Here is a 57,537-nt window from a genome sequence, read left to right on the forward strand (position 1 = left end):
GAAAAACATTGAACTTCAAAACACCCAATCAGGTGTTTTTTAATTCAAACCCTTTTGTTGCACTTACTACTTGAATCCGCGAAACATATTATAGAGTATATACAGGCTAAATACAATAGTATCCACTTCATCACAAAAGGGAGGGAGATTCATCATGGAAACAAATGGGACGATACTTGTGACAGGGGCAACGGGGCAACAGGGAAATGCCATTGCAACCAGCTTGCTCGGACAAGGGAAGAATGTAAGGTCGCTTACACGTCATCTCTCCAAAGGAGAAGCGCTAAAGAGGATGGGATCGGAAGTGGTAGAAGGAGAACTGACGGATCAGGCCTCACTCGAAAAGGCACTGGAGGGCATAAAACAAGTCTTTCTCGTGACCACCCCCTTTGAGGCCGGAATGGATGCGGAAGTGAAACAAGGCCTGACTATGGTGGATGCTGCCAAGGCCGCCGGTGTGGATCATTTGGTTTATTCCTCGGTAGGAGGTGCAGATCAGAAAACCGGTATCCCTCATTTCGAAACAAAATGGCAGGTGGAGGAATATATCAAAAAGGTCGGAATCCCGGCGACGATCCTGCGCCCCGTTTTCTTCATGGAAAATTTCGGTTCCCCGTGGATGCTTCCAGCAATTCAAAACAAGAAACTGACCTTTCCTGTTCGTCCCGATCGGACCCTTCAAATGGTTTCATTAAGAGACATCGGGGCGTTTGGGGCCGCCGCTTTTATACGGCCTCAAGACTTTATTGGCCAGACCATTGAGCTTGCGGGAGATGAGATGACCCTTCCTGATGCGCTCAAGATGGTCTCCCAGTCGATCGGTCACACGATCGAATACGAACTTCTTCCAGACGAACAGGCCGAGGCCGCCTTGGGCCACGATTTTGCCGTGATGTTCCGTTGGTTCAACGAAGTAGGCTACAACGCCAATATTTCGGCACTTGAAAGGCAATGGGGAATTCCTCTGACGAAATTCAAGGAAGTGGTTGACAAGGCCTCCTGGGCAAAGACTGATTGAGGGGTCCTGAGGAGTTTTGACATTCGTTTTTCAAGATTTTTTATAGCGAGGAGATTTTACAGAAATGGATTTTCGGAGTGAACAGGGTGAGGATGGTGATTTTGTCAGGCAGAAAGACCAGTTTCGAGATTGGGTGAAAGGAGACTCCACTTCTTATTATCCTGCCGAGGCCGGTCGCTACCACCTCTATGTCTCCCTCGCCTGTCCCTGGGCGCATAGGACGATGATCGTGCGCTCGCTCAAACGGCTTGAGAGCGTCATTGGCGTCACGGTTGTAGACCCGATTCGTGACGAACTGGGTTGGGCATTCCGGAACGGTCCAGGGCATTCTGAAGATCCAATCAACGGGTTTCAATATTTGAGCGAGGCCTACAAGGCATCGGACAAGAAATTTAACGCCCGCGTGACGGTTCCCGTTCTTTGGGACAAGAAGCGAGGCCGTATCGTGAACAACTCAGAAGACGACATTGTCCGGATGTTGAATCAGGAGTTCGATGCCTTTACGGACAGCAATCTTGATCTTTACCCGGAAAGGCTCCGTCCTGAGATTGATGAGGTGAATGACCTGGTTTATCCCAATGTGAATAACGGGGTCTATCGCGCGGGGTTCGCGACGACACAGAAGGCCTATGAAAACGCCGTCCAAAGACTATTCAAGGCCCTCGACACACTGGAAGAATTGCTTTCATGGCAACGCTACCTCGTGGGAACCCAGCTTACCGAAGCAGATTGGCGGCTGTTTCCGACCTTGATCCGGTATGACGCCGTCTATCACGGTCATTTTAAATGCAATATCCGTCGTATTATCGACTACCCGAATTTGTATGGATATCTGAGGGACCTTTATCAGCACGACCGGATTTCAGAGACGGTGAATTTTGACCACATCAAGCGGCACTATTACATCACGCACACCGACATCAATCCCACCCAAATCGTACCCCTTGGACCCAAAATGGATCTCCAATCATCCCACGGTCGTGAGCGGTTAAAATATGCAGGGAGGGCTCTGATCCCTGGATGGACACTATTAAACCAGGGGGGACATAAATGAGCATTCAATTAAACCATACCATCGTGCCGTCACATGACAGGGATAAATCGGCTGCATTTTTCTCAAGAATATTAGGGCTGAAGAATGAAGGGGCGGGCGACCATTTTGTTTCCGTTCGTGTGAATGATACCTTGACTTTTCTTTTTGATCAAGAAGAAGAATTTGATTCTCATCACTATGCCTTCAAGGTGAGCGAGAAAGAGTTTGATGAAATTTTTGGACGGATCCAAAACGAAAAGATCCTTTACGGAAGTAGACCGTCTCAACGCGAGGACATGAATATTTACGAGCATGATGGGGGACGTGGTCTCTATTTTTGTGACGTGAATGGACATGTTTTAGAGGTTCTTACAGTGGAATAAAACCATGCTGAAAGAGATTATATTTGATGATCGAAGAATTATTGGGATGGAGTTCGATGGAGGGATCACCCTTCAGGAGATCGAAACATTCTGGGACAAGATCGAATCGATGCTTGAAAAAGAACAGAAATTGCGTGTCTATGTTGAAGTGAAAAACTTTGGCGTGATGGAACCGAAAGCCTGGTTTAAAAATATTCCCAAAAAGATACAGCACTTTTCAGACTTTGAAATGGAAGCCATTGTATCGGACAAATATTGGTTGGAAATATTGACGAAGATGAGCGATAAATTATTTCCCAGCATCAAAGTGAAACACTTCAGTTTCGAAGAAATTGATAATGCCAAGGCCTGGATTACGGGAACCACAGATTAAACAAGAGGAATCCTATATGACTCAAAAAAATAACGAGCCCTCCGATGGCGTTCTGGTTGTCGGAATCTGTGGCAGCCTCAGGCCTGGAAGTTATTCTCATAGTGCGTTGCGTATCGCCCTGAAAGGGGCACAGGAAGTTGGCGCTGCCACGAAGTTGATAGACCTGAGGGAATACCAGCTTATCCATTGTGATGGAAAGGAAGATGAAAGTCGATATCCCCCCAAGACGTATTCAGGCTCCGAAAAGAGGTCCACGCGGCGCAGGGGCTCATTCTGGCGACACCGGAATACCACGGCAGCTTCAGTGGGGTATTGAAAAATGCCCTCGATCTGATGGGGTTTGACGAAATTGAAGGGAAGATGATCGGACTTTTAGATGTATCCGGTGGAAAGTTGGGGGCGCTGAACGCCCTGAATGGTCTACGCGTTGTCGGGAGAGCACTTCACGCCTGGGTGATTCCAGAGCAGACCTCAATCCCAGAGGCATGGGGCATGTTTGATGATGAGGGGAACATCAGCGATACCGAATTAAAAGGAAGAATCATGGAGTTGGGAAGGCAGGTTGCGCGTTTCTCTTACCTGCATACATCCGAAGGGGCACAGGAATTTCTTCGCGCCTGGGAGGGTGCGCCATTGAACCCCGGAGGCGGTATTCACGATTAAACGGGTATTGGAGGGGGGCATGCTAAAGGTAAAAAGCACCACGTTCGTTCTTGGGATCATTGTTTCGATTTTGATGATGATGGGTTCCGCCTTTGCGGTTGAAAATACCTGAAAAGCGGCGGAGGGCGTTTACAGATATGGTCCCGGCAATGGCTATTTTTCGATGTTTGTGGTCACTCCAGAAGGCGTCATCGTCGTGGAGCCGGTGAATACGTCGCATTCCAAAGGTCTGCTGATAGCGATTCGAGCAGTGACGGACAAACCGATTCGATATCTGTTGCACAGTCATAATCACGGGGATCATTCCGGCGGCGGAAAGGTCTTTCGGGATGAAGGGGCCACAATTATTGCCCATGTGGAGGCCTACGAATGGATGAAGGTCAATCCTCATCAGGACATGGTCCTGCCGGACGAAAGTTGGGCGGGAAACCGGAAGGATATTACTTTAGGTGGGGTAAGGATTGAATTGCATTATATGGGAATGAATCATGGCCTGGGTATGACCGTATTTCGTTTTCCCAAAGAAAAAGTGGTCTATATCGCGGACCTGGTGACTCCGAATCGGGTTCTGTTTTCCATCGTCCCTGATTTCAATATCAAGGAATTTAAACGAACCCTTGCAGAAATTGAAGAAATGGAATTTGAAAGAGCGATATACTCCCATTCGCAAGCAAAGGAAGCTTTTGGTTCGAAGATGGAAGTGACACAAACACGAGAATTCATCGAAGATATACAGGGAGCGATCTTTGCGGAGTTCAAAAAGGGGACATTTTTTATGGAGATTCCCACTACCGTGAAACTCCCAAAATATAAAGAGTGGGCGATGTACAAAGAGTGGCTATCTTTAAATGTGTGGAGAGTCATGCTGGACATGCATATGGGTCCCTTCCCTTGGAGGACCGACCACGCGTATGAAATAAACGATTAGGGAATTTGCGACCGGAAGGCGACCCTTGTTAAGGAACCTCTGATGAAGTCTGGGTTGAATTTTTCGGGAGATAAAATGTCCCGCTTCTGCGTAGTAAATCGTTCCTTGACTAGATCTGCTGGGTAGTTATAAATTGCTCTATCAAGTTCTTGTACCAGACTAAAAATGAGCAGGAGGCCTCATGTCAAAAGCACGTGTTGTAGACCGCAAGCCAATGAAAGTCGAGCTCGATCCCGGTGAATACTATTGGTGTGCTTGCGGGAAATCAAATAACCAACCGTTCTGTGACGGTTCACATACAGGAACCGGAATTACTCCGGTTCCCTTCAAAGTCGAGGAAAAGTCGGAAACCTGGATGTGTCTTTGCAAGCAGACCGGGGATGCTCCTTTTTGTGACGGAACGCACAAATCTCTGCCGGAAGATGTTGAAGAATTAGACTATCCGCCAAAATCGAAAACGGGGATGCCCGCGCCAAGGAATACTGCTGAAGAACCCGCACTTGAGTTCATCCATGCTCTGGCTGCAGATGGGCTTGAAAAACTTGGGCATCACGGCGAAATGGCGGCAATGGGTGTTCCACGCACGGATCTTCCTTTGTGGGAGGACATTCAAATTCTAACCGCCCAGCTCCACCATCGGCCTTTGCTCGAAGACACGGCGGTTGGAACAGGACTTGTCATTGGCCCAAATGCACAAAAACCGCTACGCCTAGAGATACCGATATTGATATCCGACATGAGCTTTGGCGCGCTTTCCGAGGAAGCCAAGACCGCAATGTCGCGCGGGGCCGAGTTGGCCGGAACCGGAATTTGCTCAGGCGAAGGGGGGATGTTATCCGAAGAACAAAAAGCCAATACGCGTTACTTTTACGAACTGGCTTCCGCAAAATTCGGGTATGAGGAAGCGTTATTGAAGCGCGTGCAGGCATTTCATTTTAAGGCGGGACAGGCGGCAAAGACGGGTACAGGAGGACACTTGCCGGCGGCGAAAGTCACCGAGAAGATCGCCGCTGTGCGCAAGCTACCCGTTGGCCAGGCCGCGATCTCCCCTCCCGCTTTCTGTGAGTTCGAAACGCCAGCTGATTATAAAACTTTCGCAGATCGGGTGAGAGAAATCTCAGGCGGTATCCCTGTGGGTTTCAAGATGTCCGCACAACACATCGAACAAGACATCGACTTTGCGCTAGAGGCGGGTGCCGATTACATTATACTCGATGGCAGAGGCGGCGGTACCGGCGCGGCACCGCTGCTGTTTCGCGACAACATTTCTGTCCCGACGATCCCGGCGCTCGCCCGTGCGCGGCGTCATCTTCACAAGTGCAATCGCGAAGACGTAACGCTCATCATTACGGGGGGTATTCGTACCCCGGCTGATTTCATTAAGGCCTTGTGCCTCGGTGCGGATGGCATTGCGCTCGCCAATAGTGCTATGCAGGCAATCGGCTGTGTCGGAGCGCGCATTTGCAACACGAACAATTGCCCCGCAGGGGTTGCAACACAAAAGGAAGAACTCCGGGCAAGACTTCAAGTTGATGTGGCTGCAGAACGCCTTGCCCGTTTTCTGAGAGCATCGGTAGAACTCATGCAGATTATGGCACGCGCTTGCGGACACAGACATCTCCGTGAGTTTAACCCGAATGACATCACATCATGGAAAAAGTCCATTTCCGATATTGCTGGAATTCAATATGGCGGGGTCGCGAAAGAGTAAAAAAGTGGTTTTACGCATCGTACCGGATCATGCTCGCTATATGTGTTCGTATAAAAACTAAAGTCTTTGTCCCGACCATCCGATAACAATAGCAATCACCAGTGGAATGGAATCATTCGACGGACTGTTAACGGAGGGGCAAGATGCAAACAATTTCGAATACCCGACCCGATCTCTTTTCTCCTTTGACCTTACCCAGCGGAGATCCAGGGACTCTGAGTAAGACGCAATCTTCTCAGTACACGCTTCAAGTACAGAAAAGGTCGGAGATTACCCTGTTTACACAAGAGGGAGATAAGGTCACATTGTCTTCGTCTGCAAGCCTGGATGTTGGTTTCGCAACATATAACAGCCAAGGCCTTATTAATGGGGCAGTTTCTGAGACCTCTGCAGAGGCTTTTTATTTGAATCAGGAATTCGGCCTAGAACTTACGGTCGAAGGCGATCTGAATGAACAGGAACTGAAAGATATTGTAAAGGCCCTGAAGACCGTCAAAAAACTGTCCTACGATTTCTTTTCGGGTAGAACAGATCATGCCATAAAAAGGGTGTCTAAACTCAATGGATTGGAGACAATCTCGGGTTTTGATGTCTGCCTGCAATATGACCGCAGTGCATCGGTTCAAACGGCATCGACACAAGTTCTGACACCCCCAAGCCCCGCACCCATTGAAGAGGCTGGACTTCCCCAAGAATCGGCCGACCTCTTGGGCGGTCCGGAGTCCAAGTCAACCCTGACGGCCGAGCTGGGAGAACTTGTTCAAAAGATGGAAGAGGTTGTTGTGAATTCTCCTGCTGAATCCGCAACCCTTACGGGGCATGTAAATCGTTTTCTAGAGCATTTCTTAGAGAAATTTTCTCAGAACAACCACGAAAGCCAATTTGAGTTTCAGGTCATCAGGAAAATCCAGGTTGAGCTTGTACAGAGATTTGTAGAAGCGGCAAAGAGCGAGGAGACGGGGATTCGTTCAAATGCAGAACCGATTGAAGTTTAGATCTGGAAATACATCTTCAGACTAAGTCAAAACTGATCTCTACCGCAAATAGCCAGAGGGGTTAGGAGGCCCTTTTAATAAATTCTTCCGTGAACCTTTCTTCGTACATCGCCTCTCCCACCCTGCCATCGTAGAATATGATTCCTCTCCGAAATCATTGTTTTAGAATTTAGGGGAGGAACACCTTGCCCCCTCTGGAGTGCCTAAGATCCAATACGCCGGTCCTGGAGAGTGAGGGCGAGCGTCTACGTGAAGTGATATGGTAAACTCATATTATGCTGTGTAGCAAGAACCCGTTTATCCCCTAATTCCGCGATTTCGAAATTAGAAACCGCCGAGTCGCCTGAAATGACTGCGTTATCGGTCAACGGCCTCCTCACCGTACGGGTGAGTACGCTTCGGTCGCCCTTGTGTCCTCTGGCCTTGTCCTCCAGACGACTTGACGGTTTATCCCAAGATCCAATCGCCGATCTTGGGTTATATAGGGACGAGGTCTATGAGTATACCGATCGCCGTGTTTTTACTTTTTGGTCTTGGGATACCACTTTTCGCATTTCTATCCGGGCTGTACTATATTAAAAAAAACAAGAAGAGCGAAAATAGAATCAACCGTGTTGTCATGCAAACGATAGATGGCCCTCGTGACGCTGCCAGCCTTCTTCATCGACTGTCCATGTCCAGTATCCTTGACTTGGAAGGCAGTAAAGAGATTGTCGAAGCTTGCGACAGAGTGAAGAAAGAAGTCGGAAAAAATCCAATCCCCGATAATTGCGGTCTTTCATCAGATGATCTGAAAGATTTTTTCACCTATGTTTCTGTGAATAAAATTGATTTAAGAAACACGTCGATTCAAGAAGTGACCAAAAACTACAAGAATAAAATGACACTCAATGTGGCGGCATAGCCCGTGTTGACCTAAATGTGACCGTCAAGGTTCTGCCTTCCGAATCAAGTGGAAAATCTCTTCCCCTGCCCAATCGTTCTGGATTCTAACTTTCATCCTCTATGAAAAATCATTATAATGGCCCTATTTCAATGGGGGAGTCCGTTGTTTGACAACAAGAGAAATAGCGACTGATGAACGACCGAGAGATTGAACAAATTAGGAAAAAACTGCTTTGCCTCCGGTCAGAGCTTCAAGAGCTGGAGGAAGCATTCAAGAAGACGAGCAAGCCTGTAGAGTTGGATCAGAGCAGTGTCGGCAGGCTTTCCCGCATGGATGCGATGCAGGCCCAGCAAATGGCATTGGAGGTGACCAGACGACGTCAGAGTCGGCTCTTGAAGATTGGAGGAGCCTTGCGCCGGATTGGGTCAGGCGAGTACGGCGACTGCTTTATCTGCGGCGAAGAAATAGGTGCGCGTCGGCTTTCCGCCGACCCAACAAATACGCGTTGCATCGGATGTGTCGAGAAGTAAATTCTCAATTTGATCTTTAATAATCATGGAGTCGTGCGATATACCCAAGATCGGCGATTAGATCTTGGGTTAAACCGTCAAGTCGTCTGAAAGACAAGGCCAGAGGCCATAAGGGCGACCGAGGCGTACTTACTCGAACGGTGAGGAGACCGTTGGCCGATTACGCAGTAATTTCAGGCGAATCGACGGTTTCTAATTCCGAAATCGCGGAATTAGGGATATACATGCAACTTGACCGACCAAACCCCACGCCTTCGTGTTTCACTGCGATCGACTTCGAGACAGCAGACTACGAAGCGGACAGTGCCTGTGCTGTTGGGCTTGTGAAGGTCGTTGGGGATCAAATTGTAAAAAAAGAACGCTTCCTGATCCGGCCTCCCAGGCCATCTTTTGTCTTCACCTATATTCATGGAATCGACTGGGTGCAGGTTGCCCGTGAACCGACCTTCAAGGAGTTGTGGCCGGTCATCCGTGATATGCTCACTGGCGTTGATTTTATTGCAGCGCACAATGCCCGGTTTGATCAAGGCGTGCTGTATGCGTCCTGCAAGATCGCCGGCCTGGACCGGCCGGACCCTCGTTTCGTCTGCACCGTAAAACTCTCACGAAAAGTATGGGGGCCTTACCCGACCAAATTACCCAATGTCTGTGATCATCTCGGCATTCAACTCAAACATCACGATCCCCTCTCAGACGCCGAGGCCTGCGCAAGAATTGTCATCGCCGCGATGAAGACGGGGTATTCACCCCCTCTTTGAACGAGAATTGGGCACATGTTCCCCTTCAAACATTTAAGTTCTCTGCTTGAGATCATAATATTCTGAGAGGCTTGGTTTTTCCCTGATCCTGGCATTGGATTTTTGAAGATTGATTCGTTAGTATGGAGAAACTTGAATCGGGGTGAGCCCAGATTATGCCGCAACAGAACGGAAATTCAAAATCTCTCGAATCCTGGATTTGGGATGCCGCTTGTTCCATTCACGGGGCCAAGGACGCGCCGAAGTATAAGGCATCCTGCCGCTGATCTTTACCAAGTGGCTATGTAATGACTTCGATGACGAGATCAACGCATGGCCAGAGCGGTCGGCTTCCGAACCCTGCTTCACGAACTGATGACTGCGTCAATTCCTGTTCATGAGTTGGAGTCAGGGAACCTGCAGAACTGATGTTATGAAACTTCTTACCGACATCCTGAAATGGACCGAGACACTCCCTGAATGGCAACGCGATGCGACGCGGCGCCTTCTTCAGAAAGAAAGTCTATCTGACGAGGATTACGCGGAACTCTATGCTTTGCTAAAAGCAGAACATAACCTATCTGACACGGGAGAACTAAAGGGTCATCCCTTAGCCGAAGATCATCTTTCTTCTGAGATCAAGCCTGGAGAGACCGTGATCCTTAGATCGATGCGAGAATTGACGAATGTAAATCACATTGCACTGGGCCAAACACTGCCCTTTTCCGCATCTGGAATGACAGTTATCTATGGAGGGAATGGTTCAGGGAAATCTGGCTACGCCCGTGTCATGAAAAGTGCGTGCCGGGCCCGCGACCAGTCGGAGCAAGTGCATCCTGATGCAACCGACCCAGCAGCCGTAGGCGCTGTTCCTACGGCAAAGTTCGACATAGAGATCGATGGAGTGTCAGAGGAAGTGTTTTGGTCCCGAGACGATGTTCCCCCTGAGAAGCTTTCGATGGTTGCAGTCTTTGATTCTCGTTGTGCAAGGTCATATCTCACTGCCGAGCATGACGTTGCCTATCTACCATATGGTCTTGATATCGTTGAGAACCTTGCAAACAAGGTGTTGCCTGAGCTTACTCGACGACTGGATGCAGAGATCGCAGCGATTGATATCGATCTTCAGCCATTCGATCATCTCAAAGACGAAACGGAAGTCGGCAAACAGATTCTTGGCCTAACTGCCAAATCTGACAAGGCGACAATCAATGCCCTCGGAACTCTATCTAAAGTAGATACAAATAGAGTTACTGAACTGAATAAAGCACTAAACGAACCAGATCCAACGGTAAAAGCGAAGGAACTGAGCCTATCTGCTTCGCGACTCAAAGCTCTGGAAGACTCTTTTTGATGCCGCAAGAAAGTACTCAACCGAGGTTGCTAAGACCGCTAAAGAGGAGAGACAGAAACTCGAAAAAGCGAAGTAGAAAATTGAGAATGTCGGCCTGAGAATAGGGCTGGATGCTACCGTTACGGAGGAGATCAGGTTTTTGGATGCGTCGCTACCTCCCATCCTTGAGGTTTTTGAGGAAAATATCGAAACGCGGAGAAAATCTATGCTTGTCTCCCTTATTTCGCACGATTGGTGTACGGTCTTCAAAGTCCCTGAGAACCCCCACAAGAAAATTCGTGCTCTCGCCGCGAGCCAATTGAGAGTATCGCGCACATTCGCCCGAGCCGCAGACAAAGAACGGAAAAAGGAACTGACCATTGTGAGAGACGAACTCGTTGCGCGGCAAAATCTTTCCAAAAGCTTGGATGCTGTTCTAGCTCTTCTGCAACGTATGAAAGACAAAGCCACGCTTGAGAAGTGCAAGCCGAGCCTGAGAACAAAACCGATATCTGATAAATCAAAAGAATTTGCCAGCAAAGCTGTCACCAAGGAGTTGAAGAAAGCTTTGGATCGAGAATTCAAAGCGCTAGGAATTGAGCATATCAAAACAAAACTCAGAGAGCGAAACGAGCGAGGTAAAATGTTTCACCAGTTGCTATTGGATTTGCCAACGACCAAGAAGCTCGATGAAATACTCAGTGAGGGAGAGCAACGTGCAATTGCTTTAGGCGCATTCTTAGCGGAGCTTTCGCTGGCAAATCACACGTGTGGAATCGTATTTGACGATCCGGTCTCATCTCTGGATCACTGGAGGAGAAGGGACGTAGCAAAGCGCTTAGTTGATGAAGCGATTCGCCGTCAGGTAATCATATTTACTCATGACACTTCGTTCCTAGGCCAATTGTGTGATGAGATTGATGAGATTGGTTTGCCCAATTCAATGCTGTTTTTAGAATGGTTCGGGAATTTTCCAGGGCAGGTCAATGGCGGGCTTCCTTGGGATCACCAAGGCTACAAAGAACGAATCGATGTCCTTGAACAGGAGCAGAGCAAACTTGCCAAGACTTGGCCAGTATATCCCGGAGAATCGGAAAGGGCTAAGATGCGGCAACAATATGACCGACTTAGAGCAACTCTAGAGCGAGTGATTCAGGATGTAGTTTTTAATGGTGTCATGAAGCGCTACCGAGACTGGATACGAGTGAGCAACTTGGTAGAAGTAGTCGGTTTTGAACCCTCGGAGTTCGAAGCGATTGATAAGCTACACAAACGTTGTAGCGACGTGGTTACTTCTCATGACCCTTCTTCTGAAAAGGCAGCACCAGTTCCTTCGGCAAAGAATTTAGCTGATGACATTAGAAAATTAAAGATTCTTGTTGATGGAATCAAGCAGAGGCGTAAGGCAGTCAAGGCTGTGACATAAAGCAAGGGTACAGCCCAACACCTGGAGAACACAAAATTGCTTTGATTGAATCTTGAATTAGAAATGAAAATCAGAAAAGAAAAATTCATCAGAACAATTAAAACAATTAGTAGTGCCTAATTATTAATTTATTATTCGTTATTATTTACGAATAATAGTGTTTAATTACAGCAAATCGTTACTTTAGACGATTTGACTTTACAGAAAATATCTGGTAGATATCGTCATGTATGACGATATCAAAACCTCTCTCAGATGAGGCCATTCTTGCCGAAATTGGCCAGCGTGTTGTGTGCCGCCGACTTGATCTTCAATATACCCAGGCGGACGTGGCCGAGCAGGCGGGTATTGCCAAGCGGACGGTAGAGCGACTTGAGGCCGGGTTCTCTGTGCAGATGTCGACTCTGATCCGGATTTTTCGGGTGCTGGATCTGTTGCCGGGTCTGGATCGTATGATTCCGGAGGCCGGGCCAAGACCGATGGATTTGCTCAAGAGAAAAGGAAAGGTGCGTAAACGCGCTTCGTCCCGCCGCCCTTCGGATCGCTCAGATAAACCCTGGACCTGGGGTGACGTGTCATGAACACGGTTGCCGAGGTCAGGCTCTGGGGTCGGTCGATTGGCGCGGTATCCCTGGACGATGAGGATGAAGTCGCGGCCTTCGAGTACGATCCGGCCTTTGCCAAAAGTGGCATCGAGATTTCGCCGCTGATGATGCTGCTATCCAGCCGTGTTTTTACCTTTCCCGAACTCTCCCGCAAGACCTACTATGGATTGCCCGGCCTGCTGGCCGACTCACTCCCGGACAAGTTCGGCCATGCGCTGATTGATGTCTGGCTGGCCACCCAAGGCCGAAAGCCGGAATCGTTCAATGCGGTCGAGCGGCTTTGCTATACAGGTGAGCGGGGCATGGGGGCGCTGGAATTTGTGCCCGCGATTGGACCGAAAGCCTGGAAGGTAAACCGGATACAGATTGACAAGCTGGTTGAACTCGCGTCGGAAATCCTCACCCATCGCAATAACCTTAGGGCTTCCTTCGCCGATGAAAAGAAGGAACAGGCCCTGACCGATATCCTGCGGGTCGGCACCTCGGCCGGTGGCGCTCGGGCCAAGGCCGTGATTGCATGGAATCCATCGACCAATGAAGTGTGTTCCGGCCGGGGTCCGGCAGGTGAGGGCTTTGAATGCTGGCTGCTTAAGTTTGACGGGGTCAGGGGGAATCGGGACAAGGAACTTGAAGCCCCGCAAGGTTACGGTGTGGTTGAATACGCCTATTACAGAATGGCGAAGGACTGCGGCATTGATATGAATGAATGCCGGCTGTTTGAGGAAAATGGTCGGCGACATTTTATGACGCGGCGTTTTGATCGTCTGGCCGGTGGGGAAAAACTTCACATGCAATCACTCTGTGCGCTGGCCCATTACGATTTCAATATGGCGGGCGCCTACAGCTATGAACAGGCGCTGCTGGTGATTCGGCAGTTGGACTTGCCCATGCGCGTGATTGAGGAACAGTTTCGACGCATGGTGTTTAACATCGTGGCCCGTAATCAGGACGACCATGTCAAAAACATCGCCTTCCTGATGGACAAGTCAGGAAATTGGTTACTTTCGCCCGCTTTTGATATGACCTACAGCTATAACCCTGAAGGTCGCTGGACGGCCAGCCACCAGATGACCCTGAACGGCAAGCGAGATGACTTTACCCTGGATGATTTCAAGGCCTGCGGGAAGGCCGCCTCGATGAAGCGCGGGCGAGCAGAGTCCATTCTTAACGAGGTACGGGAAACGGTATCCCGCTGGAAAGATTATGCCGAAGAAGCAGGTGTCTCGGTTTTTGTGGGCGATCAGATTCAGCGGACACTTCGTTTGAAAGGCTTTTGATGAAACCAGGAGAATACAAAACCGTTCAGTCCGGAATTCTCAAGGACGTTGAGGAAATCGGCTGACGCTTTGTTCCCCGTGAAATAGCGGAGAAGCGGCGCGTTTTGAGAAAATTAAGAAGCTGACCGTAAAGGCGGTAACGGAAGGAAGGGCATCCATTTGATCAAGAGCATTGAGAGGAAGGCGGAGGAAGAGCGAGAACGTCTTGTGTGAGCTAAGCAAGAAGGTGACCTTTGCGATCCTTGCCGAAAGTGATGATCTGAATCAGGTGACTACCCTTTGTTTTAATAACCAATCTTAAAGGAGCCTCACCATGAAGAAAAATAAGAAAAAGAAAGAGGTTGATCCTAGCATTCCGAAATGTTCCTTTTGCGGGAGGCGTAATACGGTGAAACATATAGATGATCGCTTGTACAATTGCGAATATTGCGAAAAGATGTTCCAAATAGATAAGTAAATAAAGATAGGGTGCAGTTGTCAGGGTGCAGGAGTGTGATCAAAAATGCAAGTATTCTTAGGACCCTTTCACCCATATTTAGAAGACGCCTTCGTCGATGAAGTACGGCGGTACAAGTCTTCGGATCGGCTTGTTCCGTTGCTTGTTCTGGTTCCTTCTGATGCAATTCGGCGGCGGCTGAAGACTCTCCTCGTCCTAGACCACGGTCTTGATCTCATAAATTTCCAGATCCTTACCTTTCATCAACTTTCCCGACAACTTTACGAAGAGCAGTACGGATCCTCTGAACCGGAGTTGCGTGAGGACCTCTTTCTTGAAGAGAGCTTGCGAAGTCTGATACGGAAGGACTATGCTGCCGGTTCCCCATTTTCGGGACTCGATGAAATGGAAGGGGGATGTGCTGCTTTGTGGCAGACCCTCCGAGATCTGAAGGACGGCCTGGTTTCTCCTGATATGGTCATTCAGGCCGTGAAGGAGGGCCACTTTGGAACGGGGGCGATTGCAGAGCTAAGCCCCCTGTTGAGGCTTTCTCTTGATTTTCAAGAGCATTGTAAGACTTGGTCGATACGGGATTACACCGACCTTGATAACATGGTGATGGATCAGATACCGGCCTCCCGGTTTCTAAAGAAGTTTCATCATATCTTCCATTATGGATTTTACGACCTGACCCAGGTCCAGACCGAGCAGTTTCAGTCGGTGGCGAGGCACTATGCGACGACTCTTTTCTTTCCCCTCTTGCAAGGACATCCCGGCTGGGTCTTTGCCCAGCGGTTTTACGATCGATCTGTCCAGACGCTCGTAAGCGATCCAGCACAGGTCACCGATTTGCTTCAATTGCAGCCAGATTCGGGTTCAATCTGTGACCATCTCTTCTCTGAGGAGGTCTCGGAAGAATTTGCGGAAGCCCAAACAACCGGCGCTTCCTGTACCATCATCTCTTGTTCTGGGGAGCGGGATGAAACCCTAACGGTGGCCAAGGAGATTTTGAGACTTGTCTCGGATGAAGGGATCTCTTTCGGGGATATCGGCATCGTGGCCCGGAACCTGTCGGCCTACGCAAGGCCCATCATGGAGATTTTTACAGACCACGGAATTCCCGTTTCAAGTTCGGCCCAGGAACCGGTCGTCCGTCACCCCCTGGCCAAGGCCGTCCTCCTTCTCACCGGTCTTTCAAGCAAGGATTATATTCGTAGCGAGGTGATTGATCTTCTTTCTTCCCCTTACCTAAATACCGGAGAGGTTTGTCCGGAAGGGATTGTCCCTCGGCCGGATCTCTGGGAGAGTTTGACCCGGCGCATCGGGGTGACCCGCGGAATGGACAAGTGGAAACGCCTGAAACAATTTATTGAACGGGAGGAAAGGAGGGGCCAGGGCAAGGACAGGGATAAGGGAAATAATGCCGAGCGATTGGTTCAGTACAAACAGGCACGCTGCCTATGGGAGGTTTTCACCCGTTTGCAACAGAATCTGAGTGATCTTCCCGCCAGGGCCGAATGGTCAGACTATGCGGAGCATTGGAAGCGGCTCTTCAAAAAATATCTCAACATTTCCGCCGTCGAAGAGCAGAGAACCGAAGGCACTAAAGGAAGCGAATGGAACAAAGAAGATGATATCTGTGAAGTGATCTTGGATACCCTGGAAAACCTTGCTGCTCTGGACGCGGTCATTTCTCCGATTTCAATGCAACATTTTATCGAGACCTTCACCCGTTGGCTGGAGCGAAGCTCCATTGCGATAGCCGACCAAAATATTTCCGGAGTGTCGGTGATGGATGCGATGGCGGCGCGTGGTCTTCATTTCAAGGTTCTTTTTCTTCTTGGCATCAACGAGGGAATTTTTCCCCGGACCATCCGGGAGGATGCCTTCCTGAGAGACGGCCACCGCCGCACAATGGATGCAACTTTAGGATACAAAGTCGGGGAGAAACTGGCGGGCTATGATGAAGAAAAACTCCTTTTCAGCCTTCTGGTCGGTGCTGCAGGAGAGCGGCTTTATTGCCTCTACCAACGTTCAGATGAGCAGGGAAAGCCTCTTGCCCCCTCATGGTATCTGGACGAACTTCGAAAAGGGCTTGGAGAAACAGGCCGCGTAAGAGAGCGCGTCATACCTCGTGGCCTTTTAGAAAAGCGGGAGGTTGTGCCCTTTGAGCGGGCGGATCTGCACACGCCCCAGGAGCTTTCCCTGCAGTTGGCCATGACGTCTCAAGACCCTGGCCCTCTTTTTGTACAGCTCCCCTTGTCCCAAACACTTTACGTTCACGGTCTTCAGACATTGAAAATCCTTGAAGATGAAGAACTGCTGTGTTCATACGACGGGATGGTTGGCCCGCTCCCTGATCATTGGAAATCCGTTCAAAAAAAGGGGGTGTCACCAACGGCGCTGGAGCACTACGCCGAATGCCCCTTCCAGTATTTCGGAACAAAGATTCTGGGGCTTCGCCTCCTGGATCGGCCCGAGGAAAGCGCTGGTCTCGAGCCGGCGGATACAGGCGAGCTGTGCCACGCCATCCTGAAGCAGGTCTACGAGGCGTTGATGGCGCAGGTCTATTTTAAGAAAAAATCTACAGACATGGACTGCCGAGATATCCGGGAGGTTCGAGATACAATAGAGGGGCTCAGCCGAAAAATATTCTCCAAATATGAGCAGGACAATCCGGTCAGTTATCCGGTCGTCTGGGAAGACCTGAAAGAGCGTATCGTGGACCTGATCGAAGAAGTGATCCAGTATGACCGATCTCATCTTTCTCAATCTGGTGATGCACCCATCGCCCTGGAGGTCAAATGCGAAGGGCGACTGGAAGGAGTGTGGCCGAACATCCCGGACTTCATCGGGGAGATGGATATACAGGGCCGGATCGATCGGATTGATTATCACGAAGAGAAAAAGCGCTATCGTGTCATCGACTATAAATACAAGACAGGGAAAAATCAAAGCACCCAGGATAAAAATCTGATGCAGGCCGCGGTCCGTGGACAGCGCCTCCAGCCCCCCCTCTATCTTCTCCTTGCAAAGCGATATGCCGCCGAGCAGGAGATTAGCAAAGCTGACTTTCCCGCTGAGGCGGCATTCTATTTTCTTGCCCCGAACTGGGACAAGGGTCCCATTGTCGTGAGTAAATTCCCGGCGAACGGGTGGGAGGGGGAAGTGGGTGGGATGTTAAAAAATACATTTACTCTCTTATTGAAGGGCATCCAGGAGGGCCGATTTTTTATTCTTCCCGGAAGCCATTGTGATTACTGTGATCTGTCGACGATCTGCCGAATGAACCATCTTCAGTCAAAGCGGCGGGCCGTTCAGGACCCGCTGACGCAGGAGCATCAGGCACTTCGCACAGTAAAGATTTCGAAGAAAAAACCATCTAATCCTAAGTTGAAAATGGATAGATCCAGATGACGGTTCTATTAAGTGACCAGAACGAGCGCGACCTGGCCGCAACCACCTTTGATCAGAATGTTGTCGTCACGGCGGGTGCCGGGACGGGAAAGACCTCTCTCTTGGTCAACCGCCTCGTCCATCTCCTGATGCGGGAACCGGATCCGGTCAAGATCACAGAGGTGGTTGCCTTGACCTTTACGAACAAGGCGGCCAACGAGATGAAGATACGCCTCAGAGAAGAGATTGAATCGTACATCGATCTGAAATTAGATTCTGAACCCGCCGATGAAATCGAGAAAAAAATACGAAGACAGGTTCATGACCTGATTAATCGCTACCACCTCTCAAAGGAGGAGATTGATGAAAGGGCGAGGAAGGCCCTGCGCCAACTGGAGCGAAGCAATATCGGGACGATCCACAGCTTCGCCGCGACCCTCCTCCGTTTGTATCCACTTGAGGCCGGGGTAGACCCCGGTTTCTGTGAGGGGGAAGAAGGGGCGCTTGAGAAATATTTTGAAGCGCAATGGGCCGACTGGCTGGAGGGAGAATTGTCCCTTCGTTCTTTGCGAAAGGAGAAATGGAAGAAGGCGCTTGGACGGTTCTCTCTGGAAGAGATTCATGATCTTTCCTTGGCCCTCTGCTCAGAGACTGTCCCGTTGAAACGTCTTGATGTGCTTCTTCATCAGGAAAAAATCTTGTCAACCGTACAAGACTGGTTGAGGCAGCTTGAAACGTTTGCGACTGACTTGGGCACACGGCACCCCGGTGGGCGGAACATTGAAGTGATGACGCGGGCGGCAGGAGAAATCATCCAAGAAGTCCGGGTTCATCAGAGGGTCAGGCCTGGCCGCTTGAAAGAAGCGCAGGAATGCATCACATCCGGGAAAAGCGTATCGGCGGTTAAGGGCTGGGAAGAAGAGGACGTTGAACAGGCCAAAATATTGCATCGGGTGGCCGGTCGGCTTCTTCAGATTGACCGAAACCAGATGTCTCTTCTCCACGAACTGCTTGTCCCTTTTGTCGCGCCCTTCCGAGATCGTTTTCTCAAGACCGGGGCGATCTCCTTTGATGGACTCTTGGTGAGGGCAAGAAACCTGATCCGTGATCGTCCATCGGTTCGTGAAGAATTAAAGAGGCGGTATCGGGCCATCCTGATCGATGAGTTTCAGGATACCGACCCGGTACAGTATGAGATTCTTCTCTTTCTCTCTGAAGTGCCGGGACGAAGATCTAAGGACTGGCGGAAGGTATCCCTTGAAGTCGGGAAGATCTTTGTCGTGGGCGACCCCAAACAATCGATCTATGGCTTTCGGCGGGCCGATATCGAGGCCTATCTCCACGTTGTTCAGGATCTCATCGAAGCCCAGGGCGGAATTCACCTCAGGTTGACGACGAACTTCCGAAGCCATGCAAAGATTTTGAATGTGGTAAATGGCGTATTTGGGCAGCTTATTGTCCAGAAAAGAGGTTTTCAGCCGTCCTATGTCGGGATAAGGCCACCGGAGAGAACGGAGGCAGAATCTCAGACGGAATCAACGCGCTACCCCTTTAGAACGGTTGCGCTGCGTTGTGTGCGAAGCGAAGATGAGAAGATGAATGCTGATCAGGCAAGGCGATTGGAGGGGGAGGCCATTGCCCGCTGGCTTTCCGAGGAGATCCTTGGCAAGGCCGTCTTTTTTAACAAGAAGGCGGAACCGGTAACCGTTCAGAGGAAGGATGTGGCAATCCTGATGCGAACCCTGACCCATGTCCATGAAGTTCTGGAACCCTTGAAAAGAAGGGGTATCCGATACGTGGTGGAAGGAGAGAAGCGTTTCTTCGCATGCCAGGAGGTCGTCGATGCCATCAACCTGCTGAGGGCAATTTCAAACCCGGACGACACCATCGCCCTGGTTGGAGTCCTCCGTTCAGCGATGGGAGGTTTCAGTGACGCCGAGATCTATGCGCTGTGCCGGAAGAATCTTTTGGACTATCGCGTGCACTTAGAAACCAAAGAAATCGATGAGATATTTTCGGAATTGGGGAAAATCGGTTCCATCGTCAAAGAGTTTTATGCCTGCCTTCATCGCCTGCATCATGCAACTCAAAAGCTTCCTGTCGGAGAGGCCGTGGCCCGTATTTTTGAAGAGACGGCGATCACGATTCTGGCGGCGCAATCCCTTCATGGGGAGCAGGCGGTGGCAAACCTCGAAAAGATCAGGCGGGTGACTGAAAGATTAGGGGAGGACGGAAAGGTGACGTTTAGACAGGTCATTGCCGAGCTGGAGCGATCGGTCACAGAGATGAAGGAAGAAGGAGAAAGCCCACTGGCAGAGGAAGCTGTTGATGCAGTTAAAATTTTTAGCGTACACAAGGCCAAGGGCCTGGAGTTTCCTGTTGTGATTCTGGCGGGTTGTCACAGCTCCGGAAACCGGGGAAGAGGCGATCATATCAAGGTCCTTCATGACTGGTTTAGCAACCTGGTCGGGCTTCAGGTCGGGGAGACCTGGGATCTGTGCGGGATCTACATTGCGGAGAAAGAGCGACTCCGTGAAGCCGAAGAACAAAAACGGGTACTCTACGTCGCCATGACCCGTGCCCGTGAACACCTGATGATCTTCTGCGCGCCCACCGGGCGGGGTGAAAACGGGAGTTTCCTCATGATGTTGTCTGAGGCCATGGGAGATCTCACCGCGGGAGAGGGTTCGGAAAGCATTGCGGTTGGCGAAGGAAGGATTGACACGCATATTGTTAAAGCAGGACTGGCGCCAAGGGCCGCAAACGCAACACGGTCAGGCGAAATCAGTGCTCCCGTCCAGGTCGATTGGAAGGATTATGCGGAACAATGGACTGCACGGATGCAGCGATACGATGAAACTCTCAAGCGGCCCATCTTTGTCACGCCGACTTCACGGAAGCAGAACGAGAGGACCTTGGCGGAGAGCGTGTCGGAAAAGAGAGGGAAGTCCTTGCCTGGAGATGCGGTGCGGGTTGGGCAGTTGGCGCATCGATTTCTTCAGGACTGGGACTTCTCGTCCAATCCAGAATCTTTTCGAAAAGCACTCACCCCCTTTCTCCGCAATCGTTTAGGGGCTGTTTCTGAACAAAACCGCCTTGCGATTCGACGCGATCTGGAAGAAATCTTCAAGGTCTTCCTAAAATCAAGCCCATATGAAACCATTCGTCATGCAAAGATCCTGGGCCGTGAGATTCCCTTCCTGATCTCATGGGAGGGTCAGATCATAGAGGGGGTGATCGATATAATCTATGAAAAGGACGGGAAACTTTATGTCGCCGATTATAAAACCGACCGGGTCAGAAAAGAAGAGATGAAGCAGTCGGCAGAGGGCTATCGTCAGCAGATCCTAATCTATTCCGAGGCCGTCCGGCGGAGTCTTCAAAGAGAGGTCTCCGGGACCCGCTTGATTTTCCTGAGAATTGGGGAAGCGATTGACCTCTGATGAAAGATAATCCCTTGAGAGGTGCAGAATACCTGCTGCGTGGTTTGGTTCTCATCCGGCAGTCTGGGCTCCGCCGATATGTACTCATCCCGCTTGCGATCAACGCCGCTCTCTTCTCCTTGATCATCTGGTTTGTGGCCGGACAGTTTGACCGTCTGATCACATGGTTGCTGCCGACATGGCTCGACTGGCTGGAATGGTTTCTCTGGCCGCTGTTTGCTGTAAGCGCGTCGATCCTGATTTTCTTCACTTTTATTCATCTGGTTCATTTTATTGGGGCACCCTTTAATGGTCTGCTTTCTGAAGCAGCGGAGGCTCATCTTAAAGGAGGTCCCGCGAAGGAGGAAATGGGGTGGAAGAGAATGATGGCCAACCTTTGGCCCATTCTCCTCTCGGAATTCAGAAAAACAACCTACTTCATCTCGCGAGCCATCCCGATCCTGCTCCTCTTCTTCATCCCCATGGTCAATGTTCTTGCTCCCTTTGTCTGGATCGGGTTCAGCGCCTGGATGCTGGCCCTGGAATATTCCGACTACCCGATGGGGAATCATGGGATACTGTTCTCAAAACAATGGCCGATCCTTAAGGAGAAGCGGCTTATGGTTCTGGGTTTTGGCGGTGCAACCCTCCTGCTTCTGATGATTCCTTTTTTGAATTCCTTTGCGATGCCGATGGCCGTAGCAGGCGCGACCGCCATGTGGGTAGAGCAGTTCGCAAAGGAATGATATTGGCCGATTCGAATAAATATTTTCATCTGAAATTCCTTGTGTTAATCTGGGTCTGTGCCGATTTAGGTTCGAAGGGTGTCTGCGCATAGTGTTGAAGAACCTCGCCTCATAGCGGCAAGGATTGCGCTTGTTATGTATGTTCAAAGAGATTTTTAATTTTTGATGAAGGAGAAATAAAAATGGGACAAAAAGACAAAGGTAAAAAAGAAAAACAAACGAAGCCTAAAATGACACTCAAGGAAAAAAGAAAAGCAAAAAAAGAAAAGAAGGTTTAATAAGGGTATCGTCCACATGTACCTAAAAGAATAACAACATCGAATTTATGAGTGAGCCACAAGCCAATAACCCTCTCCACGGCATTACCCTGGAGCAGATCGTGAATAGCTTGGTTGCGCATTATGGATGGAGCGCCTTAGGCAAGCGGATCAACATCCGCTGTTTCAACAGCGATCCGTCCTTGAAGTCCAGCCTGAAATTCCTGCGAAAGACACCCTGGGCCAGAAAAAAAGTCGAGAACTTATACCTTGCCGTTCAGAAAAATAACGGCCGGTAATCTTGTCTATAGTTGCATAGGACGATTGACAGATGATTGAATTCATACCTGCACGAATACTCAAGAAAGATTTCGATATCTTCGGGCACTTCTACTCAGTCACCCTGAGATCAGGAGATAAGATTGACTGTAGAAGCGTTCTTGAAATTGTGACAAAGAAACGAAAAAAAAATGGGATAGACTCAATATTAAAACAAGCGCCCGATGCAATATTTATCATGATGAATCCGGGGTCATCCATCCCCCTAGAACCGATCAATAACGCCATTTCTGAGGCGGGGATAAATCGGCTTGCCATCTCCCTTGTGCCAACAAGGCCAGACACCACGCAGTATCAAGTCATGAGAGTAATGCATTATTGTGGCTGGGATCATGTAAGGGTATTAAATATTTCCGATATGAGAGACCCTAAAAGTGGAAATTTTATTACGCGATATAGAAAAGTCGAGGAAAGTACAGGATTCCAGGCCCACTCTATTTTTTCAGGTGAGAGAAGGGATGAACTGAGAGGCAAGTTGCTTAGAAAGCCGGAGGCACCCATTGTCTATGCCTGGGGTGTCAGCGCGGACTTGGACCCACTTATTCAAAGGTGTTTAACTCGGATATCAGGCATGCCCGACAGGTCGGATTTTGCCGGACTTCTTAAGCCAGGAACGGATAATAAGTATTTCCATCCATTGCCAACCCTCCAAAAAGACAAAATGAAGTGGGTGAACAATATACTTGAAAAAATGAAACCCGAACAAGCAAGGGCTTGACCCGAACGATCAGGGGTATTCTTTTTTGGAGGATGACTGGAAAAGAAATTAGCGATTTGTTAATCTTGAGTGGTAGAACAATCGCTGCCAAAGATTATTGCCCACTCCAACAAGGAGGTGATCACCATGCCGATTCAAACGATATTGGTTCCAACCGATTTTTCCGAGTTAGCAACCGAGGCGGTCGACTTCGCATTTTTAATGGGCGAACAAATGAAGTTAAGTATGATTTTTCTATATGTGGATGAATGGCCCGATCATTCAGACCCGATGGCGCCCCTCCATAACGAGTATGGCATCTACAAGAAAAATGATGCGAGCGCGTTATTAAATGACTTGGTTCAAAGGGCGAAAGATCGGGGTCTGAAAGGAAGTAAGGAGTTGGTCGACGGAGTCCCGTCTGTCGAGATCATCCGGACGGCCAAAAAACGAAAGACCGACCTTATTGTAATAGGAACACACGGAAGAACCGGCGTTACGCATATCATGATTGGCCGTCAGGCGGACCAGGTGATCCGGGAATCCCCTTGCCCCGTCGTCACAGTGAAGAGCACGAAACACGAATATCCGTCGGCTTAAGAAGAAAGAGGGACAAAGGCTCAAGCTAAAATCATGGCCAGTTTCTCGGTGCGCGTCTTTGCCTTGATCTCCAATTCCCTTTTTGCCGCAGCCGACCGACTTTTACAGGGTTCTTTATAAACAAGCCGGAATGGCCCGCGACCCTTCGTAAATCGCGCCCCTCTGCCCGTTTCGTGTTCTGAGATTCTCCGCAACAGGTCCGTCGTGATGCCCGTGTAGAGTTTCCCATCGGCACATTCCAGGATGTACACTGTCCAAGTCATATTTTTACGTTTTTCCTGCTCCTCGGATCGCATAATTATTTTTCTAGAAATAGATCTCAGAGGAGTTTGGTCTCTTCTTCCCCCGCTTCAGGGAGTTCGAGCAGGGGGATGGATTGGATGGCATTCCCGGCGATTCCTTTTACGGAATTGTACATGTGGTTTGTGTTGAGCAGGACTTTTTGGATTTGTTTTTCTCTTTTCTTCCAGATGCCCATCATCGCTCTTTTTTCTGACTCCAGATCTGTTTGCAGTTGATTGAAGCCCTCAACGATGGCTTCAATCTGGAGCCTGAATTCGTTGCCGGTCAGAAAGTCGTAAAGCATCCCCATCTTGTCGCCCTTATTATCCTGGATTGCGATGGCCTGACTCACACGAATAATCGACTCTCGGAGTGCGACACAGAGGCCTTTAAATTCCATAAAGGTACAAATCCAGATGCCTTCTTTAATCCCCATTCTTTCCATGTCCGTCGGCATCGACTCGGTCACCAATACGCCGATATCGGCATTTTTCTCGCGAATATCTTTTTTGAATTTCTCGATCCAGCCCGGCTGAAAACCCTTCGTCCGTTTGCTTTCATAGTAGATGGTTCCACAGTTTTGCCGGGTTCTTGTATGGATTCGTTGAAGACAGTCCGCGCCCCTTGCGCCTTTTTTTATTTCCTCTATCGTGTCCATAGGGAATTGTCCAGCAAGCCATTCCTCAATGGCCAGCTCCTGTACTTCACCCTGTGTCTGCATGGAACCCTGCTCAGCTTGTCTTTGGGCCGCTTTTAATTTCTCATTCAATTGGCGAATGACCTTCTCTCTTTCAGCAAGTTTTAAGAGAGATTTTTCTCCTTCAATTTTTATAATCTTATCTCTTTCTTCAGATATTTTTTCATTCAGGCGTTTTTCTGATTCTGCTTCGATAGACTCCTTGAGCTCATTTTTCTCTCTTTTCAATCGTTCTATGTCTGACTTGGCTTTGTTAAATTCCTTGAGTTGGGACGATTTTTCATTGAGCTCTTCGTGCAGCGATTTCAGTTGATGTGATTGTTCTTCGGCCAAGTCCGCCTTGATTGTTGTTTTTAATCGCTTCTCCTCTGCCCTTATGCCCTGTTTTATTTTTTCCGCGACAATAAGATCCTGCTTCTCCCTTGCTTGCGCAAGTTTTTGGCGTTCCTCATTCATTGAAGTGAGTTGGTTCTGATAGTTGTTTCTTTCTTTCGCCAATTCCTCCCGATACTTCCTTTTGAGGGCTTCATCGACCTGATGATATAAAATATCGTTTACATCAATCTCTTCGCCACAATTCGGGCAACTTATTTTATTGGCTGTTTGTTTCATCATTCAGGTTCCTTCTGGACTGAGAGGCAATACAGGTATTCTTGGTCGCTTCGACCTTCCTCACGTTTTGCCCGGAAGGGATGGGTCTCGCGAAGCAAAAGAGAGGCATGTTGAAGAGTGATAGTTTTTATCCTAAGGAAGAAGACATTTCGGGAGAACCGGGCTTTACCGCGATGAGGATTTGGATTGTCAGAAGAGAGTAAAGAAATTGGGTGGATTCCAGTGAGTTCATCTCTGACGGGATGAGGGCTTGGTCTAAAGTCCGTTTCCCGTCTGCGAGTTGAATCAGTTCCTGCATGACGGGTGAGAGTGGTATCTTTTTGGACAGCCGTGGGAGATCTCCAGAGGTTTCTATGATGGTGTTCGGAGAGGGCCTTCCGTAAACTTGTATTCTCCATTGATCCAGGTAAAGAGGCTCAGAATGATTTCCTTGGCCTGTAAGATCACGCCCTCAAAGAGATCTTTTGGTTCAATGAAGCCTTCTTCCACGAGAATGGTTCCCTGTCGCTTTCCTGTCTTCTTCAGGAGTTCAACCGATCGTTCGTATTCCTTGTACCGGATTTTCCCGGTTTTTAACAGGACCTCGCCAAGCCGGTCATCCGGATACAGGGAGACCGCGAAGATGATCTCGCCATTTTTAAAATAAATCGACTTATTGAGGTCATTCCGGAAAAGATTAAGTACCCCGGTTTTTTCATTTTGCCAGATGGTCTGAAGTGTTTTTGGAAATCGTATGTCCTGAAGGGAGCCGGTTGGCGTAAAGAAATCTTCTGTCATTTTATGCCCTTTTTAGAACCCTGGATTCTTGGCTTCGTTGCCTCCAGGTCACGAGGAGAGAACTGGCAATGAACCAGGAAGAATAGGTTCCGACGACCACCCCGATCAGGACAGCGAGGGCAAAATCATGAATGACTTCCCCTCCGAAAAGGTAGAGCGCGGCAACCGCCAGAAAGGTTGTCACGCTGGTGATAAACGTCCGGGAAAGAACATCGTTAATCGTCTTATTGATCGTTTGTTCGAAAGATTCTTTTTTTCGGGCCTTGAGGTTCTCGCGGATTCGGTCAAAAATAACAACCGTATCATTGAGTGAATAACCTGCAATGGTCAAGAGGGCCGTCACCGTGAGGAGGGTGATCTCTTTATCCAAAAGGAAGAAAGTTCCCAATACGACGAGGACGTCATGAAAGGCCGCAATGGCCGCTGCAATGCCAAACTGAAATTGAAACCGGTATGCAATGAAAGAGACGATGCCGATGAGGGAAATTGCGATCGCCCAAAGGGCATCTCTCTGAAGCTTTTTCCCTATGGTGGGTCCGATCTCCGTGCTGCTTTCAATAATGAATGAATTTCCGGAAAAGGACTTTGAAATGATCGATTTTATCTGCCCTCTGATATTTTTCTGGACAATATCCTTTTTCTTGATTCGGATGATCAACTTGTTCTCCCGTGTGATTTCCTGGAGTTCGGTTCCCGGAAGCCCCCCGTCTCTCAGGGCCCTTCTCGCTTCATTAATCGAGATCGGCTGTTCAAATTTAAGCTGAACGGCGGCACCCCCGGCGAAATCGATCCCTAAATTCCCTTTGCCGCGTGAGATCTGCACCAGGGCGATCAGGCCAATGGATAGGAGGATGATGGACAAGAGATAGAAGCTCTGACGCTTCCCGAGAAAATTGATGTCTGTATTTTTAAAGAACTCTCGCATATGCTTATCCTAGGATTCCTTTCGTGATTAAATACTCAAATGTTCCAGGCGTTTTCGGCCATTGATGAGGTCGTACACCACCTTTGTGCCAACCAGAGAGGTAAAGAGATTAATCATCACCCCGAGAGAGAGTGTGACCGCAAAGCCCTTGATCGGACCGGTTCCAAACATAAAAAGAGCAAAGCCAGTAATGAGCGTTGTGACATTGGAATCAAAAATAGATGAAAAGGCTTTGCTGTACCCGGCATCAATTGCAAGACGAACGGGCCGCCCCGCACGCAATTCTTCCCGGATGCGTTCCAGAATCAAGACATTTGCATCTACAGCCAGGCCAGCGGTTAAAATAATCCCGGCAATGCCGGGTAAGGTCAAAGTTGCGTTCAATGCGGCCAAAGCGCCAAACAACAGAATCAAATTGAGGGCCATCGCAATATCGGCAAGCAAGCCGGAGAGCCGATAATAAACCACCATAAAAATAACCACCATCAAGGACCCAAACAGGCCCGCGATGAGCCCCTTCTGAATAGAGTCTTTTCCCAGGGACGGCCCGACCGTGACATTCTGGATGATCCTGACCGGGGCGGGCAGCGCGCCCGCCCGCAGGAAAATAGCGAGATCATTGGCCTCCTGTGTCGTAAAGGTCCCTGTGATCTGGGCCTGGCCCCCGCTGATCTTCTCCTGGATGCGCGGTGCCGATTTCACGGATTTGTCCAGAACAATGGCGAGACGTCTTCTCCTGTTTTCGTCGGTCACCTTCTCAAAGAGTTTGGAACCCAGCGGATCAAACGTGATGGATACGTAGGGGTCATTAAACTCCCCAAAGGAGACACGAGCATCGGTAAGAAGATCTCCCGCAAGGACCGCCTGTTTCTTGACAAGGTAGGGCGTTTTTGTAACATCGCCGGTATCTTTATCGACATTCCGTCCAAAAAGGATCTCGTCTTCCGGGTCAATTTTATCTTTAAATTCGTCGAAGAATTGTTCTGCCTCCTCCGGATTGAGCCGGGAGGGAAATTGATTCAGGAGAGCAGAGGTCTCATTGATGAGTTTAAACTCGAGTTGGGCCGTTTTTCCGATCAATTCAATGGCCCGTTCGGGTTCCTTGACCCCGGGAAGCTGGATCAGGATCTGGTTGGCCCCCTGTTGTTGAATCAGCGGCTCCGTGACCCCGAATTCGTCGATTCGATTCCGAATGGTCTCTAAGGCCTGGAGTGTCGCCATATCGAGGATTCTTTTCTCCTCTGATTTTCGGAAGGTCAGGACTTTTTCCCCACTTTCCTCCCGGCTGGTCACTAGGCTTGCATATTTGTCGTCCAGGAGTTCGGTGATCTTTTCATTGTCCCCGGAATCGAAGGAGAATGAGATTTCTCTTCCTTCCCGTTGAATAGAGGAAATCGTGATCTCTTCATCTTTCAGCGCATCTTTGAGCGATGCCATATTCCGTTCAATTGCATTTTCGACCGCCTTTTCCCCTTCGACTTCCAAAATAAGGTGCATTCCTCCCCGCAGATCAAGGCCGAGGGTTATTCCCTTGTCCGGGAAGATAGTTCCCCACCAATCGGGTAGAATGGAATAAAGCGGTGTTGAGGGGAGGAGAAACAGGACGGAGAGTATTATCGCTGTGAGGATAATGAGAAAGCGCCCCTTGACTTCTCGTTTCATTTTCCCTTTTCCCCTTTCTTTTCAGAACCGTCCGCCAGGGCTTCAATATTGGTTCGGACAACCTTGATGCGAACGCCATCCGCCACCTGAAGTGTGACCACCTTCGGGGTGAGGTTGGTGACCGTCCCGATAATCCCTCCTGATGTCGAGACGCGTTCTCCCTTTTTTAAGGCCTCGATCATCTCTTTTTGTTTCCTGGCGCGCTTTTGTTGGGGCATGACGAGCAGAAAATAAAAAAGGATGAAAATAAGAATAAAAGGGACAAACCCGAGAATCTGCGCAGGGCCGCTTCCCGACGATCCGCTGGCACTGCCTCCTGTTTGGGCCCATGCCGTTGCTTCAAGCCATTCCAAAATGTAACCTCCTCATGTAACGATTCAGCAACCCATCTAATCCTCCATAGCGACGCTCCTCGCGTCTTGCCTTGAAGGCTTATCTATTTATGCTGGATTGTTATCCTACGTTATCGATCCGCCTCCGTTGATTCAATACTATTCCTGGGTGGACTGACGCCTTTGGTAGAATTTACGACAGAAATCCTCCAGAGAATCTTTCTCGATCGCTTGGCGGAGCCCTTTTAACAACCCTAGATAATAATATAAATTGTGTAGGGAGTTCAAGCGGATTGCTAAAAGTTCTTTTGCCATGAAGAGATGGCGCAAATAGGCCCTCGAAAAATGGCGGCAGGTGTAACACCCGCAGTCCGGGTCAAGTGGCCGGTCATCCTCTTTGTACCGCGCGTTCTTGATGTGGATTTCGCCCCCATGGGTAAAGAGCGCTCCGGTCCTTGCGTGGCGGGTCGGGAGGACGCAGTCAAAGATATCGACGCCCCGCTGGACCCCCTCGACCAGATCCTCCGGCCTTCCGACGCCCATCAGGTATCTTGGCTTATGGTCCGGGATGATTGGGATGACCTTTTCCAGAACCTCCAGCATTTTTTCTTGCGGCTCCCCGACAGAGAGTCCACCGACGGCTAGGCCATCGAAGTCCATCTCAAGAAGACCCTCCACACCTTTTTCCCGGAGATCGTTATAGAATCCGCCCTGGATAATTCCATATAGAAATTGATCTTTACGAGAATGGGCTTCTTTGCAGCGTCCGGCCCAGCGAAGTGTTCTGTCGAGTGAGAGACGGGTCTTCTCGTAATCGGAAGGATAAGGAAGGCACTCATCAAAGGCCATGATAATGTCGGCGCCGATATTGGATTCGATCTCTATGGCTCTTTCAGGGGAGATGAAATGTCGTGAGCCATCGAGATGGGACTGAAAAGTAACTCCCTCCTCTGTCACACGTGCGAGGCCGGTCAGGCTGAAAATCTGGTAGCCGCCGCTGTCGGTTAGTATCGGTTTGTCCCAGGAGATAAAGGAGTGCAATCCCTTCCGTTTTTCAATAAAACCGTCCCCTGGTCTTAAATAGAGATGATAGGCGTTGCAGAGGATGACCTGAGCCCCGAGACCTGTGAGATCTTCAGGGCTCATCCCTTTCACCGTCCCGGCCGTTCCGACGGGCATAAAAGCCGGTGTCTCGATTTCACCGTGGTCTGTCCTGATGACCCCGCTGCGGGCGAAAGAGGTTTTTGACGAATGGACGATTTTAAAATGCCCCGCGTCTCTTGCAGAATATTCAGTTTTGATCCGGGTCGGTTTTGGTAAACCCCTCACATCTGCTCCGGAGCGGTGATGCCGAGCAGGTCGAGTCCATTTTGAAGGACGATCTTGATCGTGCGCATCAGGACCAGCCGGGCCTTCGTCAGGGCCGCGTCTTCCGTAATAACACGCTGCCCAAAATAAAACCGATGGAGCAATCCCGCCAGTTCCTGCAGATAGAAGGTAATCCGGTGGGGTTCCAGGGCCTCTGCTGCGGAGAGGACGAGGTCCGGGTAGCGCGCGGCCTGCCTGATCAGCGCCTGTTCTTCGGGCAGGGTGAGCGGGGACAGATCTTCCACGGTAATCCCGCGCACCGCATCTTCAACATCCCAGCCCCGGTCTTTTGCCACTCTTTCGATGCTGCAGAGGCGGGCATGGGCATATTGTACATAAAAAACAGGGTTTTCATTCGTGGCTTTCTTGGCCAGCTCCAGATCAAAATCGAGAGAGGTATCGGAACGACGCATCAAGAAAAAGAAACGGGTTGCGTCGACGCCGACCTCATCCATCACGTCTCTGAGCGTAACAAACTCACCTGACCGTTTGGACATCTTGATCTTCCGGCCATCCCGCAACAGATTCACCAACTGGTGGATCAGGATCTGGAGCCGGTCGGGGGCATATCCCATGGCCTCGACCACGGCCTTGATGCGTCCGATGTATCCATGATGGTCCGCCCCCCAGATATTAATCAGGCGATCGTATCCCCGCTCGAACTTTTCCCGATGATAGGCGATGTCTGAGGCAAAATAGGTCATCACACCGTTGCTCCGCCTCACGACGCGGTCCTTGTCGTCCCCGTAACGGCTTGTTTTTACCCAGAGGGCCCCCTCTTCCTCGAAGAGGACCTTTTTGGATCTTAAGAGCTCGAAGACCGCATCAATCTTTTTATCCCGATGAATCTCTGCCTCCGGTGTCCAGGAGTTGAAATGAACCCGGAAGGTATGCAGGTCTCGACGGATCCAAGCCAGGATTTTCTCATAGCTGTATCGGGTGAAGAAGGGAAGATGTGTTTCCGCAGGGCCGTACATGTAGCGGTCACTTTCTTCTTCCCTCACTGCCCTGGCAATATCGATGATGTACTCCCCCTTGTACCCCTCCTCAGGGAGATCGATCTCCTGTCCAAACAGCGCGCGGTAACGCAGGTAGGTGGATTCGCCCAAGAGGCGCATCTGTCCGCCGACGTCATTAATATAATATTCCCGGTCGACTTGGTATCCAACTGATTCTAGAAGCCGGGCAAGCGCGTCTCCAAGCGCCGCGGCCCGTCCGTGCGCGACGTGAAGCGGTCCGGTCGGATTGGCGCTGACAAATTCGATCTGAATCCGCTTTCCTGTTCCCTCCGACGCCCGGCCATAGTTTTTATCCTCTTGAAGGATATTGATGAGTTCCTGATGCCAGGACGCCTTGGTCATAAAGAAATTAATATATCCCGGTCCGGCGACCTCAATTTTTTCGATGGAAGGAAGTGGTGAACCGCCGTCCAGTCGATTCGCCACTTCAAACGCATTTCTCAGGGCCGGATCATTCAGTTGTTTTGCGAGTTGTGTCGCGATGTCTCTCGGGGGACGTCCTTCCGTTTTGGCCAGGAGCAGGGGGAGCGTCGTCGCGAAATCACCATGACCCACTTTTTTGGGGGCTTCGAGGGGAATTGTTAGACCGTTGGCGGCTTTCAGTGTTCCCGCTTCTTGTGCCACGCCGACAACGAATTCAATCCATTTGATTAACGCGGTTTTCATCGACCTCCGGGACGTCCTATAAATTTTGAGATAAATTCAGGTGATGAGCCCTGATCATATTTATGAGCCGAAATCCACTTCGTAATGAGTCAGGCCAATTTCTACTCAATTAAAAAACAAACAGCTAACTATATTCCATCTCCTTGAAAAGTCAACTATTTCGATAAAAAACATCAGTATAAAACAAAATGGTCCTTTCCGTCGCAATGAAGAATGAGTAAGTAAGGGGGACCTTGAGTTTAGACTTGAAAATAAAAGGGTTTTTATGGAATAATCCGTAAAAGTTTTGAAGGAGAATAGGAATGAGCGATCAGAAAAAGAAAGCTATCTTTAGCCTTGTCATCGTGGTGTGTCTCGGGGGAGGGGCCGGGTTCCTTTATCTTGGAAGACATTTTTTTTCTGGCCGTGCTGTGCCTTTCTGGACATTCTCGACCTACATCGTTGTGTTGACCATCATCATTATCTTTTTTGCCTATCGATTTATTTTTGTTCACCCCTATCAGGACGAAGAAGAATAGGATCGATGGTCTGTTCCTCTATTGTCCAAGAGGCCGTGGACTCCGGCAGGGTGGCGTGGATGATGGGGCGAACCACCTTGATCGTGACCGTCGCACGCGGGGGATTTGGGACAGGGGTATATCGCCGGGCCACTGCCCAGAGTGTAAGGTTTCCGACATACGATTTTGGGATCTGAATCGACCATACATAAGGGGGCGTCGAGTCCAGCTTTGGGGGCGAGATGCCTCTGGAGGCCATGAAGAGAATGCCAAACAAAGGAGCGTCTTCCCCCGGATCGACGCGAATCTCTAAACGCCTGCCCGCTTCCACGACCTCCCCGTTTGATGGGCTGATGAACTGAAAGGCCCAGGCAGTAGAAAGCCCAACCCTACCTGTCCCCGCGATGCAGACTACAACGAAGATCCAATATAGAAGAGTCCCGTTTAGCAAAGTCTGATGTGTTGTCCGCATGACTTCAACCGTATTATGAAGAGAAGGATCGCTATCTGGCTTTGTCCATGGTAGCACAGCCGCACAGATTAAACCGAGTTGAAGTCGTATCTTGTGGGTGGGTTGTAAGGGAGCTCTGAATAAGTCATGAATTATTTTTTCAGGGCAAAAATGTCCTGCTTCTGCGTTACAAATCTTGACAATAGCGGGCTATGGCTTCGCGAGAACCATCCTCTGCGATTTGCGCCTTGAATCAAAGCATTTTATCTCCTGAAAAACCCAACCCAGACTTAATCAGAGCTTCCTTAAGGAGTATTGGATGCGGCTCGGTCCAGCAGCGCGCGGACCTTGTTGGCGCGTTCCAGGGCCTGGTGTGGATCCGGATGGGCCAGGGTGACATGGCCCATTTTTCTTCCTGTTTTGATGCCCTGTTTGCGATAGTGGTAGAGCCGGGCTCCGGGGATCGACAGGAGGCGCTTGAGTTGTTCCGGGGATTCCGCTGCGCTCACTTCAGGCCCGAGGATATTCACCATGACGGCTGGCGAGAGGAGCTGAACCTCAAGAAGGGGCAGGCCGCAAAGGATACGTACCTGATGTTCAAACTGGGAGACAGTGGCAACATTCATGCTGTAATGCCCCGAATTATGCGGACGCGGGGCAATCTCGTTGATGAGCAGTTCTCCGTTTTCCATGAGAAAAAACTCAACACAGAATACGCCAACCCCTTCGAGGGCGGCAATGACTTCCGCCGCGAGGGAGACAGCTTTACGTGTGATGTCTGGGCCAACATCTGCGGGAATTTGGCAAAGCCTGAGAATGCCGTCTTCATGCCGGTTTTCGGTGACAGGATAGGCCTTTAAATTCCCTTCCTCATTTCGCGCGATGATGACGGAGAGCTCTTTGATAAGCGGTGCCCATTTTTCAATGATCCATCCTGCACCCCGGGGCTGAAGCGCCTCCCGAAGCGCGTGAATATCCTCCCGGTTCTTGAGCCGCCATTGCCCATGTCCGTCATAACCTGCTGTGGCCGTTTTGCAGATGGCGGGAAGAGTAAAATCGCTGAACACGCGATTCAACTCTCCTGGAGTTTCAAGCACCCGGAAAGGGGTCACGGGAAATTTATGTTCTACAAGAAAACGTTTCTCGAGAATTCTGTTCTGAAGGAGGCGGAGTATCCGGCTCCCCGGTCTTACCGGACAGGTTCTCTCCAGGGTTTCAACAAGGGACACCGGGACATTCTCCCATTCATAGGTAACCGCTTCGCTCTCTTTGAGAAAGGTCTGACATGCCCTGGACTCACCTTCAAAAGGTGCTGAGATAAAGGTGTCGGCCACGGCCCCCGCAGGGGCATCCGGATTCGGGTCCCAGACGGTGACGCGAAAACCGAGTTGCCGGGCGGCGAGGACAAAGAACATCCCCAGCTGTCCTCCGCCCAGGATGCCAAGCTTGCGAGGTTGGACAGCCATCATTACTGTCCCTTCAGAACAGTACGGGTCTGTTTTTTCCGAAATGCGATGAGTTTTTTACGAACAGGACGGTATTTCAGGGCGAGAATTTCTGCCGCCAGGAGGGCGGCATTCTCGGCCCCTCCGATCGCCACGGTTGCAACCGGGACCCCGCGAGGCATTTGGACAATGGAGAGGAGCGAATCAAGTCCACGAAGGTGTTCCGTCGGGATGGGAACGCCGATTACAGGCAGCAGGGTTTTGGCCGCAATCATCCCAGGAAGATGGGCGGCGCCTCCAGCACCGGCAATGATGACTTCCAGGCCCCTGCGATCCGCACTTTCGGCATATTCGAACATCTGATCAGGCGTCCGATGTGCCGAAACGACGCGCAACTCGTTGCCGATACCGAGAGAATCCAGGGCTGCAACCGCTTTTTCCAAGACAGGGAAATCGCTGGTGCTCCCGCCGATAATCCCGACCCGGATCTCTTTTTTTGTCGTCTTCCTCTGAGGTTGCTCTTTCGGCATATCCACACTGCTCCAGGAGGTTTTAAGGGCTCGATGGGTTTGAAGAGAATCTTCACCGGGGGCTATCGTAAATCAAAATGATGAAGATCGCAAGTCCAAGTGCAATTCGTGAGTCCTGATGGAATCTCTGATTGCACTGGAGAATCAAATCTGCTAGATTGTACCCCTCAATGGCGGCGTACCCAAGTGGCTAAGGGAGCAGTCTGCAAAACTGTCATTCAGCGGTTCGATTCCGCTCGCCGCCTCCAAAAATTGCCCATATCCTCTCCCAAAAAAGATGGGTTCCGACAAGAGTTTCCGTCCCCATCGGCTTTACTCGTTTTTCAATTTATGATATCTTTGTGCTATGTCGTCCCTGAAAATTTACCCAAAACAATTCCTGTTATTTCTTATGATGGGGCTCCTCATCTTTTTGTCTTTTTCTTTGTTCTCGGGTCTTAAAAAAAGGAATGTGACTGCTGTTTTTGAATCTGGCGGCGGAAAGGCAGATGTCAGAATCAGTCGCTTTTCTTTTGTTCAGACGCATAGGGGAAAGCCGGAGTGGGAGCTGCGGGCGGAGCATGCGGAAATGTTTCAAGAGGGGCAGAAGGCCATCCTGAGGAATGTTTCAGTGACCATTCAAACCCGGAATGGGTTGCCATTGGAGTTAGAAGGGGATGAGGGAATTATTGACACAGCGAAGAAAGACTTTACTCTTAGGCAAAAGACAGCGCTTATGAAGATTGTTTTAGGAAATGGCTATGTCATAAAGACCTCGGGCCTGAAATGGACCAATGGATCAAGAGCGCTTACAACAGATGGATTTGCCACCCTCTCAGGCCCTCATGTTGAAGTTGAAGGGTCAGGGTTGAGGTGGTTACTTGATAGGCAGGAACTTGTTGTATCTGGTGACGTTAAAGCGGTCCTTTTTTAAGAAGTGTCTCTTGCTTTCTCTCCCCTTACTTCTTCTGGTTCTGGGACGGATTGAGGTTCTGGCGGTGGAAGACGGGTTCGGGACCGCCGGGAGAAGGGATCCTGTCTCTATTACTGCGAGGAAGATGGTTGTACAGGGCCTGGAAAACAAGATCACCTTCGAAGGTGATGTTTTAATCAAGCGGGGGGATTTAAGGATTAAGGCGGATCTGGCAGAGGTTTTCTTAAGAGAAAAAGAGGCGGGGAGATCTTCGAAGCCCTCGTCATCCCTGTTTTTAGAGGGGGCTTCTCAGGGAGGGAAAGAGATTTCCGGTATTGTCGTTTCCGGAGAGGTGTACATAGAGCAAGGGGATCGACGGGCTAAGGCCGAAAAAGGTCATTATGATAAAGAGAGGGAAAGAATCACCTTGACGGGTCATCCCGAAGCGTGGGAGAAGGATTTTCACGTTAAGGGAGAAACGATCACTTTTTTACTGGCGGAGAACCGGACCCTGGTTTCGGAGAGTGAACTTGTCATTCGCTCTGAGTCGGGAGGCTTGGGTTTGAAACCAAAATGACCGTAGTCATTATTTCCACCTAATTGTGAAGCGGAATGTTAGAAGCACGCGGACTCGAAAAGAAGTATCAGGACCGGAAGGTTGTCGATCAGGTCAGTATCTCAGTCGGTCCGGGAGAGGTTGTGGGTTTGCTGGGGCCGAATGGGGCCGGAAAAACCACCACATTTTACATGATCGTCGGGCTGACCCCGCCGAGTCGCGGGGAGATTTTCCTGAACGGAGAGCGCATTACCGAGATGCCGATGTATCTCCGTGCGCGCTCGGGAGTGAGCTACCTTCCCCAGGAGCCGTCCATCTTCAGGAAGTTAAGCGTTGAAGAAAATATTCGGGTTGTCCTGGAATCCATGGGACTCAATTCATCGGAGTGTGATGAACGACTTCAGGAGCTTTTGGGGGAGCTTAATATTGCACACCTTGCAAAAAACAAGGCCTATACCCTTTCAGGTGGTGAGCGCCGGCGGCTTGAAATTACGCGTGCCCTGGTCCTTTCTCCCCAGTTTATCCTCTTGGACGAGCCCTTTGCGGGGATTGATCCAATTGTGATCATTGAGATTCAGAAGATCATTTTTCACCTGAAAAAGAAAGGGATCGGGGTCTTGATTACAGACCATAATGTTCAGGAGACGCTCGATATTACGGATCGTGCTTACATCATTCATAACGGAAAAATATTAATATCAGGAACGTCTCGGGAGATTGCCAACAGCCCGGAGGCAAAATCGCTTTATTTAGGGGATCGATTTAGCTGGCAAGAACAAAAAGCCGGCGCTATAGGAAGCCCTGATTAAGTCTGGCTTGAGTTTTCAGGAGATAAAATGTTTCGATTCAAGGCACAAATCGCAGAGAATAGCGTGCTATTTGGAAGAACCACGCCTCCGAGAGGCGAGGATTCTTCGACCCAAAAGGAAGAAGGACTCTTTAATCTTTATCGCTTGCTAACCCTGTGCGCTCGCTATGCGTGTTCAAGATTTGTAACGCAGACGCGGGACATTTTTGCCATGAAAAAAGAATTCATGACTTATTCAGAGCTTCCATTAATTTTTGAGAGGGTTTGACCGTGGCTTGGCCTGATGGTGGAGTGGGTCTGAGACTGGACATGAAGTTGGCGCAGAAGCTGGTGATGACGCCCCAGCTTCAGCAGGCCATTAAGCTGCTTCAGTTGTCGAGAATGGAGCTTGAGCAAACCATCCAGCAGGAAATAATGGAGAATCCCGTCCTGGAAGATATTGTCGGTAATACTGAAGACGCCGATTCTGCAGAATCGGAGGGAGAGGACGAAGCAAAAACAGATGATCGTCCAGAGGTCCCCGAGGTCAAGGAAGAGTTTGACCTGAAATGGGAGGAATATTATTTAGATGAAGGCCGTAGTGAGGGAGGGAGTACTTCAGGGGGCCTTCCTGAGGAAGGGCCTTCTCTTGAACAGACCCTTGCAAAATCAACCTCTCTTGTCGATCATCTCTTATGGCAACTGGGTTTCTCCGCCCTTTCTGTCAAAGAAAAAGAGATCGGCACGCTTCTCATCGGAGATATCGATGATAACGGTTACTTAAGGTCATCGCCTGAAGAGATTGCGGTTTCCTTCGAAAGTACCCCGAAATCTGTAGAGAAGGTCTTAAGGGTTGTTCAGGATTTTGACCCGGCCGGTGTTGGTGCAAGAGATTTACGGGAATGTCTTCTTATTCAGCTCCGGCAGCTCCGGCTTACCGGGACGCTTCCTGACGTTATTGTGACGGACTATCTGGGAGATATAGAGAAGAAACGCTACCCTCATATTGCCAAGGAATGTAATGTGCCTCTGCGGGAGGTGGTCGATGCGTGTAAGGTGATAGAAGGTCTGGAGCCAAAGCCGGGGCGCCCCTTTTATTCTGAAGAAAATCACTACATTGTTCCCGATATCCATGTTGTAAAACGAGATGGAAGATATGTTGTCGTGATGAATGATGATGGGCTGCCTAAATTGAAAATCAGTCCGTACTATCGGGCCTTGCTTCGATCCAAAGATCAGGTTGCGGAGACGACAAAGAGCTATCTGGAGGAAAAGTTTAAGTCTGCCCTCTGGCTGGTTCGCAGTATCGAGCAGCGGAATCGGACAATGCGACTTGTGGCAGAAAGTATTGTGAGATTTCAGGATGTTTTTTTAGAGAAGGGGGTTAATTTTTTAAAGCCCTTGATATTGAAACAGGTTGCTGATGATATCTCGATGCATGAGTCCACCGTCAGCCGTGTCACGACAAATAAATACATGTTCACCCCTCAGGGGCTCTACGAATTAAAGTTCTTTTTTAACGGTAGCTTGCCGCGTAGCGGTAATGGTTCTGACAGCCTTTCCTCGGTGGTGGTGCATGAGAAAATCAGAAAAATGGTGATGGAAGAAGATTCGGCGCATCCCCTGAAGGATCAGGACATTTTAAGATGTCTGGAGAAGGATGGGATAGAGATTGCAAGAAGAACAGTGACAAAGTATCGTGCGAGTTTGAAGATTCCCCCTGCAAGCCGTCGCAAAAAACTGTTCTAGGGAGTCTGTCTGAGAAATAGAGTTGTAATTTTGCCGACAGGCTCATAATCCAAGGGGAAAATGTGTATCAATCTTATGTCTAAGGAGGACCCATGGACGTATTGATTACCGGAAGACATTTAGAGGTGACGCCCGCGTTACGCAGTTATGTTGAAAATCGGGCCAAAAAAATTGAAAAATACACATCAAAGGCGACCCAAATTATCTTTACTCTCAAGGTGGAAAAGTATCGGCATCTTGCCGAGGTTCTGTTGAAGGTCAATGGTTCTATCCTCCAGTCTGAAGAAGAAACAGATGCCATGTATGCATCGGTGGACAAGGCGATGGCAAAAGTGGAAAGGCAGCTCAAGAAGCATAAAGAAAAACTTTGCAACCATCGGGTCCAGCAGGATAACTTTGTTGGAGAAGATTCCGCCGCTCGAAATGATTTCGGGGAAGACCAGGAAGATTAAGGTTCGATCGATGACTTTTGCTGAGGCCGGATTGCCGGCGGTCGTGCGGGGTACTGCATGACGGTGGAGAAGAAGAGCATTCGCCTCGTGGTGGTCAGCGGGTTGTCCGGGTCCGGTAAAAGTTCTGTCATTAAGTATCTGGAAGACCTCGACTTCTTTTGCATTGATAATCTTCCCCCTCAGTTCCTCCTGAAATTTATTGAGCTATGCAGGCAGTCCAGAGAGGGTATTGTCAAGGCCGCCGTCGGTGTTGATATACGCGGACGAGATTTTCTTTCAGATTTCTTAAAGGTCTTTGATGAACTGAGGGACGCCGGATATCAAGCCGAGCTTTTGTTTCTTGAGGCGAGAGATGAGGTATTGCTTCGCCGTTTTTCGGAAACGAGAAGACCCCATCCGCTTGCGGGAGAAGGGACTGCTCTCGATGGGATCAAGCTTGAGCGTGAAAAGCTGGGCGGGCTCAGGAAACGTGCGGATCGGATCCTGGAGACCTCGGACTATTATGTGCACCAACTGGAAGGCGTGCTGACTCAGACGTACTTTGGGGATCAGGCGGAACATCGAATGCGCTTATCCCTGATCTCTTTCGGATTTAAGTATGGAATCCCGAGCGACCTGGATCTCCTTTTTGATGTCCGATTTTTAAGCAATCCCCACTTTCAGGAGGCCTTAAAACCGCTTACGGGAGAAAACCCGCTTGTTCAAAAATATATCCTTGATCTTCCGGAGGCGAAGCTCTTCCTGAAAAAGCTGTATGACTTCCTTGACTTCCTCCTTCCTCTGTACAAGAAGGAGGGGAAAAGTTATTTGACCGTCGGGGTGGGCTGTACGGGAGGGAGGCATCGTTCTGTGGCGATGGTTCGTCTGTTGAGAGCGCATCTCCAGGAGACGGGACTCAAGGTCCATTGTCGCCATCGTGATATTGGACAAGCCCAGTGAAAGCCTTATGGAACCTCTGATATAAATCATGAATTATTTTTTCAGGGCTAAAATGCCCCGCTTCAGCGTTGTAAATCTTGAACACACATAGCGAGCGTACTGGGTTAGCGAGTGAATAACGATAAAAGGTCTTCCTGCCTTTCGGGTCGAAAAATTCGCCCCTTTGGGGCTGTGGTTATTCCAAACAGCCGGCTATTCTCTGCAATTTTCGCCTTGAATCGAAACATTTTTTCTCCTGAAAAACTTAACCCAGACTTAATCAGAGGTTCCTTATGAAAAGCTATGTGATTGCGATTTCAGGTGCGAGCGGCGCGGTGTACGGTGTCACGCTCTTAGACTTTCTTTTGAGGGCGAAGCACAAGGTCTACTTAACGCTGACGCATGAGGCAAGGCTGATTATCAAGGGTGAGATGGGGCTCGATTGGGGAGCGAATTTCCAGGAGACATCCAATATTCTGGATAAGAGATACGGAGATTATGACCTGGTCTGTTGTGATGAGCGGGACATGACGGCGCCCATTGCAAGTGGTTCTGTTCCGACAGAGGGGATGGTGGTCGCCCCCTGTTCGATGAAAGCCCTGGCGGCGATTGCCCATGGGATCTCTTCAACGCTTGTTGAGCGTGCGGCAGATGTGACTTTGAAGGAAAAACGCCCCCTGATCCTGATCCCGAGAGAGACACCCTTGAGCCGAATTCACCTGAAGAATATGCTCATATTGGCAGACATGGGGGCGACCCTGATGCCGGCGATGCCGGCTTTTTACCATCGCCCGAAGTCGATCGATGACATGGTGCAATTCGTTGTCGGTCGGGTCCTTGATGCCCTTAAGATAGAAAATCAGATGATTACACGTTGGTCCGGACAGTGAACCTCCTCCTCTTGAGACGAACGATATTAATATTGATCCCTCTCTTTCTTGCTCTTTCATGCCAGACTGTGCCGGAAGAACAAGCCCGCGCGGATTGGTCGGATGTGACGATCCAGGCGAGCGGCAATGGGCTGATCGAAGGAGAGTGGACGACATTAAAGAGAATTCGTGCGATCCAGCATGCCAAGATAGATGTCTATGCGAAGATAGAGTCTCAAATCATGAGCTTGCATACAGGCGTCGGAAAGCGTGTAAGGGATTGGGCTGAGAAAGACGAAAAAATACGCAAGAAAATTTCCGCATTTGTCAGAGGAGCAAAGATTGTCGGGCTTGAAAATGGGGAGAAAGGAATCAAGGTCGATGCCGAATTGTACCTAGGAGAAAGCTTTGAGGCGACGATCGGCCTCGCCATGAGAAAGCTGAGTCCCGCAGCTTCGCCAGGAACCAGGAAGCAAGCATTTTAGAAGCTATCTCAGCACACCCATTTTTGGCTTCGCGAGACCATCTCTCCCTGGTGGCGTTGCTGTGGTGTTCGAATCCTCACGTATAAACCATACCTTGCTGTTTGGTGCTCCTCGCACCTCGTCCTGAAGGCTTATCTCGGCATGCTGAATAGTTACGAAGTTGGGGTTACGCCCCTTCCAGCATTCTTCCACTAGAACAGACTGCCACAACATATAGTGCTCGCTCGGCAATCAGAATACCTTCACCGGAGTACTATAGAAAATGTCTTCTCTATCCTTGACAAAATATAAATACTAAGTATACTTACTATCATTAGATCCCTGAAAGGAGTAAGCATCATTTTGTGTCCTTTTTTTGTGATGGCTTTCTCCTTCATTTGGTCTGATTGGTGGTTATTGGGTAGGCCTTTTGTGTGGCTAGATCGTGCCCGCATGGACAATATCGGTAGAATGTAGAGAGTCTATCCCTTAACTTTGAGTGGAATCTTCCTGAATGGCACGCAAAGAAAAGATACAGTATAAGACAAAAGATATCTGCGATTTATTCGATATCTCGCGGGCGACCCTGTTCCGTTGGGAAGATGAAGGGCTTATTTCTGACGTGGGACGGGATTGGAGGAATTGGCGGCTCTACTCTGATCGGAATATTAAAGAAATAAAGAAAATCATCTCCGGCAGGTCTGGTCATACGAGTAAGGTCTAGTGCCTGTCATGGGCAGATGATTACTTCATTCGTCATCAAAGGTAAAGGGTGGGGTCGATGGGGTTCGGTTTTTCATTTTCTCGAAAAAAAGAGATTGTTGCACTCGACATTGGGTCGGGCGCGATCAAGTTGGTTCAACTCAAAAAACTGGCTCAGGGCTATCAACTCCAAAAGTTTGGTGTGAAGGCGCTTGATCCTGAATTGATTGTTGATGGGACCGTTATGGATTCGGGACAGGTTGTTGATGTGATCAAGGAACTTCTTGAGGAGCAATCGGTCCAGGCCAAGGATGTCGCCCTTTCTGTATCAGGCCATTCTGTGATCGTCAAAAAAATTAATGTCCCGATGATGACAGAGGAGGAGCTGGAAGAGTCGATTAAATGGGAAGCGGAGCAATATATCCCATTCGATATCAATGACGTCAATATAGACTTTCATATCCTGGGCGAGTCGGAATCGGAAGAAGCGAAGGACCAAATGGGAGTCCTCCTGGTTGCGGTGAAGCGAGAACGGCTGACGGAGTACACCACCCTGGTTACGGAGACGGACTTGAACCCTGTTATTGTTGATGTTGATGCCTTCACCTTGGAGAACATGTATGGCGTAAACTATGATTCGAGAGAGGACGAAATTGTTTCGCTGGTGAACATCGGTGCAAGCGTGATGAATATTACTATCTTGCGGGGGGGGACCTTTGCTTTTACACGCGATATCTCAATCGGAGGGAACCGCTACAGTGAGGCGATTCAGAGGGAATTCAATGTAAATTATGAACAGGCCGAACGCGCGAAGCGGGGCGAAGCGGTCGACGGAGTTGACCCGGATGCCCTCTTAAATATGATCAACGGTCTCAACGAGAAAATTTCGACAGAAGTCATGCGATCCTTTGAATATTATAAAACCACGTCGAGCAGTGAGACAATCGATCGGATTCTGGTGAGTGGGGGTAGCGCCAAACTTCCAAACCTCTTGGCCCACCTTGCTGAGAAACTTGGCGTCGAGGTTGAAATGGCAGATCCTTTCAAAAATATCGAGATCCCTGAGGACCTCTTTGACCGGAAATTTGTTCAGGAGATGGCGCCCATGTCTGCCGTAGGGGTCGGTTTGGCCCTACGGAGATTAGAGGGAAGTGGTTTATGATTGAGATTAATCTGCTCACGCCGCATCGCGCAAAGACGACCAAGCGGAAGGTAGAGATACAAGCGCAACTCATCGTCGTCATCGCTGTCTGTTTGGTTACCCTGTTGATTTGTGGGTTCTTCTGGGGAAAACTCAATGATAAGGTAAGTGTCCTCAATTCAGAAACCTCAGAGCTCTCTGCAGAATTGGTTCAGTTAAAAATGAAAGTGAAGGAAGTTAAAAACTATGAACGGAACAAGAAAGTGGTTCAGGAAAAGATTGAGATCATTGATCAACTCCGCAAGAATCAGTCTGTCCCGGTGCATCTGCTTGACGAAATCAGCAGGAGCCTGCCCGACCGTGCATGGATAACCAGCCTCAGTGAAAGTCGGGGGAGTATTGATTTGGATGGAAAGGCTGTCACCAATAACGATATTGTTGAATTCATTGATAATCTGAAGGAATCTTCTTTCTTTGGGGATGTCCAGATCCTGGAGTCCCGGAAGAGCATCGAAGGGAATATCCCAGTCTATTTTTTCCGACTGAAGGGTGTGATTCTTTCATGAGGGTTTCATCCCCATGAGTGAGGTCTTATGGATATTAATTCAGAAGCGTTAAAACATCTGACCAGTACACAGAAATTTGTTACGCTTGCCCTGATCGTTGTTATCCTTGTTGGGGGTTTTGTCTGGTTTGTTTTCATCCCGAAGAATAATGAGATTGCCAGGCTCGAAGAGGAAGTTTCCGAGCTAAACAACGCAATCAACATCCATCGTATCAAGGTTCGCAAGCTGGTATTGCTAAGAAGTGAAAATGAGGCGCTTCAGCTAAAGTTGGCTGGATTGAAGGAGCAATTACCTCCTGAGGCGGAGGTGGAGGTTCTCCTGCGGCAGATTTCTGAGTTGGGAGGGAGAACCGGGCTCGAATTTAAGCTGTGGCGACCCGCCGCGAAAGTAAGAGATCCTTCCGGGCTCTATGTCCGTATCCCTGTAAATGTTGAGGTTGCCGGAGGGTATCATTCTCTCGCTGTTTTTTTTGATAAGATTAGTCATCTTTCACGGATAGTCAATGTTTCCAATATCCGGATGACATCTCCTAAAGAAGACAAGGGTCGGATTATTATTCAGACCAGTTTCTCTGCAACGGCATTTGCTTCTGTAGAAGGAGGTTAGTTGAACACTTTTTTCAGAACGGGAATCATTTTGCTTTGCTTGCTATTACCCGCGTGTGACGGTACAGATGCCCCCCCGATCACAGAAGAAATTCCTCCCCTCCCGGCCCCGCAAGTTTCCCGGAGTGGAGAGCTGGTTGAAGCCGTGAGTCCGACCCCGGAAATAAAAGAGGAGGTCGTTACTTTTCGGTATAACCCCGAAGGAAGACGTGATCCGTTCCGGTCAATAGTGGCATCCTCCAGGAAGTCACAGAAGAAGATTCTAAGCCTCCCTCCGTTGCAACGCTTGTCCTTGTCTGAGTTGAAATTGATCGGGATTGTCTGGGGTGAATTCGGCTTCGGGGCAATCGTCCAGACGCCGGACGGTAAAGGATATACCCTGCGAAAGGGGACCCGAATTGGCATAAGTAGCGGTATCGTGCGACGGATTACGAAGGAAGAAGTCGTGATAAGAGAGACCGGTACCAATATATTTGGTGAAACTGAGACAAGCACCACTGTGATGAAACTTCATCTCCAAGAGGAGGGGCTAGAATGACCGGCCATGCGTTCCGATATGCAATCATTATACTATTTTCATCACTCGCCCTGTCCTGTGGTGTCAAAAATTTGCAGGTCAACGAGACATTCCAGACAGAGATCCAGCATATAGACATTTCTGAGGGAACCGGGGAGACCATCGTCATCCTAGAGGGTCAGGAACCCATGATCTACACCACCTTCAGGCTGCATAACCCTGATCGCCTGGTGATTGATATGGCGGAAGTCGGCCTTGGTCAATATCAGGATGAGATCGTGCTTGAAAAGGGGCCGATTCGCTCAATACGTCCTAAGGTTGGCGAGCGGAGCCGGGTTTCCCGTCTTGAATTCGAGTTGACCGGCGGCGCTGAAACAAATGTGAGGACAGAAGGGCTCAAGCTTATCGTCCAGGTGTCTCTTCCGGCGGGTGAAGTCGAAGAGGAAAGTGAAAGCGCAAAGGGTTTTGTTTTCTTTGATGAGGAACGGGCTCCCTCCTCTGAAAAATCTTCCGAAGAACGACCTGAGGAAGAGGTCCAGGATATCCTTTCTTTGCTCATAAAGGAAGAAGGTACGAGATTGGTGGAGGAAGCCCTGAGTCCCCCCGCGAAAACGGTGAGCGGAATACGTTTTGACGATCAGGAGGGCCTGGCGCTTGTTGTGACAGCAGACGGCCGCCTGGATCCTGAAATCTTTCTCCTGGGGCAAGATCGATTGGTCATAGATCTTGCCAATACCACAACAACGACGAAAGAAAGGCTTATTGCAGCAAGGGATCCTGCAGTGAAGCAGGTACGAATAGGGCAGCATCCGGATAAACTTCGTCTTGTCGTGGATCTCCTCTCTCCCATTCAATATTCCTGGCATCAGGGTGAAAAGAAGTTGCGTATTCAATTGGAGAGCCTCCATAAGGGGGATAAACAGCCTGTTCCGTTCTTCCCGCCGTCCCCTCCCCGGGAAGAAGCAAGTTCTTCCCCTTTGATCACTCCGGTTCAATCAAAGGAAGGCCTTGTTGCGCCAGCGAAGATGGTGGCTGCTTCACCTGCTGAAAAAGTTATCAAGAAACCTTCGAAGAAGGTCATTCTCAGGCCGGCCCCGGTTTCACCAAAACAAAAACAAGTGGTAAAAATGGTAAAGAAAGCGAAGGTGGAAAGAAGTTCTGAGGGCGCGGAGACATCAGCTAAGCCAAAATTCACCGGAAAGAAGATTTCTCTTGATTTTCAGGATGCTGATATTACGGATATGATTCGTCTCATAGCCGATGTGAGTAAAATGAACATCGTGATGGGGGATGACGTCAAAGGAAAGGTCACCTTGAAGCTGATCAATGTCCCATGGGATCAGGCGCTTGAAATTGTATTAAAGATGAATAACCTGGGCGAGATCCGGGAAGGAAATATCCTCAGAATCTCGACATTGGCAAACATTACGCGCCAGCAGGACGAAGAGGCTCGAGCGAAGGAGACGAAGGTCCGCGCGGAAGATCTGGTCACTAAAATATTCCGGATCAATTACGCCAAGGCAGATGAACTTCAGAACACGGTTTCAAAGCTGCTCTCCCCCAGGGGAGATATTACCGTCGACGATCGAACAAACGCCATTATCGTGAAGGATATTGAAAAGAATATCCGTGAGGTTGGGGGTCTGATCAGAAAACTCGATACCCAGACGCCTCAGGTCATGATTGAGGCCCGGATTGTTCAGATCAAACCGAATTTCAGGCGGGAATTGGGGATTCAGTGGGGCGCTGAAACAAGTGGGGTAAACAATAATAGCAGGTTTACCCTTTCCAATACCACTGGCGCTTTTAATGCCGGCATCTCTGACTTTGCTGTCAACGTGCCGGCAGGATTCAACCTGGGGGGAATTGGGTTTACTTTTGGACGGATCGGTGCGGGGAATCCGTTTAACCTTGATCTTAGGCTCTCGGCAGGGGAATCGCAGGGGCTGACCCGTATCATTTCGACACCCAAAATTGCTGTTCTGGACAACGAAGAGGCAAAGATCCAGCAGGGAGAGTCGATCCCGTTTCAAACCACTTCTGATCAGGGGACGCAGACACAATTTATTGACGCAAATTTGAGTTTAACCGTAACACCTCATATCTCTCCGGATGGCGGCATCGTCATGGATATCAAGATCTCAAAGAACGCCCCCGGGGATACGATCCCGGGTGCCGCTGGCCCGAGTATTCTGAAAAAAGAGGCGACAACGAAGATCCTGATTCAGGATGGCGAGACCGCCGTGATCGGCGGGATCTATGAGACGGACGAGGCGGAATCTATCAGCGGAATCCCTTATCTTATGGATATCCCTTTTCTGGGATGGCTTTTCAAGAGAACGGAGACGAGGGAAAATACCTCAGAGCTCCTCGTCTTTATTACCCCTACGATCATGAAGTAAGCGCAGGTCTCCTGGGCGAATCTCTGTTTAAAGTTGAGTATGAAAAATATTGTATTGCTCGGTTTTATGGGAACAGGAAAAAGCATTATTGGAAGGCGCCTGGCGGTGGAATTAGGCTATCGCTTTGCCGACACCGATCAGATCATTGAAGAGAGAGCACATAAAAGAATTGATAAAATATTTGCCGAAGAGGGAGAATCGTGGTTCAGGCAATTGGAGTTGGAGACCGTGCATGATGTCTCGGGGTGGAGCGGATATGTCATTTCTACGGGAGGGGGTGTCCCGCTTCAAGAGGAAAACCTCAAGGCTCTAAGCGGAAATGGGATTCTGGTTTCTCTGAAGGCACGACCCGAGGTGATCTTGAGAAGGGTTCGAAAAAGGCTGGGAAAACGCCCGCTGTTACGCGGTCCTCATCCACTCTCAAGGATTACCCGTCTCCTGACAGAAAGACAACCGTTTTACGATCGCGCGGCTTTTTCGATTGATACGTCTGATGTTGATGTTCAGGAAAGCGTTCGTCGGATTAAGATAAAGGTCTTGGAAAGGATGGGGGAGAACTCCTGATCTGACGGTGAAAGTAGAAAAGATATCACTTAAGTTAAGTCACAACAGTTATGACATCGTTATCGGTCCGGGAATCCTTCAAAATCTGGGGAAATATCTTCGGGATCTTTCGCTTGGGGAGAAAATCGCTGTCGTGACTCATCCCAGGGTAGACCGTCTTTATGGTGCCCAGGTTCGGAAAAGCCTGAAAGACGCAGGGTATTCCCCAGTGATGATATCGCTTCCTGATGGTGAGCGGTACAAAACGCTTGATCAGGTGGGCCGGGTATATGACAAACTTGTTGCACACCGGTTTGAACGGGATGCGACATTGGTTGCTTTGGGCGGCGGTGTGGTCGGGGATATGGCCGGATTCGTAGCGGCAACTTTTTTAAGAGGGATCTCTTACATTCAATGCCCAACCACGGTCGTGGCACAGGTTGATGCCAGTATCGGCGGAAAGACGGGTGTTGACCATCCTAAGGGTAAAAACCTGATAGGCGCCTTCTACCAACCCCGCCTGGTCTGCATTGATCCGACGGTCCTGACGACCCTTTCCAAACGAGAATATATTGCCGGTCTCGCCGAGGTCGTGAAATATGGTGTCATTTTTGATCCCGCCTTCATTGGATATCTTGAGCGTTATACTGCCCCGATCAAGGTGCTTGAGCCCGGAAAAATTCTTTACTGTATCAAAAAGTCAGCAGCAATCAAGGCAGAGATTGTTCAAGCGGACGAAAGAGAATCGAGTCTTCGTAAGATCTTAAATTACGGCCATACATTTGGACATGCTATTGAAACGATGACGGGCTACCGAAAGTATAAGCATGGCGAAGCGGTTTCCATTGGGATGGTCATGGCGTCCCGGCTTGCTTGCATGCTGGGGATCCTAAGCGAGATTGCGCTTGAACGTCAGGTCGCCCTACTCCGTTCATTTGGCCTTCCGACACGGATGCCTCGCCTCGATCCGGGCTGCTTGCTTTCCGTGATGGAACGGGACAAAAAGGTTGTGGATGGGGTGATCTTTTTTATCCTGCCCGAAAAAATAGGATCTGTCCGGATTATGCCCGTCGATCGTAAAGACCTGAAAGTTTTTCTCCGATCAGTTTTCTCGCGCTGACCCCCTCTCGATATCTTAATTTAAGACCCTGACAATTCCCAATCGACTCTGATAAGATGGTTTCCAACTGTCTCCCTGAATATTGTTTCATTTTATATTCTTGGAAAAATAGTTCTGGAGCTGTACCTTGAGGAATCTCCTTCAAAAGATTACTATAAAAACAGTTCCGGTTTACTTTGGTATCGTTTTGCTCTTTGTTTATGGGACAGTCCAGCCCCATCTTTTTTTCATGGGTGTCGCTCTTATCTTAATCGGAGAGGCGGGTCGTCTCTGGGCTGCGGGGCATCTTCGTAAAAATCGTGAGGTAACGACAACAGGACCCTACGCCTATGTTAAAAACCCTCTCTATATTGGAACCTTCCTCATCATGGTTGGCTTCTGTTTTCTCGCGGGACAATGGATCATCCTTTCTGTCGGACTGGCCGTCTTTTTTTTCTATTACGCGCCATTTAAAAAAAAACGGGAAGCTGCTCGCTTGAAAAATATTTTCGGATCTCTGTGGGACGAATATGACCGGAGCGTTCCGGACTATTTCCCCCGCCTCTCGCCTTACAAAAATAGAGGGAGCCACCAATGGGCATGGGGCCGTGTTGTTTCAAACAGTGAGCATCAGACAGCCGTGATGACCCTGGCCGGAATCGTTGCCCTGGGGCTTCGACTATATTAAATGGATTGTGCATGACATTCAAAAGAGCCTCCTTTCGACAGTATATTCAAAGAGTGATGCGGGAGGGGAAGCCCTGGAAGCCCGATATCTTCGTTCTTCAGAAAGAGGGCAGACAGATTCTGGTCAAGGATTACTTTGAAAAGTCTTTTTTCTTTCGCATTTTTGTCGGCGTCGTCGCGATCAGACGGGAAGCTCTTATTTACCGAAAACTCCAGGGTATACCGGGCATCCCGAAGTGTTATGGACTGATCGACCGATATGCCCTGGCCCTTGAGTTTATTCCGAGTCGAAATGGCTCTGAGCTAAGGGAAGACGACCTGGACCCTGCTTTTTTTGACAAGATGAGGGTTGTGATCGACGCCGTTCATGCCCGAGGGGTGGTATTATGCGACCTTCGCAATGTAAAAAATATTCTCATGGGAGAGGATGGAAAGCCCTACCTGATTGATTTTGCGACCGCGTTTCAACGCGGAGGACGTTTCAACATTATAAAAAATAGGGTCTATCATATTTTTCATCAAGACGATATATTGGGCATCGCAAAATTAAAAAAAACACGTGCGAAACACCTACTCTCGGAAGAAGAACGATCTTCTCTCGAGAAAGGGCTCTTCGGAGAGAAAGAAGTGAAGATGATTCGTACAAAGGGGATATGGTTTCTTAAAAAGATATTTGGTTAAGGAAGTTCTGAATAAGTCTGGGTTGTTTTTTCAGGAGATAGAATATTCCGATTCAAGGCGCGAATCGCAGAGAATAGCCCGCTATTTTCAAGATTTGCAACGCAGAAGCGGGACATTGTAGCCCTGAAAAAGCGAGTCATGACTTGTTCAGAGGTTTCTTAGAATGGAGGAGTGATGGGAAAAATTCAGCGGGCAATTCTAAGTGTCTACAACAAGGAGGGAATTGTTGATCTTGCCCAGGGCCTTCAAGCGATGGGGATCGAAATTCTTTCGACAGGTGGGACCTATGCCCTGCTCAAAGAGAAGGGTGTCAGTGCCAGGGAAATATCCGAATATACCGGTTTTCCTGAAATGCTTGATGGCCGAGTAAAGACCCTCCATCCCCGCATTCATGGCGGAATTCTGGGCAAGCGGGGAAATCCAAAGCATGAGAAAGAGATGGAAAAGGAAGGGATCGTCCCTATTGACTTGGTGGTGGTGAATCTCTACCCCTTTAGAGAGACCATTGCAAAGCCCGATGTTACGTTGGAAGACGCCATCGAAAATATTGATATCGGCGGGCCGACCATGCTCCGGTCTGCCGCGAAGAACTACAAGGATGTCGCCGTGATTGTCGATCCGGGAGATTATGCAGACATCCTTGAGGAAATGAGAAAATCGAAGGGAGCCGTGTCAGAATCCAAGCGTTTTTCGCTTGCGAACAAGGTCTTTCGCTATACCTCTGAATATGATAGTACGATCGCATCTTATTTGAGCGGTGTCGAAGGAAAGGCCGAGCGCTTCCCGGATTCAATCCAGATTCAGTTGAAGAAGGTTCAGGGACTCCGCTACGGCGAAAATCCGCATCAGGAAGCGGCTCTTTATACAGAAAATTTTTCCGGGGAGAGCGATCTCCCGAAACAGCTCTGGGGGAAGGAGATGTCTTATAATAATTTTCTGGATACGGAAGCGGCGTATGAGATGGTTCTGTCGTTTCAGGAACAGGCCGCCGTGGTGGTGAAACATAATAATCCTTGCGGCGTTGCAACAGAGGAGAGATTGGTCGAGGCCTACCGGAAGGCGCGGGCAACGGATCCGAGTTCTGCGTTCGGCGGTGTGGCTGCCTTTAATCGGCCCATCGACGCGGAGACGGCTGAGGAGATTACGTCCACGTTCATGGAGGTTGTGATCGCGCCGAGTATTGATGCATCGGCCCTTGCCATCTTTCAGAAGAAAAAAAATCTACGGATATTGGAAGCCGGCGTCAGGGCCGCTTCCAATAAAAATAAAACCCGTAAGGATATCCGGTGTTTGTCCGGGGGGATGCTTATTCAGGACCATGACGACGACATTATTGATGACCCAAAGGGCTTGAAAGTGGTCAGCCAACGTGTTCCATCCGAAGAAGAACTTGCGGCGCTTCTTTTTGCGTGGAAGGTGTGCAAGTACGTGAAGTCAAATGCAATCATCTATGCCCGCTCCGGACAGACGGTTGGCATCGGGGCCGGGCAGATGAGCCGGGTCGATTCCGTAAAAATTGCCCAAATGAAGGCCCAGCAGCCCCTCGAAGGAAGTGTGATGGCCTCTGACGCCTTCTTTCCTTTTCGGGATGCCATTGATACAGCGGCAAAGGCCGGTATCGTCGCAGTGGTCCAGCCTGGAGGATCGATCCGGGATAAGGATGTCATCCAGGCCATCGACGAGCATAAGATGGCAATGGTGTTTACCGGAATGAGGCACTTCAAGCATTAAAATGGTTCAGCTCACCCCTATTTTTCTCCATGGCTGCGTTGCTGTGGTGCTCGAATCCTCACGTACAATCAGTACGTTCCGGTTCTGCGCTCCTCGCGCCTTGCCCTGAAGTAAAATCTGGGCAATCTGAACCGTTTTACCTTTTACACTTACATTATAAGGAAAAAATGAAAATACTTGTTGTGGGCGGCGGGGGGAGAGAGCATGTTTTGGTCTGGAAGATTGCTCAGAGCCCTCGTGTCACGCATCTCTATTGTGCCCCTGGAAATGCGGGGATGGCCCCTTTGGCGGAGTGCGTCGATATCAAGGCCGATGATGTCGCGGGCCTTCTTCGATTTGCGAAAGAGAAAGAGATTGACTTGTGCGTGGTGGGCCCGGAAATTCCCCTCTCCCTGGGGATCGTTGATCAGTTTGAAGCGGCGGGACGACGGATTTTCGGGCCGCGTCGGGCGGCATCTGAAATAGAAACGAGCAAGGTTTTTTCGAAAACACTGATGGAAAAATATGGTATTCCGACCCCCGCGGCCAGGGTGGTTTCAATCGAGGAAGCCATTCAAAGAGTGTCCACACTCCCGATGCCTGTGGTTTTGAAGGTGGAGGGCCTTGCTGCCGGAAAAGGAGTTGTAGTGGCCAGGACGCCGGAAGAGGCGATGGAAGGACTTGGGCGCTTTAAGGCGATGGGGCCGGCTGCTTCTCAAATCATTCTGGAGGAATATATGGAAGGGCTGGAGGTCTCTTTTTTTGTTGTGACAGATGGAACTGTGGCCCTTCCTCTGGCCGCTTCCCATGATCACAAGCAGGTATTGGATGGAGATCACGGACCAAACACCGGCGGTATGGGGGCAGTTTCTCCCACGCCAAGGCTGAGCGATGAGATTGAAGCGGAGATTATGTCGAAGGTGATCACGCCGATACTTCAGGGCCTTTCCAGCGAGGGAACCCCCTACCAGGGGGTTCTTTATGCGGGTCTGATGCTGAGCCCTGAGGGAATCAGGGTTCTGGAGTTTAATGCCCGTTGGGGAGACCCTGAGGCCCAGGCAATCCTGCCGCGGCTGAAAACAGACTGGCTTGAGGTGATGCAGGCGACGTTGGATCACCGCCTTGACGAGATAAAACTTGAGTGGAAGGAGGCGGCAGCGACCTGTGTGGTCTTGGCCTCTGAAGGCTATCCGGGTAGTTATCGCAAGGGAGAGGTGATTTCAGGCCTGGAGAATATTGATCTTTCTGATACTTTTATTTTCCACGCGGGAACGGAGCGGGAAGGAGCGCGCTGGCTTACGAGGGGCGGGCGAGTCCTTGGGGTCACGGCCCTGGGCGCGACCCTTGCTGAATCCCGCCAGAGAGCCTATCAGGCAATTGATCAGATTTCTTTTCCGGGGATGCACTTTCGGAACGATATCGGTGCCACGGCGGACTGAAGGAAGATGGGCGTCCTGTCCTGATGAACCATGAAAAAGCGGATACCGATTGATCCAGGTAGTCCCGATCCCAAAATTCTTGCCACTCTTGGCAGGGTGATCCGGAAGGGGGGTGTCGTTGCCTTTCCGACAGACACCTACTATGGTCTGGCCGTCAACCCCTTTGATACGGACGCACTTGTCCGGCTTTTTGAGATGAAGGGCCGGGATCGTTCAAATCCGATTCTCCTTCTGGTTTCATCAGTAGAAATGCTACAACCTCTGGTGGCGGAAATACTCCCGCTTGCAAAGAAGGCAATGGCGCGGTTCTGGCCCGGACCGCTGACGCTCGTGTTTAAAGGGGCGAGAGAACTGCCGGATCTTTTGATGGGAGGGACCGGGAAAATCGGCATCCGCATTCCTGACGCGAGGCTGGCGATCCTTTTGATCGAAGCGGTCGGTCTTCCAATCACAGCGACGAGTGCTAACCTTTCAGGAAGAAATAACCCGGGGTCTGCCGCAGATGTTGAGGCGATGTTGTCACCGGATATCAGGAAGATAAAAAATGTTCTGCACATCCTGGATGGCGGTCTATGTGGCCTGACGCTGCCATCCACAGTGCTGGATGTGTCGGAATCTGATCCCAGGGTCTTGAGGGAGGGGGCGATCTCAAGGCAAAGATTGAGAGAGGGTTTGGGTATTCTGGTCTGAGAGTGCCGTTTTAGTCTTTGGATTTTGGTTTGGCGGGGGTTTCTTTTTTTTTCTTTTCTGCAACGGGAGCGGCCGCTTTTTTCTCTCCCTTTGCATCGGAAGGGCCGTCTTTTTTCTTCCTGGCGTAGTCGTTGATATAAAACCCGCTTCCCTTGAAGATCAGTCCGGAAGGGGAAACGATTCGATGAACGCTCCCCTCGCAGGTGTCGCAGGAGGTTAAGGGTGGGTCTGACATTTTTTGTAAGATTTCAATACGCTTACTGCAGGTCTCACATTCATATTCATAAATCGGCACTACCATACCCTCCGTTATTCACAGTTTACCTGTAAAGGTTCAGTTCAATCTCAATAGTTACATTTTCCTATTCAGAGCTTGTCATTAAATCGTTAAGATAAAAGACGAATCGCCTGGTCTATCTTTTCCAGTCCTTTTGCCAGGACATCCTCAGGGGCGGCGTAAGAAATCCTCAAATATCCTTCGGCACCGAAGGCCACACCGGGTATGGTGGTGACGCCTCCCTCTTCGAGGAGAAATGTGGCCAGGTCAACAGAGCTGAGGATCTCACTCCCTTTGTACTTTTTCCCGAGGATCTCTTGTATATTTGGGAAAAGATAAAAACTTCCTGCCGGACGAGGACATCGTATCCCGGGAATCCGGTTTAAGCGATCGACCATAAACCGCCTTCTTTGATGAAATATCTCAATCATCGTTTGGATGAAGGGGGCCCCTTCCTTCAGGGCAGCTATGGCAGCTTTTTGGGAGATCGATGTCGGATTGGATGTGCTTTGACTCTGCACCGTCCCCATTGCACGGACAACCTCTTCCGGTCCGGCGGCGTAGCCGATTCGCCACCCTGTCATCGCGTAGGCCTTGGAGATGCCATTGACCACGATCGTTTTACTCTTTAAGTCGGGACTTAAGGAAGCGATACTTGTGTGGCTTATTCCGTCATAGAGAAATTTTTCATAGATTTCATCAGAGATAATCCACAAAGGGCTGTTTAAAAGAAGGTCGGCAAAGGCCTCGTAGTGTTTTTCGGTATAAGTTGCGCCGGTCGGATTGGAGGGCGAGTTAAAGATTATCCCCTTTGTCTTCGGAGACATCGCATCTTTCAATTGATCCGGTGTCATCAAGAAGCCATTTTCTTCCTTCGTCTCGACGATGACGGGAATTGCGTCATTCAGGAGAACCTGATCCGGATAGGACACCCAGTAGGGCGCAGGAATAATGACCTCGTCTCCCTTTTCAAAAAGGACCTGCGCGATGTTGTACAAGCTGTGTTTTGCGCCACAGGAGACAATAATTTCATTGTTGGCGTAATCCAGCTCGTTATCTATTTTAAATTTTTGGCGGATAACCTCTTTCAGTTCAAGGCTTCCTGAAGGAGGGGTGTACTTTGTATAACCCGACCGGATCGCATCGATTCCGGCCCCGGATGCAGGCTCAGGGGTTTGGAAATCAGGCTCTCCAAGACCCAGATTCACAATATCGATTCCCTGTCCGATCAAAGCTCTCGCTCTGGCGGCCATGGCCATCGTCGGAGAGGGTTTTATTTTACTGATCCGGTTTGCGAGTTTCATGAAGCCTTGCTCCCGTATTTTTCCAGTAATTTTTCTATAACCGGTTTGGGAACAAGGGAGGAGATATTTCCACCGTAGCTGGCGACCTCTTTGATCAAGGTAGAGGTCAGGTAAGAGTATTCTTCGCTCGGCATCAGGAAGACCGTTTCAATGCTGGAGTCTAGTTTCCGGTTCATGAGGGCCATTTGAAACTCAAATTCAAAGTCGGAGACGGCTCGAATCCCTCTGATAATAGCACTGGCCCCCTTTTGGGCGACGTAATCGACGAGGAGCCCGTTAAACGATTCGATGTGCAGCCCGAGTCCTTTGGTGGCCTGTCGGATCATCTCAAGCCGTTCTACAAGACTGAAAAGGGGTTTTTTCCCGGCATTAGGGGCAATGGCGAGGACAAGGTTTGGAAAAAGGTGGAGGGCTCGCTTTGCAATATCTAGATGTCCGTTGGTGATCGGATCAAAGGTGCCGGGATAAATAGCTAATTTTGATGCTTCATTTTCTGCCATATAAAGAAAGGAGGGTCTCTCCGTATTTATATTCTTTTATTAAAAGAAAAGCCCCTATATTCTCCGGAAGAGGCTTTTTTCGGTGGTGCTCAATGATTATTTCGCCATCTTCCGCTATGATATCACCCTGTATGAGCCTTGGCAATATCTTTTCAAGCTCCTCACTTACATAGGGAGGATCGATGAAAATAAAGTCAAAGGACTGTTTCGTCGTTATTAAAAAATCTGACGCAGATTTTTGAATGATCTGATAGCGCCCTTCAAATGGACCCTTGGGGATATTCTTTCGAATGTAATGGAGGTGTCTCCTGTCCTGGTCTACAAAGACAACCTGGCGTGCCCCCCGACTCAGCCCCTCGATTCCGACCGAACCGCTCCCGGCATAAAGGTCAAGGAAAGAAGCCATGATGATTCGATCGGACAGGATGTTGTAAATGGCACCTTTCACCTTGTCAGAAGTTGGACGCATGTTAAGTCCAGGGGGGGCGACCAGCTTTCGTCCTTTCATCATCCCTGAGATGATACGCACAGCAAGTCCTCAATATCCAAAAGTCCTTCCACCCATCATCGACTTTTTCCGGGAGGTATGTCCGGATCAGGCCAGAGGGTTCTGAAGCATCTTACAGAAGTACAGTCTTGCTCCGCAAGATGCAACACCCACCCTAATTCTGTGATTGCGGAATTAGAAACCGCCGATTCGCCTGAAATGACTGTGTTACCGGCCAACGGACCCCTCACCGTACAGGTGAGTACGCCTCGCTCGCCCTTATGGCCTCTGGCCTTGTCTTTCAGGCGACTTGACCGTTTATCCCAAGATCCAACCGCGGATCTTGGGATCCGGATGGCGACGGTCTATTTTTGTACAGGGATTCCATTTTGACAACAGTTCATTGTTTCGATAAGATGTGCTCCTCGTGTTTCGGAGAGGCAGTG

Annotated in this window: 57 protein-coding genes, 1 tRNA gene and 2 pseudogenes; 45 read left to right on the forward strand and 15 right to left on the reverse strand. The window is 49.5% G+C overall.

The genetic code is table 11. The annotated features are described in order from the left end of the window. Nucleotides 1–154 precede the first annotated feature (154 nt). The 22 genes and pseudogenes from EYQ01_06195 to EYQ01_06300 all read left to right on the forward strand — a co-directional run bounded on the left by EYQ01_06195 (nt 155) and on the right by EYQ01_06300 (nt 23,791). On the forward strand, nt 155–1,018 hold the full coding sequence (locus tag EYQ01_06195) for an NmrA/HSCARG family protein (GenBank protein ID HIE65388.1): 864 nt from the start codon (nt 155–157) through the stop codon (nt 1,016–1,018). 64 nt (nt 1,019–1,082) lie between these two features. Next, the gene (locus EYQ01_06200; GenBank protein HIE65389.1) at nt 1,083–2,072 is read left to right on the forward strand and encodes a glutathione S-transferase family protein; all 990 of its coding nucleotides are present in this window, start codon (nt 1,083–1,085) and stop codon (nt 2,070–2,072) included. Further along, on the forward strand, nt 2,069–2,434 hold the full coding sequence (locus EYQ01_06205) for a VOC family protein (protein ID HIE65390.1): 366 nt from the start codon (nt 2,069–2,071) through the stop codon (nt 2,432–2,434). The genes EYQ01_06200 and EYQ01_06205 overlap by 4 nt, the downstream gene beginning before the upstream one ends. Nucleotides 2,435–2,438: 4 nt before the next feature. Further along, nucleotides 2,439–2,807 (forward strand): STAS/SEC14 domain-containing protein, encoded by a 369-nt coding sequence (locus EYQ01_06210; GenBank protein ID HIE65391.1) that lies wholly within the window; start codon nt 2,439–2,441, stop codon nt 2,805–2,807. Between the two features lie 16 nt (nt 2,808–2,823). Beyond that, nucleotides 2,824–3,470, forward strand: a pseudogene (locus EYQ01_06215) (NAD(P)H-dependent oxidoreductase). Nucleotides 3,471–3,633: 163 nt separating this feature from the next. After that, nucleotides 3,634–4,398 carry an MBL fold metallo-hydrolase gene (locus EYQ01_06220; protein HIE65392.1) on the forward strand — a complete coding sequence of 255 codons (765 nt, stop codon included), beginning with the start codon at nt 3,634–3,636 and terminating at the stop codon, nt 4,396–4,398. 181 nt (nt 4,399–4,579) lie between these two features. Next, nucleotides 4,580–6,109: a glutamate synthase gene (locus EYQ01_06225; protein HIE65393.1), complete on the forward strand. Its 1,530-nt coding sequence runs from the start codon at nt 4,580–4,582 to the stop codon at nt 6,107–6,109. A 143-nt stretch (nt 6,110–6,252) separates the two neighbouring features. After that, nucleotides 6,253–7,104, forward strand: coding sequence for a hypothetical protein (locus EYQ01_06230; protein HIE65394.1), 852 nt, complete (start codon nt 6,253–6,255; stop codon nt 7,102–7,104). A gap of 496 nt (nt 7,105–7,600) precedes the next feature. Beyond that, complete coding sequence (locus EYQ01_06235) at nt 7,601–8,008, forward strand: hypothetical protein (GenBank protein ID HIE65395.1); 408 nt, start codon at nt 7,601–7,603, stop codon at nt 8,006–8,008. A 173-nt stretch (nt 8,009–8,181) separates the two neighbouring features. Next, nucleotides 8,182–8,520, forward strand: a complete 339-nt coding sequence (locus EYQ01_06240; protein ID HIE65396.1) for a TraR/DksA family transcriptional regulator — start codon at nt 8,182–8,184, stop codon at nt 8,518–8,520. 224 nt (nt 8,521–8,744) lie between these two features. Then, a complete protein-coding gene (locus EYQ01_06245) occupies nt 8,745–9,278 on the forward strand; it encodes an exonuclease (protein HIE65397.1) in 534 nt (177 codons plus the stop codon). A 155-nt stretch (nt 9,279–9,433) separates the two neighbouring features. Beyond that, a pseudogene (locus tag EYQ01_06250) lies at nt 9,434–9,588 on the forward strand (SAM-dependent DNA methyltransferase). A gap of 102 nt (nt 9,589–9,690) precedes the next feature. Continuing rightward, nucleotides 9,691–10,611: a hypothetical protein gene (locus tag EYQ01_06255; protein HIE65398.1), complete on the forward strand. Its 921-nt coding sequence runs from the start codon at nt 9,691–9,693 to the stop codon at nt 10,609–10,611. A 139-nt stretch (nt 10,612–10,750) separates the two neighbouring features. Further along, the gene (locus EYQ01_06260) at nt 10,751–12,016 is read left to right on the forward strand and encodes a hypothetical protein (protein HIE65399.1); all 1,266 of its coding nucleotides are present in this window, start codon (nt 10,751–10,753) and stop codon (nt 12,014–12,016) included. Between the two features lie 230 nt (nt 12,017–12,246). Further along, a complete protein-coding gene (locus EYQ01_06265) occupies nt 12,247–12,597 on the forward strand; it encodes a helix-turn-helix domain-containing protein (protein ID HIE65400.1) in 351 nt (116 codons plus the stop codon). Beyond that, a complete protein-coding gene (locus tag EYQ01_06270; GenBank protein HIE65401.1) occupies nt 12,594–13,898 on the forward strand; it encodes a type II toxin-antitoxin system HipA family toxin in 1,305 nt (434 codons plus the stop codon). The genes EYQ01_06265 and EYQ01_06270 overlap by 4 nt, the downstream gene beginning before the upstream one ends. Before the next feature lie 502 nt (nt 13,899–14,400). Beyond that, nucleotides 14,401–17,751 carry a hypothetical protein gene (locus EYQ01_06275; GenBank protein ID HIE65402.1) on the forward strand — a complete coding sequence of 1,117 codons (3,351 nt, stop codon included), beginning with the start codon at nt 14,401–14,403 and terminating at the stop codon, nt 17,749–17,751. After that, on the forward strand, nt 17,748–21,173 hold the full coding sequence (locus tag EYQ01_06280) for a hypothetical protein (GenBank protein ID HIE65403.1): 3,426 nt from the start codon (nt 17,748–17,750) through the stop codon (nt 21,171–21,173). Before EYQ01_06275 ends, EYQ01_06280 begins: the two co-directional genes overlap by 4 nt. Further along, nucleotides 21,173–21,898 (forward strand): sulfate transporter CysZ, encoded by a 726-nt coding sequence (gene cysZ, locus EYQ01_06285; GenBank protein ID HIE65404.1) that lies wholly within the window; start codon nt 21,173–21,175, stop codon nt 21,896–21,898. The genes EYQ01_06280 and cysZ overlap by 1 nt, the downstream gene beginning before the upstream one ends. A 325-nt stretch (nt 21,899–22,223) precedes the next feature. Then, nucleotides 22,224–22,454, forward strand: coding sequence for a DUF2132 domain-containing protein (locus EYQ01_06290; protein ID HIE65405.1), 231 nt, complete (start codon nt 22,224–22,226; stop codon nt 22,452–22,454). A 32-nt stretch (nt 22,455–22,486) separates the two neighbouring features. Beyond that, nucleotides 22,487–23,212 carry a DUF1643 domain-containing protein gene (locus EYQ01_06295; protein HIE65406.1) on the forward strand — a complete coding sequence of 242 codons (726 nt, stop codon included), beginning with the start codon at nt 22,487–22,489 and terminating at the stop codon, nt 23,210–23,212. A gap of 69 nt (nt 23,213–23,281) precedes the next feature. After that, nucleotides 23,282–23,791 carry a universal stress protein gene (locus EYQ01_06300; GenBank protein ID HIE65407.1) on the forward strand — a complete coding sequence of 170 codons (510 nt, stop codon included), beginning with the start codon at nt 23,282–23,284 and terminating at the stop codon, nt 23,789–23,791. 20 nt (nt 23,792–23,811) lie between these two features. On the opposite strand, the gene EYQ01_06305 is transcribed toward EYQ01_06300, so the two are convergent. The 8 genes from EYQ01_06305 to EYQ01_06340 form a co-directional block, all read right to left on the reverse strand. Beyond that, on the reverse strand, nt 23,812–24,054 hold the full coding sequence (locus EYQ01_06305; protein ID HIE65408.1) for a GIY-YIG nuclease family protein: 243 nt from the start codon (nt 24,052–24,054) through the stop codon (nt 23,812–23,814). Nucleotides 24,055–24,110: 56 nt separating this feature from the next. Beyond that, nucleotides 24,111–25,385: a DUF2130 domain-containing protein gene (locus EYQ01_06310; protein HIE65409.1), complete on the reverse strand. Its 1,275-nt coding sequence runs from the start codon at nt 25,383–25,385 to the stop codon at nt 24,111–24,113. Nucleotides 25,386–25,733: 348 nt separating this feature from the next. Continuing rightward, on the reverse strand, nt 25,734–26,159 hold the full coding sequence (locus tag EYQ01_06315) for a DUF4388 domain-containing protein (GenBank protein ID HIE65410.1): 426 nt from the start codon (nt 26,157–26,159) through the stop codon (nt 25,734–25,736). Nucleotide 26,160: 1 nt separating this feature from the next. Further along, on the reverse strand, nt 26,161–27,084 hold the full coding sequence (gene secF / locus EYQ01_06320; GenBank protein HIE65411.1) for a protein translocase subunit SecF: 924 nt from the start codon (nt 27,082–27,084) through the stop codon (nt 26,161–26,163). A 27-nt stretch (nt 27,085–27,111) separates the two neighbouring features. After that, entirely contained in the window at nt 27,112–28,746 is a 1,635-nt protein-coding gene (gene secD, locus EYQ01_06325) for a protein translocase subunit SecD (GenBank protein HIE65412.1), read from the reverse strand. Next, the gene (gene yajC, locus EYQ01_06330) at nt 28,743–29,099 is read right to left on the reverse strand and encodes a preprotein translocase subunit YajC (GenBank protein ID HIE65413.1); all 357 of its coding nucleotides are present in this window, start codon (nt 29,097–29,099) and stop codon (nt 28,743–28,745) included. The genes secD and yajC overlap by 4 nt, the downstream gene beginning before the upstream one ends. 138 nt (nt 29,100–29,237) lie before the next feature. Continuing rightward, a complete protein-coding gene (gene tgt, locus EYQ01_06335; protein HIE65414.1) occupies nt 29,238–30,380 on the reverse strand; it encodes a tRNA guanosine(34) transglycosylase Tgt in 1,143 nt (380 codons plus the stop codon). A 23-nt stretch (nt 30,381–30,403) separates the two neighbouring features. Next, a complete protein-coding gene (locus EYQ01_06340) occupies nt 30,404–32,131 on the reverse strand; it encodes an arginine--tRNA ligase (protein HIE65415.1) in 1,728 nt (575 codons plus the stop codon). Nucleotides 32,132–32,433: 302 nt separating this feature from the next. Between EYQ01_06340 and EYQ01_06345 the strand changes: the two genes are divergently transcribed. Beyond that, complete coding sequence (locus tag EYQ01_06345) at nt 32,434–32,649, forward strand: hypothetical protein (GenBank protein HIE65416.1); 216 nt, start codon at nt 32,434–32,436, stop codon at nt 32,647–32,649. Here EYQ01_06345 and EYQ01_06350 read toward each other — a convergent pair. The 3 genes from EYQ01_06350 to purE form a co-directional block, all read right to left on the reverse strand. After that, on the reverse strand, nt 32,612–33,100 hold the full coding sequence (locus EYQ01_06350; protein HIE65417.1) for a hypothetical protein: 489 nt from the start codon (nt 33,098–33,100) through the stop codon (nt 32,612–32,614). The genes EYQ01_06345 and EYQ01_06350 overlap by 38 nt on opposite strands. A 284-nt stretch (nt 33,101–33,384) precedes the next feature. Beyond that, the gene (locus EYQ01_06355; protein ID HIE65418.1) at nt 33,385–34,548 is read right to left on the reverse strand and encodes a 5-(carboxyamino)imidazole ribonucleotide synthase; all 1,164 of its coding nucleotides are present in this window, start codon (nt 34,546–34,548) and stop codon (nt 33,385–33,387) included. After that, a complete protein-coding gene (gene purE, locus EYQ01_06360) occupies nt 34,548–35,054 on the reverse strand; it encodes a 5-(carboxyamino)imidazole ribonucleotide mutase (protein ID HIE65419.1) in 507 nt (168 codons plus the stop codon). Before purE ends, EYQ01_06355 begins: the two co-directional genes overlap by 1 nt. Before the next feature lie 172 nt (nt 35,055–35,226). On the opposite strand from purE, the gene EYQ01_06365 reads away from it, so the two are divergent. From EYQ01_06365 to EYQ01_06470, 22 genes are all read left to right on the forward strand, one after another. Next, nucleotides 35,227–35,302 (forward strand) — tRNA-Cys (locus EYQ01_06365). A gap of 98 nt (nt 35,303–35,400) precedes the next feature. Next, nucleotides 35,401–35,967 carry an LPS export ABC transporter periplasmic protein LptC gene (lptC, locus tag EYQ01_06370; protein HIE65420.1) on the forward strand — a complete coding sequence of 189 codons (567 nt, stop codon included), beginning with the start codon at nt 35,401–35,403 and terminating at the stop codon, nt 35,965–35,967. Next, nucleotides 35,942–36,523 carry a hypothetical protein gene (locus tag EYQ01_06375; GenBank protein ID HIE65421.1) on the forward strand — a complete coding sequence of 194 codons (582 nt, stop codon included), beginning with the start codon at nt 35,942–35,944 and terminating at the stop codon, nt 36,521–36,523. Before lptC ends, EYQ01_06375 begins: the two co-directional genes overlap by 26 nt. Nucleotides 36,524–36,558: 35 nt before the next feature. Continuing rightward, nucleotides 36,559–37,311 (forward strand): LPS export ABC transporter ATP-binding protein, encoded by a 753-nt coding sequence (gene lptB, locus EYQ01_06380; GenBank protein HIE65422.1) that lies wholly within the window; start codon nt 36,559–36,561, stop codon nt 37,309–37,311. Nucleotides 37,312–37,619: 308 nt separating this feature from the next. Continuing rightward, a complete protein-coding gene (gene rpoN, locus EYQ01_06385; protein HIE65423.1) occupies nt 37,620–39,038 on the forward strand; it encodes an RNA polymerase factor sigma-54 in 1,419 nt (472 codons plus the stop codon). Between the two features lie 92 nt (nt 39,039–39,130). After that, complete coding sequence (gene raiA / locus EYQ01_06390; GenBank protein HIE65424.1) at nt 39,131–39,490, forward strand: ribosome-associated translation inhibitor RaiA; 360 nt, start codon at nt 39,131–39,133, stop codon at nt 39,488–39,490. A 78-nt stretch (nt 39,491–39,568) separates the two neighbouring features. Then, the gene (gene rapZ / locus EYQ01_06395; protein ID HIE65425.1) at nt 39,569–40,429 is read left to right on the forward strand and encodes an RNase adapter RapZ; all 861 of its coding nucleotides are present in this window, start codon (nt 39,569–39,571) and stop codon (nt 40,427–40,429) included. A 272-nt stretch (nt 40,430–40,701) separates the two neighbouring features. Continuing rightward, a complete protein-coding gene (locus tag EYQ01_06400; protein HIE65426.1) occupies nt 40,702–41,298 on the forward strand; it encodes a UbiX family flavin prenyltransferase in 597 nt (198 codons plus the stop codon). Then, nucleotides 41,283–41,762 (forward strand): hypothetical protein, encoded by a 480-nt coding sequence (locus EYQ01_06405; protein ID HIE65427.1) that lies wholly within the window; start codon nt 41,283–41,285, stop codon nt 41,760–41,762. Before EYQ01_06400 ends, EYQ01_06405 begins: the two co-directional genes overlap by 16 nt. Nucleotides 41,763–42,255: 493 nt before the next feature. Continuing rightward, nucleotides 42,256–42,465, forward strand: a complete 210-nt coding sequence (locus tag EYQ01_06410; protein HIE65428.1) for a MerR family transcriptional regulator — start codon at nt 42,256–42,258, stop codon at nt 42,463–42,465. 57 nt (nt 42,466–42,522) lie between these two features. Beyond that, entirely contained in the window at nt 42,523–43,605 is a 1,083-nt protein-coding gene (gene pilM, locus EYQ01_06415; GenBank protein ID HIE65429.1) for a type IV pilus assembly protein PilM, read from the forward strand. After that, nucleotides 43,602–44,150: a hypothetical protein gene (locus tag EYQ01_06420; protein HIE65430.1), complete on the forward strand. Its 549-nt coding sequence runs from the start codon at nt 43,602–43,604 to the stop codon at nt 44,148–44,150. The genes pilM and EYQ01_06420 overlap by 4 nt, the downstream gene beginning before the upstream one ends. A 27-nt stretch (nt 44,151–44,177) precedes the next feature. Further along, nucleotides 44,178–44,756 (forward strand): hypothetical protein, encoded by a 579-nt coding sequence (locus tag EYQ01_06425; GenBank protein ID HIE65431.1) that lies wholly within the window; start codon nt 44,178–44,180, stop codon nt 44,754–44,756. Then, nucleotides 44,757–45,293, forward strand: coding sequence for a hypothetical protein (locus EYQ01_06430; protein ID HIE65432.1), 537 nt, complete (start codon nt 44,757–44,759; stop codon nt 45,291–45,293). Beyond that, nucleotides 45,290–47,674, forward strand: a complete 2,385-nt coding sequence (locus tag EYQ01_06435) for a type IV pilus secretin family protein (protein HIE65433.1) — start codon at nt 45,290–45,292, stop codon at nt 47,672–47,674. The genes EYQ01_06430 and EYQ01_06435 overlap by 4 nt, the downstream gene beginning before the upstream one ends. Before the next feature lie 39 nt (nt 47,675–47,713). Continuing rightward, nucleotides 47,714–48,238 (forward strand): shikimate kinase, encoded by a 525-nt coding sequence (locus tag EYQ01_06440; GenBank protein HIE65434.1) that lies wholly within the window; start codon nt 47,714–47,716, stop codon nt 48,236–48,238. 7 nt (nt 48,239–48,245) lie between these two features. Next, nucleotides 48,246–49,337, forward strand: coding sequence for a 3-dehydroquinate synthase (locus EYQ01_06445; protein ID HIE65435.1), 1,092 nt, complete (start codon nt 48,246–48,248; stop codon nt 49,335–49,337). 127 nt (nt 49,338–49,464) lie between these two features. Beyond that, entirely contained in the window at nt 49,465–50,004 is a 540-nt protein-coding gene (locus EYQ01_06450) for an isoprenylcysteine carboxylmethyltransferase family protein (GenBank protein ID HIE65436.1), read from the forward strand. Nucleotides 50,005–50,015: 11 nt separating this feature from the next. Further along, complete coding sequence (locus tag EYQ01_06455; GenBank protein ID HIE65437.1) at nt 50,016–50,684, forward strand: hypothetical protein; 669 nt, start codon at nt 50,016–50,018, stop codon at nt 50,682–50,684. Nucleotides 50,685–50,858: 174 nt separating this feature from the next. Beyond that, entirely contained in the window at nt 50,859–52,415 is a 1,557-nt protein-coding gene (gene purH / locus EYQ01_06460) for a bifunctional phosphoribosylaminoimidazolecarboxamide formyltransferase/IMP cyclohydrolase (GenBank protein HIE65438.1), read from the forward strand. A gap of 167 nt (nt 52,416–52,582) precedes the next feature. Continuing rightward, a complete protein-coding gene (purD, locus tag EYQ01_06465; GenBank protein HIE65439.1) occupies nt 52,583–53,833 on the forward strand; it encodes a phosphoribosylamine--glycine ligase in 1,251 nt (416 codons plus the stop codon). Between the two features lie 30 nt (nt 53,834–53,863). Then, nucleotides 53,864–54,523 carry a threonylcarbamoyl-AMP synthase gene (locus tag EYQ01_06470; protein ID HIE65440.1) on the forward strand — a complete coding sequence of 220 codons (660 nt, stop codon included), beginning with the start codon at nt 53,864–53,866 and terminating at the stop codon, nt 54,521–54,523. A 10-nt stretch (nt 54,524–54,533) separates the two neighbouring features. Here the strand turns inward: EYQ01_06470 and EYQ01_06475 are convergent, their stop codons facing one another. The 4 genes from EYQ01_06475 to rsmD all read right to left on the reverse strand — a co-directional run bounded on the left by EYQ01_06475 (nt 54,534) and on the right by rsmD (nt 57,115). Continuing rightward, nucleotides 54,534–54,818, reverse strand: a complete 285-nt coding sequence (locus tag EYQ01_06475; protein HIE65441.1) for a zinc ribbon domain-containing protein — start codon at nt 54,816–54,818, stop codon at nt 54,534–54,536. A 92-nt stretch (nt 54,819–54,910) separates the two neighbouring features. Beyond that, nucleotides 54,911–56,104, reverse strand: a complete 1,194-nt coding sequence (locus EYQ01_06480; GenBank protein HIE65442.1) for a pyridoxal phosphate-dependent aminotransferase — start codon at nt 56,102–56,104, stop codon at nt 54,911–54,913. After that, entirely contained in the window at nt 56,101–56,604 is a 504-nt protein-coding gene (coaD, locus tag EYQ01_06485) for a pantetheine-phosphate adenylyltransferase (GenBank protein ID HIE65443.1), read from the reverse strand. The genes EYQ01_06480 and coaD overlap by 4 nt, the downstream gene beginning before the upstream one ends. Beyond that, on the reverse strand, nt 56,591–57,115 hold the full coding sequence (gene rsmD / locus EYQ01_06490; GenBank protein ID HIE65444.1) for a 16S rRNA (guanine(966)-N(2))-methyltransferase RsmD: 525 nt from the start codon (nt 57,113–57,115) through the stop codon (nt 56,591–56,593). The genes coaD and rsmD overlap by 14 nt, the downstream gene beginning before the upstream one ends. Nucleotides 57,116–57,537 lie beyond the last annotated feature (422 nt).

The organism is Candidatus Manganitrophaceae bacterium (genome assembly GCA_012960925.1).
Lineage (GTDB): Bacteria > Nitrospirota > Nitrospiria > SBBL01 > JAADHI01 > DUAG01.

Excerpts from the sequence above, each read along its gene's own strand:
- EYQ01_06235 (HIE65395.1), top strand. The coding sequence starts at position 7,601 with ATGAGTATACCGATCGCCGTGTTTTTACTTTTTGGTCTTGGGATACCA.
- purD (HIE65439.1), top strand. The coding sequence starts at position 52,583 with ATGAAAATACTTGTTGTGGGCGGCGGGGGGAGAGAGCATGTTTTGGTC.
- purE (HIE65419.1), bottom strand. The coding sequence starts at position 35,054 with ATGCCGAAAGAGCAACCTCAGAGGAAGACGACAAAAAAAGAGATCCGG.
- rsmD (HIE65444.1), bottom strand. The coding sequence starts at position 57,115 with ATGATGAAAGGACGAAAGCTGGTCGCCCCCCCTGGACTTAACATGCGT.
- EYQ01_06280 (HIE65403.1), top strand. The coding sequence starts at position 17,748 with ATGACGGTTCTATTAAGTGACCAGAACGAGCGCGACCTGGCCGCAACC.
- EYQ01_06205 (HIE65390.1), top strand. The coding sequence starts at position 2,069 with ATGAGCATTCAATTAAACCATACCATCGTGCCGTCACATGACAGGGAT.
- purH (HIE65438.1), top strand. The coding sequence starts at position 50,859 with ATGGGAAAAATTCAGCGGGCAATTCTAAGTGTCTACAACAAGGAGGGA.
- secF (HIE65411.1), bottom strand. The coding sequence starts at position 27,084 with ATGCGAGAGTTCTTTAAAAATACAGACATCAATTTTCTCGGGAAGCGT.
- EYQ01_06480 (HIE65442.1), bottom strand. The coding sequence starts at position 56,104 with ATGAAACTCGCAAACCGGATCAGTAAAATAAAACCCTCTCCGACGATG.
- EYQ01_06425 (HIE65431.1), top strand. The coding sequence starts at position 44,178 with ATGGATATTAATTCAGAAGCGTTAAAACATCTGACCAGTACACAGAAA.
- EYQ01_06295 (HIE65406.1), top strand. The coding sequence starts at position 22,487 with ATGATTGAATTCATACCTGCACGAATACTCAAGAAAGATTTCGATATC.
- EYQ01_06455 (HIE65437.1), top strand. The coding sequence starts at position 50,016 with ATGACATTCAAAAGAGCCTCCTTTCGACAGTATATTCAAAGAGTGATG.
- secD (HIE65412.1), bottom strand. The coding sequence starts at position 28,746 with ATGAAACGAGAAGTCAAGGGGCGCTTTCTCATTATCCTCACAGCGATA.
- EYQ01_06210 (HIE65391.1), top strand. The coding sequence starts at position 2,439 with ATGCTGAAAGAGATTATATTTGATGATCGAAGAATTATTGGGATGGAG.
- EYQ01_06305 (HIE65408.1), bottom strand. The coding sequence starts at position 24,054 with ATGACTTGGACAGTGTACATCCTGGAATGTGCCGATGGGAAACTCTAC.
- EYQ01_06470 (HIE65440.1), top strand. The coding sequence starts at position 53,864 with ATGAAAAAGCGGATACCGATTGATCCAGGTAGTCCCGATCCCAAAATT.
- EYQ01_06310 (HIE65409.1), bottom strand. The coding sequence starts at position 25,385 with ATGATGAAACAAACAGCCAATAAAATAAGTTGCCCGAATTGTGGCGAA.
- EYQ01_06350 (HIE65417.1), bottom strand. The coding sequence starts at position 33,100 with ATGCGGACAACACATCAGACTTTGCTAAACGGGACTCTTCTATATTGG.
- EYQ01_06315 (HIE65410.1), bottom strand. The coding sequence starts at position 26,159 with ATGACAGAAGATTTCTTTACGCCAACCGGCTCCCTTCAGGACATACGA.
- EYQ01_06230 (HIE65394.1), top strand. The coding sequence starts at position 6,253 with ATGCAAACAATTTCGAATACCCGACCCGATCTCTTTTCTCCTTTGACC.
- EYQ01_06355 (HIE65418.1), bottom strand. The coding sequence starts at position 34,548 with ATGATGGCTGTCCAACCTCGCAAGCTTGGCATCCTGGGCGGAGGACAG.
- cysZ (HIE65404.1), top strand. The coding sequence starts at position 21,173 with ATGAAAGATAATCCCTTGAGAGGTGCAGAATACCTGCTGCGTGGTTTG.
- EYQ01_06245 (HIE65397.1), top strand. The coding sequence starts at position 8,745 with ATGCAACTTGACCGACCAAACCCCACGCCTTCGTGTTTCACTGCGATC.
- EYQ01_06420 (HIE65430.1), top strand. The coding sequence starts at position 43,602 with ATGATTGAGATTAATCTGCTCACGCCGCATCGCGCAAAGACGACCAAG.
- EYQ01_06195 (HIE65388.1), top strand. The coding sequence starts at position 155 with ATGGAAACAAATGGGACGATACTTGTGACAGGGGCAACGGGGCAACAG.
- EYQ01_06275 (HIE65402.1), top strand. The coding sequence starts at position 14,401 with ATGCAAGTATTCTTAGGACCCTTTCACCCATATTTAGAAGACGCCTTC.
- EYQ01_06225 (HIE65393.1), top strand. The coding sequence starts at position 4,580 with ATGTCAAAAGCACGTGTTGTAGACCGCAAGCCAATGAAAGTCGAGCTC.
- EYQ01_06255 (HIE65398.1), top strand. The coding sequence starts at position 9,691 with ATGAAACTTCTTACCGACATCCTGAAATGGACCGAGACACTCCCTGAA.
- EYQ01_06435 (HIE65433.1), top strand. The coding sequence starts at position 45,290 with ATGACCGGCCATGCGTTCCGATATGCAATCATTATACTATTTTCATCA.
- coaD (HIE65443.1), bottom strand. The coding sequence starts at position 56,604 with ATGGCAGAAAATGAAGCATCAAAATTAGCTATTTATCCCGGCACCTTT.
- lptC (HIE65420.1), top strand. The coding sequence starts at position 35,401 with ATGTCGTCCCTGAAAATTTACCCAAAACAATTCCTGTTATTTCTTATG.
- EYQ01_06200 (HIE65389.1), top strand. The coding sequence starts at position 1,083 with ATGGATTTTCGGAGTGAACAGGGTGAGGATGGTGATTTTGTCAGGCAG.
- EYQ01_06400 (HIE65426.1), top strand. The coding sequence starts at position 40,702 with ATGAAAAGCTATGTGATTGCGATTTCAGGTGCGAGCGGCGCGGTGTAC.
- EYQ01_06240 (HIE65396.1), top strand. The coding sequence starts at position 8,182 with ATGAACGACCGAGAGATTGAACAAATTAGGAAAAAACTGCTTTGCCTC.
- raiA (HIE65424.1), top strand. The coding sequence starts at position 39,131 with ATGGACGTATTGATTACCGGAAGACATTTAGAGGTGACGCCCGCGTTA.
- EYQ01_06265 (HIE65400.1), top strand. The coding sequence starts at position 12,247 with ATGACGATATCAAAACCTCTCTCAGATGAGGCCATTCTTGCCGAAATT.
- lptB (HIE65422.1), top strand. The coding sequence starts at position 36,559 with ATGTTAGAAGCACGCGGACTCGAAAAGAAGTATCAGGACCGGAAGGTT.
- rpoN (HIE65423.1), top strand. The coding sequence starts at position 37,620 with ATGAAGTTGGCGCAGAAGCTGGTGATGACGCCCCAGCTTCAGCAGGCC.
- EYQ01_06270 (HIE65401.1), top strand. The coding sequence starts at position 12,594 with ATGAACACGGTTGCCGAGGTCAGGCTCTGGGGTCGGTCGATTGGCGCG.
- EYQ01_06410 (HIE65428.1), top strand. The coding sequence starts at position 42,256 with ATGGCACGCAAAGAAAAGATACAGTATAAGACAAAAGATATCTGCGAT.
- EYQ01_06290 (HIE65405.1), top strand. The coding sequence starts at position 22,224 with ATGAGTGAGCCACAAGCCAATAACCCTCTCCACGGCATTACCCTGGAG.
- EYQ01_06340 (HIE65415.1), bottom strand. The coding sequence starts at position 32,131 with ATGAAAACCGCGTTAATCAAATGGATTGAATTCGTTGTCGGCGTGGCA.
- EYQ01_06220 (HIE65392.1), top strand. The coding sequence starts at position 3,634 with ATGTTTGTGGTCACTCCAGAAGGCGTCATCGTCGTGGAGCCGGTGAAT.
- EYQ01_06440 (HIE65434.1), top strand. The coding sequence starts at position 47,714 with ATGAAAAATATTGTATTGCTCGGTTTTATGGGAACAGGAAAAAGCATT.
- pilM (HIE65429.1), top strand. The coding sequence starts at position 42,523 with ATGGGGTTCGGTTTTTCATTTTCTCGAAAAAAAGAGATTGTTGCACTC.
- EYQ01_06345 (HIE65416.1), top strand. The coding sequence starts at position 32,434 with ATGAGCGATCAGAAAAAGAAAGCTATCTTTAGCCTTGTCATCGTGGTG.